The organism is Bradyrhizobium sp. ORS 285, assembly GCF_900176205.1.
Classification (GTDB): domain Bacteria; phylum Pseudomonadota; class Alphaproteobacteria; order Rhizobiales; family Xanthobacteraceae; genus Bradyrhizobium.
On the sequence record NZ_LT859959.1, the window covers coordinates 1,765,511 to 1,818,708 of the forward strand.

Consider the following 53,198-nt stretch of genomic DNA (forward strand, 5'->3'; position numbering starts at 1 on the left):
CAGATCGCGTCTGTTATTTCGCCTTGCTGCGTGGCCGCCTGATCATAGTCTCCGCTCAGAGTTTCAACGCCTGGGAGGAGTTCTGCACCATGAGCGAACGTGTCTCGGCCACATCTGCGAGCGCAAATCCATCGATCGATCGCCGTCGTTTCCTGATGACGTCAGCTGCTGTGGCGGCGGGCCTCAGCGCACCGGCGCTGCTTGGAACGGGCAGGGCCGTAGCAGCCGGCCTGAAGACAGTCCGCTTCAGCGAAGCCGTGCATAATCTCGGCTACATCAATCTCTACGTCGGCATGCATGCCGGTATCTTCAAGAAGAACGGCCTCGACATGCAGGTGAGCGCCGCGGGTGGCGACACCCAGACCTTCGCAGCGGTGCTCGGCGGCTCGGCTGATTTCGCGATCGGCGATGCGACGATGGCGCAGATCTCGCGCGAGAATGGCGGCCCCGGCGTCGTGGTCGGCACCGTCGTGCAGCGCGCGCACTATTTTGGTGTCTCCAAAACGCTCCAGCCGATCACCGATCCCAAAGGGTTCAAGGGACTCAAGATCGTGACCTCGCCCGAGCCCAACACCAACTACAGCGTCGCCAAGCGGCTGCTGGAGAAAGCGGGCATGAAGGTCGGCGTCGACGCGACGATCGTTCCGGTCAATCCCGGCACCGAGATCGCCGCGATGCTGGCGGGGCAGGCCGATATCGCCATCGCCTATCAGCCGAGCGTTGCCGCTGCGGAAGCGCAGGGCGCCAAGGTGGTGTTCGACTTCTCCAACTATATCGGCCCGTTCTGCAACACCGGCATCATGGTGCTGCCGACCACGATCCAGAAGGATCCGGAGATGGTGCAGGCGCTGGTGACCTCGTTCGAGGAGGCCTCGCGCAAGACTTACGCCGATCCGGCCTTCTCCAAGGAAGTGGCACGCAAGGAATTCCCGGATCTGCCCGGCGAGGTCGTCGACAAGGCGATCGATGCCGAGCTGAAATATCTGATCCCGGCGCAATCGGTGATGACCAAGACTGATCAGTGGGCGAACCTGATGGAGATGCAGGTCTATCTCGGCAACGCCAAGGGCTCGGTGCCGTTCGATCAGATCATCGACAATTCGTTCGCTGAGAAGGCGATTGCCAGTCTCAAATGACTGAGGTGAGCGGCACGATGCAAGTGGGGCCGGGCGCCAACACGGCGCCCGTGCCTCCGCTCGTCGTCGAGCACGTGGCCAAGAGCTACGAGCTCGACGGCGGCCGCGTCGTGCCTGTCATCGGCGACCTCAGCCTGACGCTGAAAGAAGGGGAGATCATCAGCATCGTCGGTCCGTCCGGCTGCGGAAAGACAACGCTGTTGAATACGCTGTGCGGACTGCTCGCGCCTGACGCCGGCCGCATCCGCTGGCATGGCCTGGAGGTCGCCGGCCAGCCGCAGAACGTCGGCTACATGCTGCAGAAGGATCTGCTGCTGCCGTGGCGCACCGCGCTCGGCAACACCATGCTCGGTCTCGAGATCCGCGGCGTGCCGGCGGCACAGGCCGAGGATCGCTGCCGCGCGATGCTCGACCAGCTCGGGCTGCACGGTTTCGCCGATCAATACCCGTCCACTTTATCCGGCGGCATGCGCCAGCGCGTGGCGCTGGCCCGCACGCTGGTCAACGAGCCCGACGTGCTCTTGCTCGACGAGCCGTTTGCCGCGCTGGATTTCCAGAGCAAGCTTCTGATCGAGAATGACACTGTCGGTTTGGTCCGGGAGGGACGGCGCTCGCTGCTGCTGATTACCCACGATATCGAGGAGGCCGTGTCGCTTGCCGACCGAGTGATCGTGCTGTCGAAGCGCCCGACCAGGGTCAAGACGGTCTACGACATCGCGCTCGGCGGCGATCGCCGTGATATGATGGCAGCGCGGCAGACGGCCGGCTTCAGCGACTATGTCCGCCAGATCTGGGCCGATCTCGACGTGGTGCTGCAATGACAGCCGATATCGACAATGCGCCGGCGTCCAAGGCAATGATTGCGCCCGGACGCCGCTGGCTGCGCTTGCGCAGCACGCTTGCGGTGCTGGTTACGCAACTCGTCGTTCTCGCGGCCCTTCTGGCGTTCTGGGAGTACGCAACCGGCCAGAACAAGGCCGCCGCCTTCATGTTCGGCTCGCCCTCTGCGATCTTCAAGTTCCTGTCGCAAATGGCCGCTGACGGCAGCCTGTTGCGCGACACTTACGTCACCGGCCTGGAGACGCTGCTCGGGTTCTTCGTCGGCAACTGCATCGGCACGCTGATCGGGCTGTCGCTGTGGTATTCGCGCTTTGTCTCCCGCGTGGTCGAGCCGTTCGTGATCGCGCTCGGCTCGATCCCGATCATCGCGCTGGCGCCGATCATCATCATCTGGTTCGGCACGGGGCTGATCTCGAAGGTCGCGATGTCCACGCTCTCGGTGGTGATCGTCGCACTGGTCACCTCCTACAAGGGCGCGACCGGCGTCGATCCCGACCAGATCAATCTTCTGCGCACGCTCGGCGCCTCGAAGTTCCAGATCTTCCGAAAGCTTGTGGTGCCGGCGTCGCTCACGGACATCTTCGCGGGGCTGAAGCTCACGGTCGGCTTCGCGCTGATCGGCGCCATCGTCGGCGAGTTCATGTCGTCGTCGGAAGGATTGGGACACGCGATCTTCAAGGCAGGATCGCTGTACATCATCCCAAAGGTTTTCGCCGCGCTCGTCGCCACCATCGCGCTGGCGCTGGCGCTCACCTTTGCGGTCGGCAAGATCGAGCAGCTTTTGATGCCCTGGCGGCGGCTGCAGCGATGAAACAACGAGATCCGAAACGGCTAGCAGGGAATGATCATGGCAAAGCGCGTCAGTAAGGCCGGTAACATCAAATACGCGCTCTCCGGCGACGACGCGTTCGTCGCGTCGGTCGAGCCCGGCGAGACCTTCGTCGTCGAATGCGCGATCAACGTCAATGACGGCACGATCCGCGCGCTCGGCCAGCAGCTGGTCGAGAGCGATGTGATGATGCCCTACGTCAACGGCGCCACCGGTCCGATCGAGGTACGCGGCGCCAAACCGGGCGACATGCTGCGGCTCGACATCCTCGACATGGAGCTCGACCGTCTCGGTTTCACCGCGCTGTGGCCGGGCATCGGCATGTTCCCGGACTGGGTCCGGCGCAAGGAGTTCGGCATCCAGACCCGCGTGGTCGAGGTCAAGGACGGCCAGGTGCTCTGGAACGAGCACGTCAAGCTGCCGGTCCGGCCGATGATCGGCGTCGCCGGCGTGGCGCCGGTGCATGGCGCGGTGCTGACGGTCGACAACGGTCCGCATGGCGGCAATCTCGACGTCCAGGAGATCACCTCGGGTAATTCGGTGTTCTTCCGCGTCAACAAAGACGGCGCGCATCTCTTTCTCGGCGACTGTCACGCCATCCAGGGTGACGGCGAAGCCAATGGCATGGGCGCGATCGAGATCGCAGCGAATCTCACGGTCAAGGTCTCGCTCGCCAAGGCGCCGGCGCGCTTGAACCATCCGCGGATCGAGACGCCGACGCACATCTGCACGCTCGGTTGCGCGCGTCCCTTGGAAGACGCGATGCGGACCGCGTTCGAGGAGATGATCAACTGGCTGGAGGATGATTGGAAGATTCCGGCGCCGGAGGCCTACATGCTGCTCGGCCAAGTCGCCGAGGCGCGCTGCACCCAGGTGGTCAATCCGAAATACACCTATATCTGCAAGGTCAACAAGGCCTTGCTCGCCGGCTATCACGGCTGACGCCGTACATTCGAAAAGGAGAACATCATGGATCTGGGATTGGCCGGCAAGAGCGTGCTGATCACGGGCGGCAGCAAGGGTATCGGGCTCGCGATCGCGGAATTGTTTGCTGCCGAAGGCGCCAATGTTGCGATCTGCGCCCGCGATGGAGAAGCGGTCGGCAAAGTCGTTGCGAAGCTGGCGGCCAAAGGCGTGAAGGCCTGGGGGCAGGGCATCGACGTGGCTGATCCCGTCGCGCTGAAGGGGTGGGTCGACGGTGCGGCGAAGGAGTTCGGCGGCGTCGACTGCGTGGTCTGCAACGTCAGTGCGCTGGCGGTCGGGGACACGCCGGAGACCTGGGACAAGTCCTTCCGCGTCGACATGATGCACACGGTCAACGCGATCGCGGCGGCAACTCCTTATCTGGAGCAGTCCAAATCCGCGTCGATCAGCATCATCTCCAGCGTTTCCGGCTTCGAGGTCGATTTCGCCGCGGGATCCTATGGCGCCATCAAGGGCGCGTTGATCCATTATGCAAAGGGCCTCGCGCACCAGCTCGTCAGCAAGGGCATTCGCGTCAACGCGGTGTCGCCGGGGAACACCTATTTCGAAGGCGGCATCTGGCAGAACATCGAGAATGGATCGCCGGATCTGTTCAAGATGGCGATGGGCCTGAACCCGACGGGACGAATGGGAACCGCTGAAGAGGTCGCCTATGGCGTGGTGATGCTGGCGAGCCCGCTGGCCAGCCGGATCTCGGGAACCAACCTCATCATTGATGGAGCCTTGACGAAGGCGGTCTAGATTCGCCTGTACGCAAGCGTGAAAGCCATGCAGCAAGAGAATGCTGCACTGCGGCTAATGTCCGACTCTCCGGCGGTCTCAGGAGTTGAGAGCTCTTGAGGCCGCAAGGGAGAACAAGGCATGCAGGCACTCGTGCAGCAGCTGTCAGCACTGGTCCCCGATTGGATGATCGGGCCAGCTTTGATCATCGGCGCCATCCTGGGCGCGCTGCTCGTCTATAAGGTGCTCCGTGCCCTGGTGAAGCGTGCGATCGGACCACGGAAGTCGATCCTGCTGCCGATCCTGCAGCGGACTGCAGGGCCTGCGCGGCTGGCACTCTGTTTGATCGCTGTCGCCATGGTGCTGCCGCTGGCACCGTTGAACGAGGGCTGGCGGCGCGCGCTGGCGCATCTGTTCGTGGTGGCGACCATCGCGCTGGTCGGCTGGATCACGATCCGCATCGTCGACATGGTGTCGGCGCGCTATCTGCAGCGCTTCCGGGACGACATCACGGAGAATTTCCTTGCGCGCAAGCACGTCACGCAGGTTCGCGTGTTCAAGCGCGTGATCGATACCTTGATCATCATTGTCGCCGTTTCCGCGGCGCTGATGACGTTCGATTCCGTCAGGCAATATGGCGTCAGCCTGTTCGCATCGGCCGGCGCCGCCGGCCTGATCGTCGGTCTCGCAGCAAGGCCATTGCTCAGCAACCTGATTGCCGGCGTACAGATCGCCGTGACCCAGCCGATCCGCATCGAGGATGCAGTGATCATCGAGAACGAATGGGGGTGGGTCGAGGACATCGCCTCGACCTATGTCGTGATCCGGCTGTGGGACTGGCGGCGCATGGTGGTGCCGCTGTCCTATTTCATCGAGCGTCCCTTTCAGAACTGGACCCGCGATGCGGCCTCGCTGATCGGCTCGGTGGTGCTTCACGTCGACTATGCCGCCGACGTGCCGCGCATCCGCAAGCGGCTGGAGGAGGTGGCCAAGGAATCCAAGATCTGGGACGGCGCGGTGGTCAATCTGCAGGTCGTCGACACCAATGCGCGCACCATGGAGCTGCGCGCTCTGGTGAGCGCGCGCAATGCGCCGCAGGCCTGGGATCTGCGCTGCGAGGTCCGTGAGAAGCTGATCGCCTTCCTGCAGCGGGACATGCGCGAGGCATTGCCGCGCGACCGCGCCGACATCTCGCCGCCGCTGTCGGTGTTCAATCCGCAATCGCCGCCGCATTTCGCAGCTGCAACGAACTGACCTCAGCTCCCGCCGAGCGCCCAGCTGTCGACGATTCTGAACCGGCTCGTCGAGTTGGATTGGCGGAACAGTGCGATCCGATCGATGGAGAGGCTGCGGAGATCCAGCTCGGCGAAGCGGTCTCGCAGCATTGCAAGCACAGGCGCACGCCGTTCGTCGGACAGTCGGCAGGTCAGCGTCATGTGGAAGCGAAAATCCTCCATGACGTAAGGATAGCCCCAGCGATCGAGATGCTCCCGTTGCCGCGGCGTCAGCATCTCCGGCTTGCGCCGTGCGCGGTCCTCAGTGCTCATCGGCGCCCGAAAGGGCTCAAACGTCTCGACGCAGGCGGCGGCGAGTTGTTGTAGCTCCGCGGATGCTTCGCCGGGGATTACCGCGATGAAGCCGCTAATGGCATCCACGACGGGACGGATGATCGGCACCGGCCGGGGTGTCGCAGCGAAAGCTGCGCAGGTGGTGGTGAGCTCAGCTTCGCTTCGGGAATCGTTCAGCGGAAACGGCGCCTTGAGCGTGGCATGGAAGCCGTATTTGCGGGCGTCCGCTGTGAGCTCAGCCCAATCAGGCAGGACGTCGAGGATGTCTCGTGGAAAATCCCGCTCGTTCCCGGTCCAAGCGTCATAGCCGAGCAGATCGGTACCGAAAGCGGAGAGCGCCGTGTCCGGTGCCGGTGCGTAGTAGATGGCGTAGCGTGGGAAGCCGCTCATCACGGTCACTCCGCCGCCGCGGCGCGCGGCGCCGCGCGGGTGCTGAGACGATCGGCTTCAGTGAGGTGGACGAGACGGCCGGCCGCGATCACAGCGACGACGCGTGGACGCATCGGTAGGCTGTCATCGACCAGGACGATGTCCGCACGCTGCCCGGGCGCGAGCGCGCCGCGGTCCGACAGGCCCGCGGCTTGCGCCGGGCCGGCCGAGATCAGGCCCCAGGCGCGGCCCAGCGGGAGAATACCATCGGCGACGAGCCGATACGCTGCCAGCAGGGGCGCTGGATAGTAATAGTCGGACGCCAGCACGGAGCACAGGCCTTTGGCGATCATGTCGCTCGCCTTCGTCCATCCCGTATGGCTGCCGCCGCGCACCACGTTTGGCGCGCCGAAGACGATGGCGTCGCCGCCGGCTGCGGCCTCCCGCGCCGTTTCCTCATTGACCGGAAACTCGGCGATCCCGACGCCCTGTGCACGAAACGCTCGGCGCATCTCCGGACTCTCGTCGTCGTGCGACAACATGCGGACGCCGGCCTTGCGCGCGGTCTCCGCCAGTCGGGCAATCGACGCCGGCACCGCGTCGGCGCGAGTCACGACGCGGGCGACGAGGCGATCGAACTCGTCGCCGGACAGGCCGGTGCGGTCGACCATGCGCTGGCGCTTGTGCGGTTTGTCGAGGCTCGCGACGGTCGAATCCATGTGGTCGTTGAAGGCGAACAGGCCGATGCGCCGAGCGGCGAGCAACTGGCGGATTTCATCCTCGTCGTCGAGATTGTAAGTCTCGTGGCGGAGATGAAAACGAGTATCCGCCGCGAGCCGCGGACGCAGGCCTTCGATCGCTTCCAGCAGCTGGCGCGCATTGTCGGCACTACGCAGGCCGGGCTCCCACGACCAGGTGGTCGCATGGAACACCGTGGTGATGCCGTTGCTGACGGCTTGACGGTCGCTTTCGACAAGCGCGACGTCGATCGGGAAATCGACGCCGGCACGCGGCATCATCTGCCGCTCGAACGCATCGCCGTGGATGTCGACGATGCCGGGCAGCACGGTGAGTCCGTTGGCATCAAGATTAAGAGCGGCACCGCGTGTCGGAGCATCCAGCCGGTCGATGACGCCTTCGGAGACGGTCAGGGAGGTGTCAACGAGCTCGGAGCCGATCAGGCCGCGGCCGGAGGAGATGGAAATGTCGGTCATCGAGCGGCACTCTGCCGCACCTGACGCCCGCCGTCGAGAGCCGCCTCGTACTTGTCCAGGAATGCGCCGATCTCGAGCTGCCGAAAATCCGGCAGCGCGGCGCGCAGCGTGTCGTGATCCCAGTCCCACCATGCCAGATTGACCAGTCGCTGCTCGACCTCGATCGGAAAGCGCCGCTTGATGACCCGGGCGGGATTGCCGGCGACGATGGTGTAGGCCGGCACGTCCTTGGTGACGATGGCGCCGGCCGCCACCACTGCGCCGGTGCCGATGTTGCGTCCCGGCAGCACGATCGCCCCGTGGCCGATCCACACGTCATGGCCGATGTCGACGTGATGCTCCCTGCGCCAGGCGAAGAACTCCGCATCGTCGGCCTCGCCGGGGAAATAGGCGCTGGCCCGATAGGTGAAGTGGGCCTGGGTGGCGCGATGCATCGGGTGATTGCCCGGATTGATGCGGGTCATCGCCGCGATCGAGCAGAACTTGCCGATCGTCGTGTAGGTGATCTGAGCGTCGTTGACGACGTAGGAGTAGTCGCCCATCGTCACCTCGTGGAGGATGGTGCGGGCCCCGACTTCGCAATAGGCGCCGAGGCTTGTCTCGTGGAGCTTGGCGCTGGGATCGATGGTAGGATCGACGGAAAGCGATTTGCCGGCCATGTCTTTCTCTATTCCCTGGAGATCAAACAAAACCTGTAGGGCGCTCATCATGACAGTTGCATGACGCGTCAATGACGCGACGGCCGCCGATGTGGATGAGGGAGGCGGCGTAAACGGAATGTCACATAACTGTTGAATCCAGACGCTAGCGGTAGGGCAAAGCGAGGCGTCTGGAGAATTCCATGCTGGTGGTCAATGGTCTGACGTGCCGTTTCGGCGCGAAAGCCGCGGTCGACAATGCGTCCTTCTCGGTAGCGCCCGGCAGCTTCGTCGGCGTGATCGGGCGTTCGGGTGCCGGCAAATCGACCCTGCTGCGCTCGATCAACCGCCTCAGTCCGATCAGCTCCGGGCAAGTCCTCTTCAAGGATCTCGACGTGACCGCGTTGCGCGGCCGTGAGCTGCGCCAGTGGCGCGCCCGGTCGGCGATGATCTTCCAGCAGTTCAATCTGGTCGGCCGGCTCGATGTGCTCACCAACGTATTGATGGGCCGGCTCGCCGAGGTCCCGTCGTGGCGATCGCTTGCACAACTCTGGCCCGCGAACGATGTCGCCATGGCGCTATCGGCGCTCGAGCAGTTCGACATGGCCTCGCTGGCCGCGCAGCGCGCGGATCAGCTCTCGGGTGGTCAGCAGCAGCGCGTCGCGATCGCCCGTGCGCTGGTGCAGAATCCCGAGATCATCCTGGCCGACGAGCCGATCGCCTCGCTCGATCCCCGCAACACCAAGATCGTGATGGATGCGCTGCTGCGCATCAACAAGCATTTCGGGATCACCGTGGTCTGCAACCTGCATTCGCTCGATCTGGCGCGCAGCTATTGCGACCGCTTGATCGGCATGGCGCAGGGGCGCGTCGTGTTCGACGACGTTCCGGCGGCGTTGACCGCGCAGATCGCGCGCGAGCTGTACGATCTGGAGGCCGACGACGTCATGGATGGCGTCCGCCCGGTGCCTCCCGCAACCGTTCCGGCCTTCGGCGAGGCTGCCGTGGCCTGAGGTGTGAGTAGCGCACTTTTCGGCCGTCGCTCGCCGAGGCGGCCTGACTGCATGACCCCAAAAAGAGGATTTGCCATGATCAATCGTCGCATCATTCTGGCCGGCATCGCCGCGCTTGGCTTCGCCGGCTCGGCTTCCGCCGAGGATTGGAAGGCGAAATATCCGGAGCTGACCTTTGCGGTGATCCCGGCCGAGAACGCCTCCGGCGTGACCGAGCGCTGGACGCCGTTCGTCAACTATCTGTCCAAGGAGCTCGGCACCAAGGTGACGCTCCGCATCGCCAACGACTATGCGGCCGTGATCGAAGGCCAGCGCGCCGGCAACATCCACATCGCGAGCTACGGTTCGGCCTCGTTTGCCCGTGCGCGTCTGACCGGCGTCAAGATCGATGCCTTCGCCAACGACATCAATTCTGACGGTAGCACCGGCTACTACTCGGTGTTCTTCGTCAAGGCCAACAGCGCCTACAAGAAGGTCGAGGACCTCAAGGGCAAGAATCTCGGCCTGGTTGACCCGAACTCGACCTCTGGCAACAACGTGCCGCGGTTCGAACTCAACAAGATGGGCGTGACCGACGCCGAGACCTATTTCGGCAAGGTCGTGTTCGCCGGCAGCCACGAGAACGCGATTCTCGCGCTCGCCCAGGGCACGGTCGACGTCGCCGCCAACCAGTGGACCAGCGATAACGACTCAACGCTGGCGCAGATGCTCACCAAGGGCATGCTGAAGAACGCCGACGGCTCGCCTATGAAGAAGGACGATTTCCGCATCATCCACAAGTCGGCCCCAATCATCAACGGTCCCTACGCCTATAATTCGGATCTGCCCGCGGACCTGAAGGAGGCCATCGCCAAGGCGTTCTTCGAGGCTCCGACCAAGGACAAGGCGGCGTTCGACCGTCTCTCCGACGGCCAGAAGAAGGGCTTCCATCCGGCCACGACCAAGGACTGGGACGGCACGATCGACCTGATCAAGTTCGTCGACAGCCTGCGCAAGAAGGCGTCCTGATCGACGTCTCATCCAAGCGGGAGCCGGGTCGGGCATGACCCGGCTCTCGTCTTGACCAACGCCCGAAATTCATCTGAACGAGAGCAGCACGAATCCGATGGCGGTCGCGGTTTCGATCTTGCCGAGCCAGCAGCTCGATGCGTTGAACGACGCATATCGCCGGGCTGTCTCTCGCCGTCGCTTGCGATTGGCGCTCTCGGCGATGGTGTTCCTGGGCGTTCTCCTCGTCGCTGCCATCGGCGCCGAGGTCAATCTCGCGACGCTGTTCACGTATTTCGGCAATTTCGTCAGCTATTTCGATCGCATCTTCACGCTCGATGACGGTCACCGTGTCTGGACCAATATTCCCGAATGGTTCTGGGGCTTCAAGAAGTGGATCAAGCTGCTCGGTGAGACGCTGCTGATCAGCTATGTCGGCACGCTCGCGGGCATGCTGGTCGCGTTCTGCCTCAATTTCCTTGCGGCCGAGAACACCTCGCCGTCGCCGTGGGTCCGGTTCACGGTGCGCCGGCTGCTCGAATTCGCGCGCACGGTGCCTGGCATCGTGTTCGCACTGATCTTCGTCATCGCGTTCGGTCTTGGTCCCGTTGCCGGCGTGCTCGCGATCGCCGTCCATTCCAGCGGCGCGCTCGGCAAGCTGTTCTCCGAAGTGGTCGAGAATGCCGACATGAAGCCGGTCGAGGGTATCAGAGCCACCGGCGCGAGCTGGCTGTCCTGCATGCGCTTCGCCGTGCTGCCGCAAGTGATCGCGGGCTTTTCCAGCTACACGCTGCTGCGCTTCGAGATCAACGTTCGCGAGGCCTCCGTGATGGGGTTCGTCGGCGCCGGCGGCATCGGCCAGGAGCTCGTGGTCGCGATCCGCAAGTTCTATTATTCGGATGTCAGCGCCATTCTGGTGATGATCGTCGTGACGGTCTTCCTGATCGACATCGGCACCGGCTGGCTGCGCGGGCGGCTGTTCGGCGCGGAGGCGCGGACATGAGCCTCCAGGACACCCATGACTACGCGCGGCTGCGCGAGCGCTATCCGCACATCTTCAACCGGCCGATGTCGGCCCGGCTGGCGACTCCCGTGGTGCTGCTGCTGGCGCTTGCGGTGTTCGTCTTCGGTCTCGTCGATCTGGATTTTTCGCCCTCGCGCATCCTCGCGGGGCTCAGCCAGCTCGGCTGGATCGCGCGGCTGATGCTGCCGCCCGATCCCGGATCGTCGCTGCCGATCTATCTCAAGGCCCTCGGAGAGACGCTGTCGATCGCGGTGCTCGGCACCACGCTGGCTGCCTGCGCCGCGTTCCCCGTGAGCCTGCTCGCCGCACGCAACGTCATCCCGTCGGCGATCTTCCGCTTCCCGGTGCGCCGGTTGTTCGACACCATCCGCGGCGTCGATACGCTGATCTGGGCGCTGGTCTGGATCAATGTCGTCGGCCTCGGTCCGTTCGCCGGCGTGCTCGCGATCGCGGTCTCGGATTTCGGCGCGCTCGGCAAGCTGTTCTCCGAGGCGATGGAAAGCGCCGACCGCAAGCAGGTCGAGGGCGTGCGCGCCGCGGGCGGCAATGCGCTGCATGAGATCCGCTTCGGCCTGCTGCCGCAGGTCCTTCCCGTCATCGCGGGGCAGGTGCTTTATTTCATCGAGTCCAACACCCGCTCGGCCACGATCATCGGCATTGTCGGCGCCGGCGGCATCGGGCTGCAGCTCGCCGAGCAGATTCGCGTGCTCGAATGGCAGAAGGTGTCGTTCCTGATCCTGATGATCCTGGTGGCAGTCGCCGCCATCGACTGGATTTCGAACAGGCTCCGCTTCGCCATCATCGGCCGCCGCGCTGCAGCCTGAGGCGGACTAGCCCTCTACCTCGAAGGTGACGCGCTCCGCGGCAAAGCGGGAGCGCTTGCTGACCAGGGGCGTGCCGTCGGCGTCGATGTCGGTGCTGTCGACGACCAGCACGGGGCGCCCCAGCGCGAGGTCCAGCCGTGCGGCATCGCTGGCGTCGGCGATCGCGGCCGTGATGCGTGTCGAGCCGCGGCGATAGTCGCGGATGCCGTAATGCGCCAGCAGCGCCGTCATGGAGCGTACAGCAGCGAAGATGCGGCCGGCCTCCGGGAATCGTTCGGCTGACAGAAACGACGTGCTGACGCAGATCGGCGTCTTGTCGGCGAAGCGCAGCGCCTCGATGCGCGCCAGCGGCGCGCCGGTCTTCAATCCCAAGGCGCGTGCGAGCTCGCGCGTGGCCGGCTCCTCGGTCGCGGCGATCAATTGTCCGCGTGGCTCGCGGCCGCCTGCGCCGACGATCTCGGAGAAGCGCGTCCGCGAACGCAGCGGATAGGACAGGCGAGGGGCCTCGACATAGGTGCCGCTGCCGCGCTCGGCTCGCACCAGCCCGCGTTCGGCTAAGGTCGCAAGCGCGCGCCGCACGGTATGGCGGTTGACGCGATAGCTCTCGGCGATCTCGGTCTCGCCGGGCAGCCGCGTCCCCGCCGGGAAGCGGCCTTCGGCGATCTCGCGCTCGATGCCGTCGGCGACGCGCCGCCACAACGCCACGCCGGATCCGGCGTCTTCAATGCTCATTGCGGCTCCAACCAGCTCCCAGCGAAAATCACGGCCATGTCATCAAACAGTCATGGCGTCCTCTTATCAAGTTGTCTATTATCATAGACAACTTGAGCCGGGCAAGATCAGGACCAGTGATGAGCGGCGAGATGGCGTTGCAGGAGAGTCGAAAGGGTGCGATGCGCGTGTTGGCGCATGTTCCTTTGGCTGAAATCGAGGCGCGAATGACCGAACTGGAGGTGCCGGCGCATCGGGAACTCCGGGCCGCCGAGAGCGGGCTCGTGATGGTGCGTGGCCGGATCGGTGGTGACGGCGCGGCGTTCAATCTCGGCGAGGCGACGGTGTCGCGCGCGGCCGTCCGGCTCGACAGCGGCCAGGTCGGGTTCGGCTACGTGCTCGGTCGCGACAGCGACAAGGCGCGGCTGATCGCGCTGTGTGATGCGCTGCTGCAGTCGCCCGAGCACGCTCCGGCGATCGAGACCAAGGTCGTTGCGCCGCTGCGCGCACGGATGCAGGCCGGGCGGGAGCAGAGCGCGGCCGAGGCCGCCGCCACGCGGGTGGATTTCTACACCATGGTGCGGGGAGAAGGGTGATGGCGGCGACGACGATCGAGCTGCAGCCGGGGTTCGCTGACAAAGTGCTGTCGGCGCAATCGACATTCCGCACCGTCATGGAGGCGATGGCGCGTCCCGGCCAGGTGATGCAGGTCCGGGATGAGGTTGGTGGTCCGTCCTCGATGATGGCGGGCGTTGCGGCCATCGCGCTCACCTTGCTGGATCAGGAGACGCCGCTCTGGCTCGACGAGGCTTTCTCAAGCGCGCCCGATGTCAGTGCGTGGCTGAAGTTTCACACCGGCGCGCCGATTGTCGCGCGGCCGGACGCCGCGAGCTTCGCGCTGGTCGCAGAGCCTGCCGCTCTGCCGGACTTGGCCTCATTCGCATTGGGGACTCCAGAATATCCCGATCGCTCGACGACTCTGATCATGCAGGTGCCGAGCCTCACGGCCGGAGAGACTTTTCATCTGCGTGGTCCAGGCATCGACGGCACGACGGCGCTGACGGCCACGATCGAGCCGATCGATCTGTTCGTGCAGCTGTCGATCAACGAAGCGCTGTTTCCGCGCGGCATCGACGTGATCCTGGTCGACGATCGCTCGCTTGTCGCCATTCCGCGCACGACGCGCCTCGCATCATCAGGAGTCTGACGCATGTATGTGGCGGTCAAGGGTGGCGAGCGCGCCATCGAAAATGCGCACCGGCTCCTGGCGCATGAGCGGCGCGGTGATCGCAGCGTGCCGGAGCTGTCGCTGTCGCAGATTTCCGAGCAGCTGGGGCTGGCGGTCGATCGCGTTATGAGCGAGGGCTCGCTGTATGACCGCGAGCTGGCGGCGCTTGCCATCAAGCAGGCGCGGGGCGATCTGATCGAGGCGATCTTCCTGGTCCGCGCCTTCCGCGCCACCATGCCGCGCTTCGGCGCGACGGAGCCGGTCGATACCGGTGCGATGCGCGTGCAGCGGCGGATCTCGTCGACCTTCAAGGACATTCCGGGCGGGCAAGTGCTAGGTCCGACCTTCGACTACACGCATCGGCTGCTCGATCCGAGCCTCGCTCAGGGCGGCAATCCGGAGGATCCCGCGCTCGCCGCGACGTCCGACGTGCCGATGCCACGCGTGACGGACATCCTCGGACATGATGGGCTGATCGAGCCGTCTCCTGTGGCAAAGGAAGACGCGCCAGTCGGCGATCTCACGCGAGATCCGCTGAGCTTTCCCGCAGGCCGGGATCTGCGATTGCAGAATCTCGCGCGCGGCGACGAGGGCTTCCTGCTCGCGCTGGGATACTCGACCCAGCGCGGCTACGGCCGCAACCATCCGTTCGCCGGCGAGATCCGCTTCGGCGAGGTCGAAGTCGAGTTCTTTGCCGAGGAGATCGGCTTCGCCGTGCCGCTCGGATCGATCGAACTGACCGAATGCCAGATGGTCAATCAGTTCAAGGGCTCCGCGACGGAGCCGCCATGTTTTACGCGTGGCTATGGACTGGCATTTGGCCAGAGCGAGCGCAAGACGATGTCGATGGCCCTGGTCGATCGCGCGCTGCGCGCGCGCGAGCTTGGTGAGGATTTGATCGCGCCGGCGCAGGACGAGGAGTTCGTGATGTCGCACTCCGACAATGTCCAGGCGACCGGCTTCGTCGAGCACCTGAAGCTGCCGCATTACGTCGACTTCCAGTCCGAGCTCGGCCTGCTGCGCAAGCTGCGTCAGGAGTTCGCCGAGGCCAACGCCGCTCCCGCGCTGAAGGAGGCTGCGGAATGAATGCGCCCACCTACAACTTCGCCTATCTCGACGAGCAGACCAAGCGGATGATCCGCCGCGCGATCCTCAAGGCGATCGCGATCCCTGGCTACCAGGTGCCGTTCGCAAGCCGCGAGATGCCGATGCCTTATGGCTGGGGCACGGGCGGCGTTCAGGTCACTGCAGCCATCCTTGGTCCCAAGGATGTGCTCAAGGTGATCGACCAGGGCTCGGACGACACGACGAACGCGATCTCGATCCGCAAGTTCTTCGCCAAGACGGCGGGCGTGGAGACCACGACCTCGACGGACGCTGCGACCGTGATCCAGACCCGCCATCGTATTCCCGAGGCGCCGCTGCGCGCGGGGCAGGTGCTGGTCTATCAGGTGCCGATTCCGGAGCCGCTGCGGTTTCTCGAGCCGCGCGAGACCGAGACGCGCCGCATGCATGCGCTGGCCGAATACGGGCTGATGCACGTCAAGCTGTACGAGGACATTGCGCGCTTCGGCCACATCGCCACGTCCTATGCCTATCCGGTCAAGGTCAATGCGCGCTATGTGATGGACCCGTCACCGACGCCGAAGTTCGACAATCCGAAGATGGACAATTGCCCGGCGCTACAGCTGTTCGGCGCAGGGCGCGAGAAGCGCATCTACGCCATTCCGCCCTATACGTCGGTGGTCTCGCTCGATTTCGAGGACCATCCGTTCACGCGCTACAAATTCGACGCGCCGTGTGCGCTGTGCGGCGCGGAGGATTCGTATCTCGACGAGATCGTGACCGACGACAAGGGCAGCCGCATGTTCGTCTGCTCCGACACTGATTACTGCGAGGGTCGCCAGGCGGCCGGACATCGCGGCGTGGAGAGCGCCGCTCCGCACAAGGAGGCGGCCCATGGTTGAGGTGACCGGCGCACCGGATCAGCCGCTGCTCGTCGCCGAGGGGCTGACCAAGAGCTACGGCCGGCTCGCGGCCTGCCGCGACGTGTCCTTCGTGCTCTATCCCGGCGAGGTGCTCGCGATCGTCGGTGAATCCGGCTCGGGCAAGTCGACGCTGCTGCAGATGCTGTCGGCGCAGCTCGCGCCGACCGGCGGCCGCGTCTCTTACCGCATGCGAGATGGCGTGCTGCGTGATCTCGCAGAGCTCGGCGAGGCCGAGCGCCGTTTCCTGTTCCGCACCGACTGGGGCTATGTGCATCAGGACCCGGCCGCGGGCCTGCGCATGGCCGTCTCCGCCGGTGCCAATGTCGGCGAGCGGCTGATGGCCGTCGGCTGGAATAATTACGGGCGAATCCGACAGACGGCATCGTCCTGGCTGGAGCGGGTCGAGATCGACACGGCCCGCATCGACGATGCGCCGCGGACCTATTCCGGCGGCATGCGGCAGCGTTTGCAGATCGCGCGCAACCTGGTGACCGAGCCGCGGCTCGTGTTCATGGACGAGCCGACCGGCGGGCTCGACGTCTCCGTCCAGGCGCGGCTGCTCGACCTTATGCGCAGCCTGGTCACCGAACTCGGTCTCGCCGCGATCGTGGTCACGCATGACCTTGCCGTGGCGCGGCTGTTGTCCCATCGTGTGATGGTCATGAAGGAGGGGCGGGTGATCGAGACCGGCCTGACCGATCAGGTGCTCGACGATCCGCGCGAGCCCTACACCCAGCTTCTCGTGTCTTCCATCCTGCCGGCGTGAGCGTGAAAGCAATGACTGTGATGCTCAACGTTGAGAATGCCAGGAAGACCTTCACCATGCACCTGCAGGGCGGCATCACGCTGCCCGTGGTGCAGGGCGTCTCGTTCCAGGTCGCGGCCGGCGAGTGCGTCGTGCTGTCCGGACCTTCAGGCGCGGGCAAGTCGTCGATCCTGAAGATGATCTTCGGCAACTACCGCTGTGATGGCGGCCGCATCAGCGTCCGTCATCAGGGCGAGATGACGGATCTCGCCGGCGCCGAGCCGCGTCTGGTGCTCAATGCACGGCGACAGACCATCGGCTATGTCAGCCAGTTCTTGCGCGCCGTGCCGCGCGTGGCCGCGCTCGATGTGGTGGCCGAGCCGCTGCTCGCGGCGGGTGTCGCACGCGATGACGCACGGGCGCGTGCTGGCGGCTTGTTGAACCGGTTGAATATCCCAGAGCGGCTGTGGTCGCTGCCGCCCTCGACGTTCTCCGGCGGTGAGCAGCAGCGCGTCAACATCGCGCGCGGCTTCATCTCCGATCTCCCGATCCTGCTGCTCGACGAGCCGACGGCCTCGCTGGACGCGGCGAACCGGGCCGTGGTGGTCGATCTGATTGCGGCGAAAAAGAAGGCCGGCGTCGCGATGATTGCGATCGTGCACGATGATGATATCCGTGAGCAGATCGCAGACCGTACCGTCGATGTGACGACGTTCGCAGCGGCGGCGTAGAAGGCAGAGGAGCAGATGAGCGCGAACATGTCCGACACCGTGATAGGTAACGCCCGGCTGGTCCTCGCGGACCGCGTCATCGAGCAGGGCTGGGTGGCGATGGCCGGTGGCCGGATCGCCGATGTCGGTGAGGGCGCGGCGCCGACCGGCAGTCATGACGCCGGCGGTGATCTGCTGATGCCGGGGCTCATCGAACTGCACACCGATCACCTCGAGGCGCATTTCGTGCCTCGGCCGAAGGTGTATTGGGATCCGGTGGCCGCGGTCATTTCCTATGATGGGCAGCTGGCGACGGCAGGCATCACGACCGTTCTGGACTCGCTGCGGGTCTGGAGCGAGGAGGGCGCGGAAGGCGTCGACGGTCAGGCCAATGTGCTGGCGGATGCGATCGCGCAGGCCCGCGACGCGCGGCTGCTGCGCGCCGATCACTTCCTGCACCTGCGCTGTGAGGTACCGATGCCGACAGTGGTCGAGGAGGCGAAGCAGTTGGCGGGCCGGCCGGACGTCCGACTGATGTCGCTGATGGACCACACGCCGGGTCAGCGCCAGTTTCGCGACGAGGGCAAGCTGCGCGACTATTACCGCGGCAAGAGCGGCGGCAAGACCGATGCGGAGCTTGACGTCATGTTCGCGCGGCGCTTCGCCTATCAGCAGGCCTATGCGGCGGCGAACATGCGCGACATCGTTGCGCTGGCCAAGACTCATGACGTGCCGCTTGCCAGCCATGACGATACCACCGACGAGAACGTTGCCGACGCGATCAAGGACGGCATCGCCGTCGCTGAGTTTCCGACCACCATGGAGGCCGCGCGCGGGCTGCACGAGGCTGGCATCAGCATTCTGATGGGCGCGCCCAACGTGGTCCGCGGTGGCTCGCATTCCGGAAACATTGCCGCCGTGGATCTCGCGCGCGAGGGGCTGCTGGATATTCTGTCATCCGACTACGTGCCCTCGAGCCTGCTGATGGGCGCGCTGCAACTGCCACAGCGTGTGCCGGCGATCGATCTCGCTGCCGCGGTTCGGACCGTCACCAAGGCACCGGCTGACGCGGTGGGGCTGCATGACCGGGGCGAGATCGCAGCCGGCAAGCGCGCGGACCTGATCCGTGTCCATGTCGCCGGCGATCACGCTGTGGTACGCAGCGTCTGGCGGGAAGGGCAGCGGGTGGCATGAGCGTGGCGTCGACTGGCTCCGATGATCAGCACACGCCACTGGGGCCCGGACGGCTGGTGCTCGTGGTCGGACCGAGCGGCGCCGGCAAGGACACGCTGCTCAATCTGGCGCGGCGCGAATGTGCTGGCGATGATCGCATCGTGTTTCCGCAGCGGGTCGTGACCCGCGAGGCCTCGGCGTTCGAGGACAATCTGGAAATGAGCGAGGTCGCGTTTCGCGAGGCTCTCGCGGCCGGCGCATTCGCGCTGCATTGGGACGCGCATGGACATTGCTATGGCGTCCCGCGCAAGCTCAGGGATGACATCGCCGCGGGCCGTACCGTCGTCGTCAACGTGTCGCGAACCGTCATCCCATCGGCGCGGCGCGACTATGCCGAGGTCGTCGTGGTGAACATTACGGCGCCGGCCGAGGTCCTCGCAGAACGCCTCGGTAAGCGGCATCGCCCGAGCGACACGGACATCGGCGAACGGCTGCACCGGACCGTCAGTAATGAGACGGTGACCGCAGACGTCACGATCAACAATGTCGGCGACCCCGCGACACATGGGCGCAGGCTGATCGAGGTGATCAGGGGATCGAACGGCAGAGCCATGGCCGCGGCAAAAGGAGTTGGCACGGATGTCGATCATCACCACGATTGAGCAACTCGAGGCGATCTACGGCGAGACCGGGCTGACGTCGACGGCCAAAGTTGCTGATCGGGTGACACCGCATTATCGCGTGATGATCGAAAAATCGCCCTTCGTCGCGCTCGCGACATCAGGTCCGGAAGGGCTTGATTGTTCGCCGCGCGGGGATCTTCCCGGCTTCGTTCGCATCCATGACGACAAGACGCTGATGATGCCCGATCGTCGCGGCAATAATCGCGTCGATTCACTGCGCAACATCGTGCGCGACCCGCGGATCGGTTTGTTGTTCCTGATTCCGGGATCGGGCAACACGCTGCGCGTCAATGGCCGAGGTCACTTGTCGACCGATGCGGAGCTGCTCGAATCGTTCCGCATGGAAGGCAAGCTGCCGCGCACCGTGCTCGTCATGACGATCGACGAGATCTATTTTCAATGCGCCCGCGCGATCGTGCGTGCCGATCTCTGGAACCCCGACAAGCGCGTCGATCGCCAGGAGATTCCATCTCCTGGGCAGATCCTCGCCGCAATGACGGCCAACGCCGTCGATGGCGAAGAGTACGATCGCGAATGGCCCGATCGTGCGCGGAAGTCGATGTGGTGAAGGCCGAACTGCGGCCGTCCGCCTTGATAGGAGTGACAGCCGCAGCCGATCAGGCAGCGACGTCGAGCAGGCGTGACGAGCCGCGAATGAGGACCTTCCGTCCATCGGGCGTGATCTGCGCTGCGCTGTCGCTGATGACGGCGAGCCCGAGCGCAACGAGCTGTCCGACGATGAAGCCGTTCGGCCGACGGCCTTCGCGCACGGGACCGCGGAGCGCCTTGAGCGTCTCCCACTGATCCGGCGTGAGTTCGTGATCGAATTCCGCGTTCATGTTGCCTCGAAGCTTGTTGTGGCTCACACGTCTTAGGAAGACAGCGTGACGAAGATGCGACCGCTGTGCATCCGTAGTGATACGGCTCACTCATTACGCGCGAAGGGCGCAGCGATTAATTCAAATTTGAATGATCCGCAATGTGCAATGCAGCGTCGATATGTGATGCGCGGCGCAGCATGCGAGTTGCTCGTGGTTAACGACGTCTTAAGATTTGCGTAGCGAGATCGATCGGTAACGCAGCTGTCACATCAGCGTGTCAAACGGCGCCATTGTCCCGCTCGAATCAGCCGGCGCGTATCGCTTCGGCACGAAGATCCACTGAATGGCCGTGCCGAACGATGACCTGCCACCGCAGCTGAACCGAAGGGCCTGGCTGCGTGGTCTGGCGGGATTGACGATGAGCCTCGTGATTGCGGCGATCGCGATCGCCGTGCTCACCCGTGCCGTCAAGAAGCTCGATATCGATCATGTGATCGCAACCGCAGAGGCGACCGATCCGAAGCTCATCGCTCTCGCGTTGGTGTTGATCGCGCTCTCCTATGGCGGGCTGACATTCTATGACCTCTTTGCTCTCCGCACGATCGGTCGCAAGGACATCCCGTTTCGTGCAGCGGCCGTTGGCAGCTTCACGAGCTATCCGATTGCCCATGGCATCGGCGCGGTCGCGTTGATCTCTCCGCTGGTTCGCTATCGCGTCTACGCGCCTTACAAGCTCCGCGCGCTCGACATCGCCAAGATCAGCGTCCTCACGGGCCTGACGTTCTGGCTCGGCAATCTGACCGCGCTCGGTCTCAGTTTGATGATCGATCCCGATGCGTTCGGCTGGGTGGAGTATTGGCCCCCGACGCTCAACAGGCTGATCGCGGCGGCGCTGCTGTGCGGCATTCTCGTGTTTGTCATCTGGAGCTGGCCTGGACGACGCAGCCAACGATGGCGGTTGCGATTGCCATCAGGACCGACGGTGTTGCTGCAGATCCTGATCGGATTGTTCGATCTCAGCACCGCGGCGCTCGCCATGTATGTCCTGATACCGGCCGAACTCGGCATCGATGTTGCGCGGCTGATGGCCGTGCTCATTGCGGCAACCCTGCTTGGCTTCGCCAGTCACGCACCGGCCGGCATCGGGCTGTTCGATGCCACGATCATGCTCGGGCTCGGGGGCGATGACCAGGATCAGCTGCTTGCGGCGCTGCTGATGTTCCGCATCCTTTATCACCTGATCCCGTTCGTGTTGTCGCTGTCGCTATTCGGCGGCATCGAGCTTCGCCGAAGCTGGCGAGAAGGCGGGGCGGTCAGACCGGCGAGTTCAGCTTCAGCCCCACCATGCCGGCAATGATCAGCGTCAGGCAGAGCAGTCGCATGGGATCAGCCGGCTCGCTGTACAGCCACATCCCGACGACAATGCTTCCGGCAGCGCCAATGCCCGTCCAGACTGCGTAGGCGGTGCCGAACGGTAGTGACCGCAAGGCGAGCGACATCATCGCAAAGCTGAGCAGGATCGCGACAACGGTTCCGAGACTCGGCCAGAAGCGGGTCAGGCCGTCGGAATGCTTGAGACCAAGCGCCCAGACGATTTCGAGCAGGCCTGCGGCCAGGAGTGCGAGCCAGCCGCTCGTCATGGCCGCGGGCTCTTCAACGGCGGAGTAATCGCACGCGATGGTCCGGGCATTCTGGTCTCCACGCGATCCGAATGCCGCTCATCTGCAATCTTTGCACGACGCGCATGTGACAGCGCCGAGGACGAATCCGTCTGAAACTACCGCTCCTGCATCATCGTGAACACGAAGCCGGTCAGGCTTGCCCCGACCGCAAAGGCCAGCGTGAACGTGCCGACAAACACGACGAACGTCATGTGCGGGTCGAGGCTGTGGGCGATGAGAGTGGAGATGCCGAACGCATCGACCTGTGTCAGGGCGAACGCAAAGCCAAGCCCCAGCGCGGTCCCCATGAACGTGTGACAGGCGAGCTCGATCAGGATGGCCGGGCTGACCACGGCACTGCGTTTTTTCGGCGGCATGAGGCGGTCCTCGCTGTTGGCCGGTGAACGCGGGAACGGCGGACGGGGTTCCTGGCGAGCGCTCCAGCGATCGAGGCCGCATCGAAGGCGGTTGCCAGGGGGCGTGGTGAGCGGCTACCTAATGAGCCGACGGTGCCGATGCAGGCAGAACAACAACCGCGGCAGAGCGGCGTGACCGTGAGGCTCCAGCAGGGAGGATGAGCAACAGATGACGAACGCCATTCGCTTTCACAAAACTGGCGGCCCCGAGGTCCTCACTTGGGAGCAGGTCGAGGTCGGCAAGCCGGGGCCCGGCGAGGCGCGCATTCGCCACACGGCGGTCGGACTCAATTTCATCGACATCTACAACCGGTCGGGCCTCTATCCGGTGCAGCTTCCGAGCGGCCTGGGCAGCGAGGGCGCCGGCGTGGTCGAGGAACTGGGCGAAGGCGTGACGGACCTGAAGGTCGGCGACCGCGTCGCCTATGGCTCGTCGCCGCTTGGCGCCTATTCCGAGGCGCGGCTGATGCCGGCCGCGCTGCTGCTGAAGCTGCCCGATGAGATCGATGACAAGACCGCGGCCGCGATGATGCTGAAGGGCCTGACGGCGCAATACCTGATCCGGCAGACCTACCGCGTCAAGGCGGGCGAGACCATCCTGCTGCATGCCGCCGCCGGCGGCGTCGGGCTGATCCTCAGCCAATGGGCCAAGCATCTCGGCGTCACCGTCATCGGCACCGTGTCCAGCGACGACAAGGCGCAACTGGCCAAGGCGCATGGCTGTGAGCATACCATCGTCTACAGCCGCGAGGACTTCGTGGCGCGCGTGAACGAGATCACCGGCGGCAGGAAAGTGCCGGTGGTCTATGACTCCGTCGGCAAGGACACGTTCCTGAAGTCGCTCGATTGCCTCGCTCCGCTCGGCTACGCAGTGTTGTTCGGCCAGTCCTCCGGCACGGTCGATCCGCTCAATCTCGGCCTGCTCGCGCAGAAGGGCTCGCTGTTCGTCACCCGGCCGACGCTGTTCACCTATGCCGCCCGGCGCGAGAGCCTGGTCGCGATGGCCAACGAGCTGTTCGACGTCGTGAAGTCGGGCGCGGTGAAGATCGAGGTCAACCAGACCTATCCGCTCAAGGAGGCGGCGAGGGCTCACGCCGATCTCGCGGCGCGCAAGACCACCGGTTCCACTGTCCTGCTGGTCTGAACAAGCGCGGGAGTGTGGTTGGCGGCCGGCCGCCCATGCGGGTCCGTCCGCCAGCCCTGGCCGGTCAGCCGGCCGGCTCGTGCTTGCGGAGATCACGCAAATGATCAAACCGCACGGCCTGCAGGTCCGCCCCCGGGCCGTCGATTTCCGGGACCGCAGCCTCGGACATGAGGTCCGCGGTGATGTCGGCGACGGATTGGCCGACGATCTCGTGGATGAAGCTGATGTTGGAATACTCGCCCGACATGATCCGGGCGACGACATCGCGCCGGGTCAATTCAGGATCGACCACGGCCTCGCGTCCGCGGCAACCGTAGTCGATCATCACGACGAAATACTGCATGGAGCGCCAGTTCGCCTTCGGCTGACTGTGATCGCGCCATTATTTCTGTAAATCGGAAATTTGTCAAGGCCGATTCGGACCTGGGCAGGGAGCCGGCGGGGAGCGCGTCGGCTCTCCCCGCGACCGCCTCGAGCCTTACTTGTTGGCTGCGCGGGCGCGCGACTTCGCCGCCGCCTTGGCCCGGATGCGCGAGATCTGGCCGCGCGGCAGCGTGACGAAGATCTCGCCGATCCAGTCCAGCTTCACGCCGACGATCGGCTTGGCATTGAAGCTCTTCAGATTGACCACGGACGGCGACTTGCCGCGCTCGATCGTCTTCAGATAGCGCTCGCCGGACTTCAGCCGAACCACGGCCTCCTCGCCGTAGAAGCTCGACAGCGGGTGGCGCTGCTCCTTGTAGACGACGATCACGTCGCCACTTTCGTATTTCGGCAGCATCGAATCACCCATCACCTCGAAGGCGACCGTCTCTTCGGAGATGGGGAAGGGCAGGGCGACCTCGCCGAGCCCCTCGAGCGGCACCTGCTCGTAATCCGGCTCGATCACCGAGCCGGCGCCGACGCGTCCCATGATCGGCACGGAGTTCAGCTCCAGATACTCCGTGATCAGGGGGATTTCGGCCGCCTTGATCAGGCGCTGGCCTCCGAGGATCTCGGAGACCGCGCCGGGGCGCACGCCCATGGCGCGTGCCAATCCTCCCTTGGTCTTTCCCGGCTTCTCGAGTGCACGCTCGATCATGGCGACGTCCAACATGGCTTTGACCCCTTTTGCGAATCTCGGAAAGCAGTATATGTTTCGCATTATCAGAATTCAAGCTTGACTTTTTCTTCGGAATATCGGAAGATTTGGCCGTCGGGTGCTGCCGGCCGGTCCGGCGGCCCCGACCCCGAAGAAAGAGGCGAGAATGCAATCCACCGATTGGCCAGACCAACATTCCAAGATGCTGTGCGAGCTTCATGCCCAGGGGCGGTCCTATGCCGAGATCGCGCGCGCCCTCAACAAGCAGTTCGGAACCGCCTATACGCGGAACGCGACGCTCGGCCGCGGCAAGCGGATCGGGCTGATCGCGCCCGGCGGGCCGAAAGCCGCGCGATCCGATCCCCGGCCGATGTCCGCGGCGAGCCGAGCCGGGCGGCGAAGCGCGGAGGCGGCGGCGGCGCGGCCGATTTCGGCTCCATCCAAGCCCCGCGCGCCGGTCAAGCTGCGCTGCGTCGGCATCAGCCCGCGGCTGCTGTCGCTCGACCAGCTCGAACCCAACGATTGCCACTACCCCTATGGCGGCGACCGCGACGGCGATCCGATCACCTTTTGCGGCCATCCGCGCCAGCCCGGCTCGTGCTATTGCACGCCGCATTACCATCTGACACGGCTTCCGCCCGAGGAGACCGTGGTGCGCCCCGCCGGCCCTTTGATCCTGCGGCTGGTCGCGGCCGCGTAAGTCGCGGCAAATCCGACCCCACCTGACCCCTTCCATTTTCCGGAGACGAGACATGGCGCGCCCCAGACGCGGCAAGCCCTATCGCACGGCCAAAAACCATGACCGCAGAGCTCGCGACCTGCCGTTGAATGCTGACGTGATTCCGGTGGAGATCGACGATCCGCTGGCGCTCGAGCCGGGCGAGAAGATCGTGGCGCTGCGATCGGTCCGCAGCGATCCGCTCGGCCGGCTGCATGCGCATAAGCAGCTCGACGACGCCCAATTCCGGGCCGGTCGGGCTTTCCAGCACGATTGGGAGCGGGCCGAGCGGGGGCCGCAGGCCATCGACCCCTCGCGCGAGCATGTCGACGGCGCAAGGGGGCGTGAGCCGGTGACCGAAGGCCAACGGCAAGCCGTGCTGCGGCTGAACCGGGCCGAGCGCGAGCTCGGGGCCGACGGGGCGGCGATCACCCATGATGTCCTGGTGCAGGGTCTGACGATGGAGCAGGTCGGTCACAAGCGGGGCCTCGCCAGCCAGCGCTGGAATGACTATTTCGCCCGCCGCTTCAAGGAATGTCTGGATCGGCTGGCCGTCGTCTACGGCTTTGCCACCGACCGCGTGGCCAGCAAGCATCACCAGGGGATGCGATCGGACTACCCTGTGCGAAACTGACGACGCCCGCCGGATCGCCGTCGTGCCATCGGCACGGCGGCGTCGGTGCATCGCCTAGCTCAGGGATGCGGCGTCACCGTATAGGTCGTGCTGTAGGGTTCGACGCGGAGCGACGCATGCGACAGCAGGCCGATCTTGGCCGACGGCGTCATCTGCAGCTCGCCATTCGGTCCGCGGTGGACGTTGTACTGCCACGCCGAGAGGTCGCCCTTGTTTGCCAAAGCGTGCGCAACTGCACTGGCATCGCTGCCGCCGATCGCCGCCATCTCGTCGCTGTCGAGACCGATGACGATCTCGTCCTTGACCGTGACGATCTTGAACAGCGACGTCCGGCCATCCCCGGCGCTCGCCGCTGCCGTCGATAGCGCGAGCAGCGCAAGCGTGCCAAACATCGTGCGTGTCAGTGCTGAAGTCATGGAGGCTCCTGTTCGTCTTCGTCGCGTCTGTCAGTGTGCACGCATTGGTTTCTGCTCCCGGTCAGCCGGTTCGGCAAAAAATGCTGACGATCGCCGTTGAACCCGTTGCCGAGGTGGACGTCTAAAGCAGGGCGGGGCGAGGCCTGTTCGGAGCCGATACACGAAGCCGGTCGGACCATGTCGTTGACGCAGGTCAAGCGGCTTGGCGGGGCTTGTTGTATCAGGGACGAACGAAGCGACGGGGGATGCCATGATCAGCGGTCAAAGTCTCTACGGTTCAGCCAGCGCCAAGATCGCGCTTGCCGCAGCTGCGTTATTCGTCGGTGCAACATGCGCGCCTGCTCCGTCTTTCGCGCGTGCAGCCCTCCCGGTCAGCAAGCAGGGGGTCGTGAAGGCGTCAGCCTCCGACGCAACCGATCTCAGCGCTCGCCGGCGCTATCGCCGCGTCTATCGCGGCAATCCGGCTGCCGGTCTCGCCATCATGGGCGCCATGATCGGGACGATCGGCGCGATTGCCGCACATCAGCATGATGATGACTATTATTACGGTGGGCCGGGCTATTACGCTGGCCCTGGCTACTACGGGCCGCCTCGGGTCTATTATGCCCCGCATCCGTACTATGGTCATCCGTACTACGGCCACCCCTATTACGGGCCGCGCGTTCACTACTACTATCAACCCTATTGAGCGGCCGATCCGATTGGCTCACGGCTGAGCAGCCGTGAGCAGCGGTCGTCCGGAGCTTGGAAGCGGAGCTTAGAAGCCGCCGGCGCTGAAGCGCAGCGGCTGCACGACATCGTAGGCGGCCTTGCTGATCGGCACGGCATAATCGACGGTCAGCGGGCCGAACGGCGAGGCCCAGGTCATGCCGACGCCGACCGACGACCGCAGGACGTTCTTGTTCGCCACCTGGACATTCTGCGTCGGCCCGCGATAGCCGAACACGGTGCCCGCATCGACAAAGGCCGATGCGCGCAAGCCGTATTCCTGCGGCAGGCCTGGAATGTTGCTCTGCAGCTCTGCGGTGGTCGCCCAATAGAAGCTGCCGCCGACATTGTCCATCGTCGATCCCGGCGTGAGGTCACGCGGTCCGAAGCCGCCTGGCGCGAAGCCTCGCACCATCGTCGGGCCGCCGAAGAAGCTGTTGAGCAGCGGTGCCTGCTGGCCGCCCCATCCGGTGATGTAGCCGCCCTGGCCACGGACCATGGCAGTGAGATCGCTGTTGATGGAACGGTAGTAGCGAACGTCGGCCGTGGTCCGGAGAAAGCGGACGTCGCCGCCGAGACCGGCGAGGTCCTGGCTCAGTTGCGAGCGGATGCCGCTTGTCGGCAGCTTGTTGTTGTCGAGCGTGCTGTAGGTGACGGTGTTACCGATCTGGGACACGGTCTGCCGTCCTGCGGTGACCGCCTGCCGCACTGGTACAGATACTTGCGCCGGCGACAGCCCGGGCGCGAGCACGACCTTCTGATCGTAGAGCGAGTAGCGCCACAACATCGCGGTCTGCTCACTCACGGGCATTCCCAGCGTGAGGGCGCCGCCATAGCTGCTGCTGCCGAACGATTGGAAGTTGCTGACCATGTTCTGCCGCGCGAACAGCTCGACCCCGGGTGTCGTCCGGCCGAGCGCGTAAGGCGAGGTGAAGGACAGATTGGCGCCGCGCGCAAACTGGCCATAGGTGAACGTCGCCTGCGCCGTGTTGCCGGTCCCGAGCACGTTGCGATCGCCGATCTTGACCTCGGCGAGCAGGCCGTCCGTCGATGAGTAGCCGCCGGACACATTGAAATCGCCGGTTGGCTGGTCGACGGTCTCGACGTCGAGCACCACGCGATCCCGTGCCGAGCCGGGGCTCGTCGTGATCTTGACCGTCTTGAAGTAGTTGAGGTTGCGCAGGCGTCGCTCGGCCCGATCGACCAGGGTCCTGTTATAGGCGTCGCCTTCACCGAAATCGAGCTCGCGGCGTATGACGTCGTCGCGCGTGGTCTTGTTGCCGTGGATCTCGATGCGCTCGACATAGATGCGTTGCCCTGGCTCGATCTGGAAGCTGACATCGGCGATGCCGCCTCGCGGGTTGCGATTGATCCGCGGCTCGACCTGCGTGAACGGTAAGCCGAGCTTGCCCAGTTCGGCGGTCAGCGCCTCAGCGGTCTTGTCGAGCTTGCCCTGGTCGAAGACCGCGCCCTGCTGCGTCAGCAGCAGCGGGCGCAGATGCTCGCAGGCGAGCCCCTGCACGTTGCAGGAGATATCGATCGTGCCGAACTTGTAGAGCGCGCCCTCGTCGATGGTGAAGCTCAGATTGAAGCCGTTGGATGCGCGATCGAAGTCGACGCTGACATTCGTCACCTCGGCGTCGGCATAACCGTGATTGCGGTAGTATTGCCGCAGCAGCTCGCGATCCTCATTGACCCGGTCGGCGTCATAGGCGTCCCCACCGGTCACGAAGCTCAGCACGGTCGACACCGACGTCTTCATGACGGCACGCAATTGCCGCGCGCCATAGGCGTTGTTGCCGACGAAGCTGATCGCCCTCACTGGCGTCTTCTTGCCTTCGGTGATCGTGAAGATCAGATCGACGCGATCATTGCCGCGGTCGATGATCTCGGGGACGACACGGACATCGTCGCGTCCGACCCGATGGTAGGCCTGGAGGATACGGGCGACATCGCCCTGGACGGTCGCGCGCTGCAGACCCGCGCCCGGCTTCGACAGCACGGCGCTGGTGAGATCGGCGTCCTTCACCTTCTTGTTACCTTCGAAGGCAACACGATCGAGCACCTTTGCTTCCGCCAGGCGGATGACGATCCGGCCGTCGGCGCGGCTGATTTTGACGTCCTCGAAAAGCCCGGTTGCGACCAGGGCCTTCAGGCCGGCGTCGAGCGCGGCGTTGTCGTAGCGGCCGTTGGCATCGGCATGAAAATAGGATTGCACGGTTGCGACATCGACGCGTCGATTGCCCTCCACGGTTAGCGTTTCCGCCTGCGCCGCGAGCATCGGCGACGTCAGCGATGCCATGAGCATTGCGACCTGCAGCGGTCGGCTCAAGCGAAGGTGACGCCGGTACCGGGCGGTCATGATGTTCGCTCCTGCCTGCTCGTCATTCCCGTGATGCAAGAGCCGGTGGGCGGCCAAATCATGTCAGGGGTGTGGAGACTTGTGGGCCTGCGATCACGCCTGCGAAGGTTGCGGGACGGAACCAATGTAGGTCGCAGAATCGACGCAGAGTCGATTCAAACGCTGACCAGGATTGTGCTCATTCGCTCGCGACGGCAGCTGCCGGCGGCGAGCGTTTGTCAGGAGCAGACCATGCGCGCGATCGCTCTGGCCCTCATTGTTTGTACCTTCGTTCAGTCTGCGCTCGCTGCCGCCACCGTGCCGGAGATCGATCCGCGCGCGTCGCTCGGTGTCGTCCAGAACTGGATCTATAACTACCGGACCAAGCCGGACTACGCCCATGTGCCGGCAGCGGTGCGGGTGTTGTTCCACTCGCAGACGTTCAAGGAGCCGGAGAATTCCGGCATCTATCTCGGCTTCATTGCAGGGGCGATCGGCTCCAATCCGGCCAAGGCGGAGCAGCTCGTCAACAGCTTCTTTCCGGTGCCGCCCGAGGAGGAGTGGGTCATCGTGCGCGCCATCGCCTATTCGGGTCTGCCGGACTGGCGCAACCTGCTGCGCAAGGTGGCGCCGAAGATGCCGGGCCGCCGCGTGATGATCGACGGCTATCTCAACGGCACGCAGCCGACGCTGATGGACATTCCGCTGGAGGAGGCCAAGCCGGGCATGATGGACAAGCTGCGCGGTGCCATGACGCAGAACCCGTTCAAGAAGGAGGAGCGCAAGCTGGATACGCGGCTCAGCTACGCGACCCATCAGGATCTGCTCGACATCCTCTGGGGCTATTACTTCGCGACCGGCTCGCGCGTGCCGATCCAGCGCATCGTGCAGATGCTGCCCTGGTCCAAGAGCCGCGACACTGTCGACAAGCTGACCATCGGCAGCATGGCGCGTTACACGCTCGCCAGCTACGCCGTGCGCGACGCCAGCCTGCGCGACTATCTTCGTGAGGAGCTGGCGCGGCAGTCGGGGCCCGTCAAGGAGCCGCTGAGGGAGGTGGTCGAGGCCGCCGACACCGTGCAGCTGGGCGCCGTGCGCAAGGATGCCGTCGCCGCAGTCGATGAGCTCAAGATCAAAGGCTCGGACGCGCGGCGCAACATGGATTTCTGGGGACAGCTCGGCGTCGGCGCGCTGGCGCTCGGCTGCGTCTCGGCCGCGGCGCTGGGGCAGGTCGCGGTCGGCATCCCCTGTGTGATCGGCGGTTCGGCCTCGCAGGGGCTGCTGTCGTTCTGGGAGAAGCAGCAATAGCAGTCTGGAACTGGCCGGGTTTGCGATTATTGTCGCGGCATGGATGGCCTCATTGCCAAGACGGTCGCAAGCCTCATCATCTTCATGCTCGTGATGGGCGGCCTGATCTTTGGTGCGGCGGGCAGCCTTCATTACTGGCAAGCCTGGGTCTTCCTGATCACCTATTTCGTCGCATCGGTTGGCGTGCTGATCGATCTCCTGCGCCGGGATCGTGCCTTGCTGGAGCGTCGCATGCGGGGAGGACCGTTCGCCGAAAAGGAGCCGGTTCAACGCCTGATCATGACGATCGTGTCGCTAGCGTTCCTCGGTTTGCTGCTGCTGCCGGCCTTGGACCATCGTTTCGGCTGGTCTCAAATGGCGGTGCCTGCAGTCCTTTGTGGTGACGTTCTGGTCGTGCTCGGCTTCCTGGGAATCTGGCGCGTGTTTCGCGAGAACAGCTTTGCGGCCGCCACCGTGGAGGTAGCTCGCGATCAGGTCGTCATATCGACCGGACCATACGCCATCGTGCGGCATCCGATGTATGCGGCGGCTCTGGTGCTGCTGGCGGGCATTCCGATCGCGCTCGGGTCTTGGTGGGCGCTCTCGCTCATCGCCGCCATCTTGCCCGTCCTGATCTGGCGTCTGCTTCACGAAGAGAACGTGCTCGCGGCGCATCTGTCCGGCTACACGGAGTATCAGGCGCGCGTCCGCTGGCGGCTATTGCCATGTGTCTGGTGAGCGCAGGCCAGCAAAATCAGCGGTTCTCCGCCATCGAGCTTTCCGCGAGTCAAATCTTTCTGGTTGAGCGGTGCGCCTTAAAATCTACTAATGGTTGTAATTTGCGTCGGCAACCTCTCGGCCTGCAGGCCGTAGAAAAAAATCAGGCGAGGCTGGCCTTCACCGCCGCAGGGTAGACCGGCTCGCGATGAATCTCCGCGCCGGTCTCATCGACGACCACGATCGAGAGTCTCCGGTCGGTGATGCGGGGGTCATGACGAAGCCGCCGGGCCAGATCCCGGCTGTGCTCGATCGCCCCGGCACTGGTCGCGAATTCGAGACCGGTCCGGTCCCTGGTCGGAATGCCATCCTTCATATCGAAATAGTAAGTGCGCATGGTCTTCCTGCAACCGCTGTGATGCGGGAGTGGAGCCCGGAAGCCGAAACGGCAACCGCAATCCGTAGTCCTCCCGCTCAAACTATAGAAGACCTCTAATGTGGAGGACAAGCTTACCTCCACCGTAATCCCCCTCCATCGTTCGGTAAATGACCGTTTTCTCTGGTATGGTACGCCAGAACCTGCCAGAAAGCTCAAATTGTGCCGACAAAATCGACCGATTGGTCAGTTTGGCTTGCTGCTAGAGTTGTTCGCTGGCATACTTTCAACCTCTTCGGGTTCCGCCCGGTCGATTTCCAGGCGGGCCATACGGAGGATGAGGGTCGCGGTCGTCAGACCAAGACTTTCCGCCTCAATTGCTGCAGTATCTACCTTGCGTGCAAGGCCTTCACGTTTGCTAAGGACTGGCATTACCGTTTCCTGCCAAAGGTGCGAGATGAAGAATCCCACATTCATCACGGAGCTGCACACCAAGCTCGGAGCCCCATCGAGCGAAGCCGTCGAAAGCCTTCGGCTATTGAAGGCGTTTTTGAAGCTGGCCCCCGGCCAGCGCATCGAAGTCATCGATATGGTCGAACGGCTGACCTCGGAATCCCATCCGGAAACCGACCGCCCCCTGTCCTGACCTCATCGCCCGAGATTGCATGCAATCGTGGCGGTCTCCCCCATCGCAATTGCATAAATTGCATCGTCCAGCGCTTCTGACTCATGCAGCGTCCCCGCGGGCAGCAGGATCTTGTCGCCTGCGGTGCAGACGCGCTCGCCGCCTTCCCATCGGAAGGTCAGTCGCCCCTTGATCACGACGAGCACCTCGTCCACCGGATGGGTGTGGAAGGCGTGAATCTTGCCGGCCGCATCGTGCTGCAGCTCAATGCAGCCCTGCTTCGGCAGCAGCGCGAGGATGTCGGGGTCGAGCGCGAACTCGGTCTTCGTTCCAGCGATGATCTGGGTCATGCGGCTTGCTCCTTATCTCCGATGGACGATGGCTTGGCCTGCGCGAGCTGGTGAAACGGGCAGGCGGGCGGCGGCTGGTTGTCGTCGTAGAGGAAGTACTGCTTGAACTCCCGGCCGTCGGGATTGCCGTAGCGGCCGAGCAGGGGGGAGGGCGACGTGGTGTCGAACGGCACCAGCCGCTTGCGCACCTCGCCGAATGCGTTGGCGGCCGCCTGCTCGGTGCCGAGCATCCGTTCGAACACCCAGCGCGGCTGGAAGGTCAGCATGAACGCGCTCGAGCGCCGGCTCTGACGCATGACATGAGCGGGCGTGCTGCAGACGACGAAGATCGGCTCGCCGGCGAACGAGAACTCCCACATCGGATGATCGACCGCCTGGGGAATCTCGGCAGGCCAGGGCTGCTTGTCGTTGCGCGCGAGCTGATCGAGGATGCGCCAGAACTTCTTGTAGTAGGCATCGAGCGTCTGCACCGGGCGCGGGCGGGTGAACAGGACGAGCGAGGTGTTGGGTCCGTGCGAGCGGCTCTCCGCGACGAACATGGCGAGCTGCTTGCCAAGAACGTCGATGTCGATCGGATCGAGAAACAGGTAGCGCAACTGATCGTGCCGATAGCCCGCGACGCCGAAGACGCACGGAAAGGGTCTTGCTTCGCTGCTCATCTGAGCTTCGAATTCTGAAAACAAGACGCTCTGCCAGCTTCCGGCCTGATGACCGGACCGAACTTCGTCCTTTCTCAAATACAAACGCGACATACTCACCCTCTCTGTCTTTTTATATTTTCGTGTCCAGTATCAATTGGCGCCTCATCATCAGCGGGCCGATAATTCCCGGCAGCGACATCAGCAGAAGAATTGCGATCAGCGTTGCGTAGCCCGCGTCATTTGCGACCTTGCCCGCGCTCGCTCCGGCTCTGACATCAAGCCCGCTCGCGGCCACCATGGCGAAGGCGATGACCGGCTGCGCGAGTCCAGCAAACACGCCCGCGGACGTGGTGTTGATCGAGGCGCCGACGCCGATCCGTTCTGCCGTGTAGAGATGCTTGGTGCATTTCAAGACCAGAGGAACCGTGCCGCCGGCGACCAGGCCCAGCACGGCGAAGACGACGCCGACATAGATCAGGCCGAAATGATGCGCGACAACCGGCAGCAGCATCGCAACCAGCAGCATGCGCAGCAGGCTGATGCGGATCAGGGCCGCATCCAGCGAGCGCGTCCGATCGGCGGCATGGCCGAGAAAGATCGATCCGATCGCATTGCCGACCATGAAGGCGAGCAGAGGACCACCGGCCGCCGACGGCGAGATGCCGAAATAGTGCGACACCATCGGAATGCCCCACACGCCTGCGAGCGTCGTGACCACTGCGAAGTGCGATGCAAAGCTCATCGCGCAGCCCCAATTCGCGGCCGATCCGAGCGCATGCCAGCACGCCCGCAACACTCCTTGGAGTGTCGAGGACTTCGCATTCGCTGGAGCAGCCTTCAACGCGACCGAGGCGCAGGCGAGGTTTGCAAGGCCGATACCGGCAATGAAGAGGAAGCAGGCGCGCCAGCCGAAGCCGGTGACGGCGGCCGCGAGCGGTGTCGTGGCCACGACCCCGCCGACATAGCCCGACACCTGGGAGATGCCGGACATCAGGCCGAAACGCTGGTCGGAGAAGCTCTGCGCGACGAGCTTCAACAACGCGGTGAACACCAGCGCATCGCCGCACGCCATGATCACGCGCGCGATGAAGACGTCGAGCAGGTTGGGCGACAGCGCAAAGGCGCCACTGCCGAGCACGGAGGCCGTCATGCTGCAGAGGACAACGCGCTTGACGCCGAAACGATCGACGAGCACGCCGGCCGGAATCTGCATCAGCGTGTAGCCCCAGAAGTAGCTCGAGGCGAGCATCGCGACGCCGGAGGCATCGGTGCCGAAGTCGCGCATGAAGCTGAGGCCGATGGTCTGCGGCGACATCCGCTGCAGAAAGGCGATCGCATAGGCGAACGCGACGGTTCCCCACGCGACATAGGCGCGATCGGCAATCCTCAGCGGAGACGAGGAGATGACGGCGTGTTGTCCAACCGCGGCCATCACACCCTCGCATAGCCAACGGAGAACAGGGCGTCGGCCGAGTTCGGGATGACCCGCGACATCGCCGTTTCGACCAGCGAGGCCGTCCCGTGATAGTCCTGCCGGATGTGCTCGATGTGTCCGTAGGCGCCGCGCATGATCATGCCGGGCACCTCGAGCGGCTTGCCCGGATAGAGTGTCGCGCACATCTCGACGCACGCTGCCTGCAACTCGGGATCGGCCGCATCATCGAGCAGCGAGGGCGCGACCTTCTCACAGATCTTGGCGTTGGCCGCCCAGACGATCGGGTTGCGCGTGCGCCATCCGTAGAGAATTTCGTTGCTGCGCGCAGCACAACCGGGGTGCTTGAGAATCTGCGACGTGAAGAACCCATACAGACCACGGCCCTGGTGCGCGGGCAGCACTTCGGTCCCACTGCGGTAGATGGCCAGGCGCTGTGCGATGGTCATCACGCGGTAGACGGAGAAGGCCACCAGTCCGATGTGATCGTAGACCAGAACGAGGCTGTATTTGCTGTCGAATGGCGATGCGGCCGCAGTCCAGTGAGGTTCGATTGCTTTCCAGTTAATGGCAATGATCGAATTCATCGCATCCATGATCGGTCGCCGATCGGACTCGGCAATCTCGGACGCGTCGGGAAAGCTGTAGACGGTGTAGTCGTCCCAGGGCGAAGCGACGGTCGGATAGTGGCCGTCCAGGTTGTGCGACATCGCGTGAACTCCAACACTGCACGTTGAGCTATACAGGCCGCGCTCCGATGGCTTAAAGGACAATATGCCCTCGAATTCTGCCAACTCCGTCCGACGTGCCGCAGTGCGGCGAGACAGTGCCGAGCGACGGCTGGCGATCTTCGCTTTCCCCGGGGTGACGCTGCTCGACGTCTCCGGGCCGGCCCAGGTGTTCGCTGAGCTCAGTGAGATCGAGCTGCCGGGTCCCGGCTATGCGTTGACCTACGTCTCCAGGGAGGGCGGGCTGGTGCCGACCGATGTCGGCCTGATGATCGACACTGCGCCGCTGTCAGCGATGAGCCCGCAGGAGATCGATACGCTGCTGATCCCGGGCGGTCCGGGCATCTGGAAGCTGCGGCAGGACGAGACCGCGATGCGGTGGATCGGCGAGGTGCTCCCCGGCGCCCGGCGCATCGCCTCGGTCTGCCTCGGTGCGTTTGCCCTGGCGTGGGTCGGGGCCCTCGAAGGCAAGCGGGCCGCGACGCATTGGCGCTACTGCCCTCGGTTGCAGGACAGCTTCCCGAACGTGAAAGTCGAGCCAGACGCGATCTTCGTGCAGGACGGACGCGTGTGGTCATCCGCAGGCGTCAGCGCCGGCATCGATCTGGCGCTGGCGATGATCGAGGAGGATTTCGGCCACACCATCGCGCTCGACGTGGCGCGGCGGCTCGTCGTGTTCCTGAAGCGGCCGGGCGGACAGAGTCAGTTCTCGACCGTGCTGGCGGCGCAGGCCTCCGACGTCGAGGGCCGCTTCAGCGCGCTGCATGCCTGGATCATCGAGAACATCGCCAGCGATCTTCGCGTGGAGGCGCTGGCGGCGAAAGCGGGCATGACGCCGCGAACCTTTGCGCGCACCTATGCCAGCCGGACCGGCATGACGCCGGCTCAGGGCGTGGAAGCGCTGAGGGTGGAGACGGCGCGTCTGCTGCTCGAAAGCCGGCAGGTTGATAGTGTGGTCGAGGTGGCCAAGCGGGCGGGGTTCGGCGATGACGAGCGTATGCGGCGCGCGTTCCTCCGGCATCTCGGTGTGTCGCCCTCGGAGTATCGCCGCCGCTTCTCGGGGTAATGCCGGATGCGCTCCGCGGTAATCGGTGGTCGCCGGGGCGCTTCGCTTTGCTTTCAGGTTAATCCGGCTGCGCGCGTTGGGGCCGCGGCGGCCACGCCGTCTACGATCGATCTAAGGCTTCAGTAGAATGCCGCGTGTATAAAAGCGGAAATTGAATCCGATCGGTTCGCCGCAGCAGCGGGGACAGTCCAATGACCAACATCGTTCCGTTTCGCCCGCGCGCCGTCTCGCTTCGTGCCAGCCTCACGACGGCTGACGAGGAGGCCGTTGTTGTTGCTGCCACAGGAGCTGGCCGGCTCGAGGCGCCGCGCCGCGGCGTTACGGGATCGCGAGACGATCTCAGGAGGACGGTGCTGCTGCTGGATCTTGCTCTGCAGCACGCGCGCGAACTCGCGGAGCTCGTGACCGACGAACGGATGCGCGGCCTGTTCGATCGGCACCTCGCCTCCATCGAGTATTCGCTGCAGATCGCGCGCGAGCGCATGGCGGCCTCCACCTAGCAACCGCCATGCGGTGTCCGTCGCGTGCATTTGCACGGCGACGGCGCGGGCCGGATGTGGTAGTTGGGTCTGTCGTGGAGGACGCAATAATGACCCAAACCAAACTGGAAGTGCCCGCCGAACTGCGCGACCTCGCGGAAAAGACCATCTCACAGGCGGAAAGAGCCTTCGAGATGTTCTTCGACGCGGCCGGCAAATCGATCTCGACGGTTCCTGGGCCCGCCGCTGATATGTCCAAGCAGGCGCTCACCCTCACCGAACAGAACATCAAGACCGCCTTCGAGCATGCGCGAAAGCTCGTTCATGCGACCGAGCTGGAGGAGGCGATGCGGATTCAGTCCGAATTCCTGCGCAGCCAGTTCACCAACGCGGGCGAACATATGAAGACGATCACGAGCAGCATCATGTCTGCCGCGAGCAAGGCGACTGAGCCCAAGTCCTGAGTGACACCTGAGCCGTTGCGGTGCGACGGCAGTAGGAGACGGGATCGGCGGCCGTGGGGCCGCCGTCACGCACAGGCGGGCTTGGCGGCTTACTTGCGCAGCGAGCCGATATAGGCGGCGATATCGGCCGCTTCCAGGCGGTTGAGCGGGAAGCTCGGCATCTTCGGATGCGGGTCGAGCAGGAAGAAGGCGACCTTCTCAGGCGTGAAGTCCGCCTTCTGCGCGATCTCCGCGAAGGACGGAACGTCGGCGCTGGCCTGCTTCTGCGTCCCTTCGATGAGGTGGCATGAGGCGCACCAGCGCCGGGCGAGGTCGGCGCCATGATCCGCATCCGCGGCCCACACCGATGTCGAGGCCGCAGTTGCTGTCACAAGCGTCAAAACTCTGATCATCGAGGTGCGCATCCAAGAACTCCCGAGCGTGTCTGTGTTGGGGAGCGCGCCAAGCGTCCGCCGCTGAGCGGACGACGGTGGCTCCCGAGGTGATTTGTCGCAACGAAGATGCTGATCTCGTAGCGCATCGGTGAAGGTGTGGGGCCGCGCTGCCGAGATCCGCGGCGTCAGTTACAGCACGACCTGGGAAAATGGGACAGGTCGATTCGGCTGACGATCGACTTCAACAGGCTGCCGAGCCGGCGCAGCCAAGTCGGATGGGGCGAGGGGACAGCCGTCAGTTCGTCTGCAACGTAGGACATCTCGCGCCCTCCCTGTCGCTCAGCAATTTCCCGGTGCACGTATTGACGAGGTGCAGGCGCCCGCATGCTGGACATGCGACCGCCTCGTACGAATCAGCATCGGCCGCGAGCGACGTCGCGGCCAATCCGATCTGCACGTTCGATCCCGTCTGGGAGCAGCGAAAAACGAGAGTTTCCATGACCTGACCATGACGGATCACGGCGCAAAAGCCTTGATCTGTCTCAACAGGCTGGAAACGGCTCTCTCGGCCGATGGCGTGCTTAAGAGGACGCGAGCGTCAGGTCAGACCGTGGGAGGTCGCCTTCGCCAGCTCCATGCGCTCGGCCACGCTTGCCGCGGGAACCGAGCCCGTCTGGCTGGCGCGCAGCGCGGCATCGATCTTTGACTTCACGCGCCGGGCGGCCAGCGCCGCGAGCCTGGTCTGGGTGCGTCCGGTTTTGACCTGGTCGCCGAACTCGTACCGCCATTCCCAAATGTCCGGCTCAGCAGTCGCGACGACCGTATATTGGACACCTCGGTGGATCACGGAACCCCCCTTTAACACTTCCACTGCAAGTCAACGTCTAACCAACCTACAATCAATCCGGGCAACTACGGGACTGGAACAATTGCCACCAGAGCGACGGTAATCTGGTTAACACCACCATGCCGACAATGTTCCCGACCTTCGCAGTTCCCGTGCATTTCTGCGGTTCGCGCGGTGCGAAAAACGCGTGGCGCGCCTCGGTTGACTGAGCAAAGGTGTTGGACGCTGAAATGGGACGAGATCTGGCGGCGGGACGTTCGGTTCCCATCATGGTCGGCGATCAAAGGCGAGGCTCAACGTGATGGCGGTTGATCGTGCCTCGGCGCTCCCAGATGGTGGCGTCGTCCCACACCGCAACGGCCGTCGCGACCTCCGGCTCGATGCGTGCCGCGGCTTGGCGCTGTGGTTCATCTTCGTCGATCATGTGCCGGACAATTCGCTGGCGTGGCTGACGTTGCGCAATTACGGCTTCAGCGACACGTCGGAAGTGTTCGTCTTCATCTCCGGCTACACCTGCATGCTGGCCTATGGCGGCGCGGTGGGGAAGCAGGGGTGGGCGACGACGGTGGTGCGCGCGTTGCGGCGGGCCTGGGAGATCTATGCGGCATTTCTGGTGCTGCTGCTCGCTTATGCGGCACTGGTATGGGTGGTCGGCGGCGGCACCCGCTTCGTCGACGAGACCAACACCGGGTTCTTCTTTCGCGAGCCCGGTCCCACGCTGGTGCACGTCGCACTGCTGCAGTTCGCGCCCGTCAACACCGACATCCTGCTGACTTTTGCCATCCTGCACATCTGCTTTCCCTTGGTGTTGTGGCTCATGATGACCAGCGCGACGCTGACTCTGGTCCTCTCGTTCCTGCTGTATCTGATGGTTCAGCTGTTCAGCTGGCAGGTGCCGGCATGGCCGAGCGGCGAACTCTATTTCAATCCGTTCGCGTGGCAGTTCCTGTTCGTGATCGGCGCTTGGTACGCCTATGTCGGCACCTCATATCTGCGGCCGATCCTGAACTCGCGGACGCTGTTGCTGATCGCGCTCGTCTATCTCGGATTCAGCTTGTTCATTGCGCTGAGCTGGGAATTCAAGAGTCTCGAAAGCCTGATCCCGCAGGCGATCACGAGCCTGATCTATCCGATCTACAAGAGCCATCTGGCTCCCGTCCGGCTGCTGCACTTCCTGTCGCTGGCCTTCGTGGTCTCGCGGCTGGCGCCGTTGGAGTGGAAGGGACCGGTGCGCCCGCTGATGGCTGCGATGATCAGGTGCGGTGAGAACTCGCTGTCGATGTATTGCCTCGGCGTGCTCCTGGCCTTCCTGGGCCAGGTCGTGCTGACGGACGTCTCGAGTGGATTTGCCATGCAGCTCGCGATCAGCTTCGCAGGCATCGCGATCATGGTCGTCGCTGCGACGCTGCTGACGTGGGAGTCGCAACTCGACCGACGCGGGCCGCGGTTGTTCTGATCGCCGTCAGCGCCGCCGTGCGACGACGACGCCGCACAGGAAGGCGACGAACAGGCTGGCGAGCGGTGCCTCGCGCGTGATCGCGCTCAACGTGGACAGGGCTGTCCCGGGACGCCGCGCCTCGTCAGCCGCACGGCTCAGCCTGTCAACGGCCGCACCCAGGGTGCCCATCATCTCGCCCAGGGAGCGAGACATGTCGGTCGCCGCGTCGAGCGCGCGTTCGGCGACGCCCGGCTGCGGAGGTGGTTCGAACGGTTCGCTGCTCACTTTCGTTGCCTTCTCGACGCCCATCGGCCGGATTGAAATGTCACCCTCGGTGAGATTCGACCTCGGGCGCTGACGTTCCAGAAAATGCCGGCTGGCGCGATTGGTTCCGTGTTGGACCGGCAGGTCTCGAATCCGGTGGATCGTCGAACGAGGGGCGGGTCGTTGCAGCGCCGGACCCGTTATGGTCGGGTGCGCGTGTGAAAGGATCTAGCCGTGGCTTCATCGGAGACAGCATTGCCGCACCGCATCGCCGTGCTCGGCGCGCCCATCGATCTCGGCGCCTCCGTGCGCGGCACGCTGATGGGCCCGGCCGCGCTCCGAACGGCGGGCCTCATCACGGTGCTCGAGAGCCTCGGACTCGAGGTGACCGACTATGGCGATCTCGGCATTTCGGATGTGCGCGATCTCGCCGACGAGCTGCCGGCCAATGCCAAGCATTATCGTCAGATCCAGCGCTGGACGCGGGTGCTGGCGCGGCGCAGCCATGAATTAGCGCAGACCGGGGCCATTCCCGTCTTCATCGGCGGCGACCATTCGCTGTCGATGGGATCGGTCAACGGCATCGCGCGGCACTGCCGCGAGACCGGACGTGAGCTGTTCGTGCTCTGGCTTGATGCGCATGCGGACTACAACACGCCGCAGACGACCATCACCGCCAACATGCACGGCATGTCGGCTGCCTTCCTGTGCGGCGAGCCAGGTCTCGACCGCCTGCTCGGCGACGAGCCGCGCGTCGGCATTCCATCGGCGCAGCTCGAACTGTTCGGCATCCGCTCGATCGATAAGGCGGAGAAGGAGCTTTTGCGGCTGCGCCAGGTCAGCATCGCTGACATGCGCGCGATCGATGAGTTCGGCGTTGGGGTCTTGATGCGCCGGGTGATCGACAAGGTGCGCGCACGAAACGGCGTGCTGCATGTCAGCTTCGACGTCGACTTCCTCGATCCCGACGTGGCGCCGGGTGTCGGCACCACCGTTCCGGGCGGCGCGACCTATCGCGAGGCGCATCTGATCATGGAGATGCTGCACGATTCAGGGCTCGTCCGCTCGGTCGATATCGTCGAGCTCAATCCGTTCCTCGACGACCGCGGCAAGACGGCGCGCGTCGCGGTCGAACTGATCGGCAGCCTGTTCGGCCAGCAGATCACGGATCGGCCGACGCCGACCAACGCGATCGTGCCGGAGGCATAATGCGGGATCTGCCGTGCAGATCCTTTCGAGAGAGCGCGGATGCCTCCAAGCTGGAGGCATCCGCTTGCCGGGATCAGTAGCGCGCGTCGTACATCTTCGACTCGACGAAGCCGAGCAGATCATTTGGCGCCGGCCCGGTGGCCAGCCCGTTTTGATAGGCGACGCCGGCGACCGCGGCACCGATATGGGCTGAGACCTCGCGGATGCGTGGCAGGGCCGGATACAAGCTGCCCTGTTCGAGATCCGCGCCGGTCACGCAGTTCGCAAGCGTGTGGGCGGCGGCCATGAACATCTCGTCCGTGACGAGTCGTGCGCCACTGGCAATGGCCCCGAGGCCGACGCCCGGGAAGATGTAGGAGTTGTTGCCCTGGCGCGGCACGAAGGTCTTGCCGTCGAGCTTGACAGGATCATACGGGCTGCCGCAGGCGAACAGCGCACGCCCCTGCGTGTAGCGATAGGCCGCCTCTGCCGAGCATTCCGCCTTCGAGGTCGGGTTCGAGAGCGCGAAGATGATCGGCCGTTCGTTGAGCTCCGCCATCGTCTGCAGCACCTCCGGCGTGAACGCACCGCCGACTGCGGCGACGCCAATGATCGCCGTCGGCTTGAGCGTCTTGATCGCGGAGAGGAAGTCGGCGATCGGCGCCTGGTCGTGCGCATAACGCAGCTTGTGGCCGTGCAGGTTCTCGCGACCCTTGATGACGAGACCGCGCGAATCCGTGAGCCAGTTGCGCCGCAGCGCCTCGGCTTCGGAGAGGCCCTCCGCCATCATCGCTGACACCACGAGATCGGCGATGCCGGTTGCGGCTTCGCCGGCGCCCAGGAACAGCACGGTCTGGTCGCGCAGCTTGCCGCCGGTGATGCGCAGGGCCGAGAACAGGCCGGCGAGCGCCACGGCCGCGGTGCCCTGGATGTCGTCGTTGAACACGCAGGCGTCGTCGCGATATTTGTGCAGCAGCTTGAACGCGGCGTGGTTGGCAAAATCCTCGAACTGGATCAGCACGCCGGGGAAGGCGGCGCGGGCCGCGGTCATGAACTCGTCGACGAACGAATCGTAAGCGGCGCCGGTGAGGCGCTTCTGCCGCAGGCCGATATAGTAGGGATCGGCGAGCAGCTCCTCATTGTTGGTGCCGACGTCGAGCATGACCGGCAGGCATTCCTCGGGATGGATGCCGGCGCAGGCCGAGTACAGCGACAGCTTGCCGACCGGGATGCCCATGCCGTTGGCGCCGAGATCGCCGAGACCGAGGATGCGCTCGCCGTCGGTGACGACGATCAGCCTGGCGCGGTACGGCCAGTTGGCGAGGATCTCCGCGATGCGACCGCGATCATTGGCCGAGATGAACAGGCCGCGCGGCCGCTGAAAGATCAGGCCATATTTCTGGCAGGCGAGGCCGACGGTCGGCGTGTAGATCAGCGGCTGGATCTCGTCGATGTTGTCGCAGACCACGCGGAAGAACAGCGCCTCGTTGCGGTCGTGCAGCGCGTTCAGCGCGACGTACTTCTCGAGGTCATTCGACAGGCTGCGCAGGTTGACGAGGATGCGCTCGGCTTGGGCCTGCATCGACATGACGCCCGCAGGCAGGAAGCCGCGCAGGCCGAACGCGTCGCGCTCCTGGTCGGTGAAGCCGGTGCCCTTGTTGAGCAGCGGGTCGCGCAGCAGCGTCAGCCCGCGCGGGGAATAGGTCGGTAGCGTCGGTGCGCTCATACGTTGCGGTTGGGTCAAGGCAATCTCCGAGGTGCTTGTTCGAGCCTCGCCATTCCGGAGCGCGCCAGCGTTGATCGGCATCAACGGCGGCGGGATGGCGGGAACGGACTGTTAACACAGTTTACGTTCCGCGTTGCACCAATGACGTTGTGCAACTGCGTTGTGGAGGACGCAGACGGAGATGGTGGAATTGCTCTAGGCCCGGCCTGTGACGAAGGACCACAGCAGCGCCAATACGGCGACCGCCATGATCGCGGTGCCGACCCAGCCGAGGCCGATCAGCCAGGATCGGGCGCGGAAGCGGCCCATCACCCCGGCGTTGGAAACGATAACCATCATCATCGCCATGATCGGCACGGCAGCGATGCCGTTGAGCACGGCGCTCCACACCAGCATGTGGATGGAATCGATGCCGGTGAAGCCGAGGCCGAAACCGATCAGCGTCGCCGCGGCGATGATGCTGTAGAACCCGGCAGCCTCGTCCGGCTTCGCCTCCAGGGTCGCGTGCCAGCCGAAGATCTCGGCGACGCCATAGGCCGCCGATCCGGCGAGCACCGGAATCGCCAGCATGCCGGTGCCGATGATACCGAGCGCGAACAGCAGGAAGGTGAAGTCGCCGGCGAGCGGGCGCAGCGCCTCCGCCGCCTGCGTCGCCGAGTCGATCTTGGTGATGCCGTGGCCGTGCAGGACCGTGGCCGTCGTGAGGATGATAAAGAAGGCTATGGCATTCGACAGGATCATGCCGATCGTGGTGTCGATGCGCATGCGCCGGAGCTCGGGATGATCCTTCTTGGAGAGCTCGCGCAAGGGGCGGTCGACCTTGCCCTGGTTCATCTCCTCGACTTCCTGCGAGGCCTGCCAGAAGAACAGATACGGGCTGATGGTGGTGCCGAGCACGGCGACGACGGTCAGCAGATAGTCGGCATCCGTGGATGGGCTCGGCCAGACCGCGGCGAGCAGGGCAGTGCTCCAGGGCACCTTGACCATCAATGCGGTGGCGACATAGGCGAACAGGCTCAGCGTGAGCACCTTGATGAAGGGTGCGTAGCGCCGGTACGGCAGGAACACCTGCAGCAAGGTCGATGCGGCTGCGAAGATCAGCGCATGCTCGTGGTTGAGGCCGCCGATCACCAGTGACAGCGCCTCGGCCATGGCGGCGATGTCGGCTGCGATGTTGAAGGTGTTGGCGCCGACGAGCAGGGCCACGAGCCCGAAGACGATCCAGCGTGGCGCGAGCGCACTGATGTTGGCGGCGAGCCCCTTGCCGGTGACGCGACCGATGCGCGCGCTCACCAATTGGATGGCGATCATGAACGGCGTCGTGAGAAACACCGTCCACAGCAGCCCGTAGCCGAACTGCGCGCCGGCCTGGGAGTAGGTGGCGATGCCTGAGGGGTCATCGTCGGCCGCGCCGGTGACGAGACCGGGACCTAGCAGCCGGAAAACGCTTGAGGCCGATTTCTTCGGCTTGTTCGGCTCGGATGCAACGATCAGCGTCACGGCGGCGTCCCCGAGTAAGCTTATGTTACTCGAAGTCGCGACGGGCCGTTTTTGTTCCCGTCGTTGGAACCTCAAGAGAATACCGGCGTTTGTCATCACGGCGGGATTTGCGATTGGGGGGACGTTTGCCGGACCAGCGGCAACCAGTGCGTGACGAGGGTCTCGGCAGCGCCGAGCGCGAACGGCTTTTCTCCGGCGGCAGCGAGCTGGCCGGGCTGATGCTGCAGTTCGATTGGGCGAGCACGTCGATCGGAGCTCCCGAGCACTGGCCCCAGAGCCTGAAGACCGCCGTCAGGATCATGCTCACCTCGCAGCAGCCGATCTGGATCGGTTGGGGGCGGGAGCTGATCTATCTGTACAACGATGCCTACAAGGCCATCATCGGCGGCAAGCATCCCTGGGCGCTCGGACTTCCGACCTCGGTGGTCTGGCACGAGATCTGGGAGGACATCGGCCCGTTGCTCGCCAAGGCGAGCGGCGGTGACCAGGGGACCTATGTCGAGGCCCAGCTCCTGATCATGGAGCGCAACGGCTTTCCCGAGGAGACATACTACACGTTCTCCTATAGTCCCATTCCCGATGATGACGGGTCGCCCGGCGGCATCTTCTGCGCCAATACGGACGACACTCAGCGCGTGATCAGCGAACGCCAGCTGTCGCTGCTGCGTGCGCTGGCCAATGCCGGCGCCGAGGCGCGCAGCATCGACCAGGCTTGTGCGAGCTGTGCGCGCGCGCTGGCAGAGGGGCCGCGCGACCTCCCCTTTGTGTTGATCTACATGACCGAGCCGGATGGCGAGGCGGCGCGGCTCGAGGCCGTGACCGGGATCGACCGCGATCATCCGGCCGTGCGGCCAAAGTTGCTGCTCCGGCCGGGCGAGATGTGGCCGCTGGCCGAGGCGTTGCGTCAGCAGGCTGCCGTCCGGGTCGGCGATCTCACGCAACTGGTCGGCGTCCCGTTCCCGAGCGGTGGCTGGCGCCAGCCGCCGCGGCAGGCGGTGGTGATTCCGCTTGCTCCATCCGGCGAGGCCGGGCAGGGCGGCTTCGTCATTGCCGGCCTCAATCCGTTCCGTCTCTATGACGAGAGCTACGCACGCTTTCTGAATCTGGTGGCCGGGCAGATCGCGGCCGCCGTCAGCAATGGCGGGGCTTACGAGGCCGAACGCCGCCGCGCCGAGGCGCTGGCCGAGGTCGATCGCGCCAAGACCGCATTCTTCTCCAATATCAGCCACGAGTTTCGCACGCCGCTGACGTTGATGCTCAGTCCGCTGGAGGACATGCTCGCGCGCGATGGGTCCGAGATCGGCGCGGCGGAGCGCTCGGTGCTCGACCTCGTTCACCGCAACGGAATACGCCTTCTCAAGCTGGTCAACACGCTGCTGGACTTCTCGCGGATCGAGGCCGGGCGGATGACGGCGAGCTTCGAGCCGGTGGATCTCGCGGCCCTCACTGCCGAGCTCGTCTCGAACTTCCGCGCGGCGACCGATCGTGCCGGGCTACGTCTGGTGATCGACGCCGAGGCTCTGCCGGAGCCTATCCATGTCGATCGCGACATGTGGGAGAAGATCGTCCTCAACCTCGTCTCCAATGCGTTCAAGTTCACGTTCGAGGGCGAGATCGCGGTGTCAATCGGTCTCTCGACCGACCGGCGCCATGCCGAGCTCAGGGTTCGCGACACCGGCACCGGCATTCCCAGAGAGGAGCTGCCGCATCTGTTCGAGCGGTTCCGTCGCATCGAGGGCGCGCGCGGTCGCTCCTTCGAAGGCAGCGGCATCGGCCTGGCTCTGGTCCAGGAGCTGGTGAAGCTCCATGGCGGTGAGATCACCGCCGAGAGCGAGCTTGGCCGTGGCTCCATGTTCTGCGTGCGCATTCCGCTGGGGACGCCACATCTGCCCGCCGGCCAGCTCAGCACCGCGCACCGGCAGGCCGTCGCGACCCAGCGTGCTCAGGCCTATATCGACGAAGCGCTGGGCTGGCTGAACGGCGACAGGCCGGTTGAGTTGCCGCATCCCTCCGCGTCCGACGATCTCGGGGTTCGCGCCATAGCAACCTCGAGCCGGGATCGCGTGGTGCTTGCGGACGACAATCCCGACATGCGGGATTACGTGCGCCGGCTGCTCGACGACGACTACGAGGTCGAAGCCGTCTCAGACGGCAAGGCCGCGCTCCAGGCCGTTCGCCGGCGCCGTCCTGATCTCGTGCTGACCGATGTCATGATGCCGCAGCTCGACGGCTTCGGACTGCTGCAGGCATTGCGCGGCGACGCGCAGCTGCGCGACATTCCCGTCGTCATCCTGTCCGCGCGGGCCGGCGAGGAGGCGAAGGTCGAGGGGCTCGATGCCGGCGCCAGCGACTATCTCAGCAAGCCGTTCAGCGCGCGCGAGCTGCTGGCGCGCGTCCGCGCCAATATCGATCTGGCGCGCGTCCGGCGCGAGGCCGAGACTACGCTGCGCGAGCTGAACGAGCGGCTCGAGGCGCAGGTGCTCGAACGGACCGCGGAGCTGCAGGCCAAAGAGGCGCGGCTCCGCACCATCTTCGAGGCGAGCTACACGTTCCAGGCGCTGCTGTCCTCGGACGGCACGCTGTTGGACGCCAACGCGACCTTGCTTGAGGCCATCGCTGCGCCGCTGAACGAGGTCGTGGGTCAGCCGTTCTGGCAGACGCCCTGGTTTGCGGGCACCCCCGGCATGTCGGACGTGATCCGATCACTGGTCGATGCCGTGGCCCGCGGCGACGAGGCGCGCCGGGAGCTCCAGCTCGATCTGCCGGTCGGCGGCTGGCGATGGTTCGATTTCCAGATGCGGCCGGTGCGCGACGAGACCGGGCAGGTCGTGGCCATCGTGCCCGAGGCGGTCGAGCTGACGGAGCGCCGCAAGGCGGAGGAGGCATTCCGCCAGGCGCAGAAGATGGAGGCGATCGGCCAGCTCACCGGCGGCGTCGCGCACGACTTCAACAATCTCCTGACCGTGATCAGATCGTCGGCTGATCTGCTGCGCCGGCGGCAACTGTCGCCCGAGCGGATGCGCCGCTATGTCGACGCGATCTCCGATACGGCCGATCGCGCCGCCAAGCTGACAGGGCAGTTGCTCGCCTTCGCGCGCCGCACGCCGATGGAGCGCCGCGTGTTCGACGCGGCCGGGCATATCGAGCAGATCGAGGACATGCTGCAGACCGTGCTCGGGGCGCCCGCCGTGATCGAGCTCGATCTGCGGGCACGGCCGTTGCCGGTCGATGTCGATGTCAATCAGTTCGAGACCGCTCTCGTCAATCTCGTCGCCAATGCGCGCGATGCGATGAACGGGCGCGGCGTGCTGACCATCCGCGGTGAACTCGTGTCGCACGAGGGCGCGGCCGGGCAAGCGCAATGCGTCGCGATTGCCGTCAGCGACACCGGCTGCGGCATCGCGCCCGATCAGATCGACCGCATCTTCGAGCCGTTCTTCACGACCAAAGGCGTCGGCCGCGGCACCGGGCTGGGCTTATCCCAGGTCTACGGCTTCGTTCATCAGTCCGGCGGCCGGGTGCTGGCGGACAGCGAGCTCGGCAAGGGGACGACGCTGACCTTGCTGCTCCCGCTTACCCACAAGCCGCTTGGACCGCGTGAACGGACCGAGCATCATGCCGAGGTGCTCGCCGCGCGCTGGAACGTGCTGGTGGTCGAGGACAACCCGGAGATCGGCGAGTTCTCGACGCAGCTGCTCGAGGACCTCGGTTATCGCACCGTCCTGGCGCGCAGCGGTCTCGACGCGCTCCGGATGATCGAGGACAATCCCGACGGCTTCGACCTCGTGCTCAGTGACGTCGTGATGCCGGGAATGGACGGCGTGACGCTCGGCCAGGAGATCCGGCGGCGGCTGCCGATGATTCCGATCGTGCTCAACAGCGGCTACAGCGACGTGCTGGCCGACGGCGATCGGCACGGCTTCAGCCTGATCCACAAGCCCTATTCGGTCGACGAGCTGTCGCGGGTGCTTCGCCAGGTGATGGCTGCGCGCGGGGCCGGTCCGGCGCCGTCGCCGTCCGAGTAGACCTGGGGAACGACGATCCTCGGATCTTCCTGTGCGCATCGCGATCGACGCTTGAAGATGCGCGCCGGACCGGCGTATTTTTCTGCCGCTGGGGGACGTCAGAATGGCGGATAAGGAATGGTTGCTGGGCGAAGGCCGGCCCTTGCGGTGGCTCTCCGTCCTCTCGATCGGTGTCGCACTGCTGATCAGTGGCAGCGCCGTCGCAAAGGACGAGAGGGACGATGACGACAAGGACGCGTCGTCATCCGGCATCGCCAACGTCTATCTCGATTTCCGCACGAACTATGCCTATGTGCCCGGCGGCGCGCTGTCGACCGGTCTCGGCGACACGTCCTTATTTGGGACGCTGTCGCAGCTCGCGACCTTGCGGAAGCTGCTAGATCGTCCGTCCCTGCCTGGACGACCGCAGCTCTCGGCGCCGACCAATCAGGGCGTCGGCGTCGATGTCCCGTTGACGCTGGATCTCGACGAGGCGCTGTCGCTCTATGCCGGCTTCACCGGCAGCGCGTCCTACAATGGCCTGTCCGGCTGGTCGGACGTCGCGGTCACGAGCTGGTTCCTCGGCTTCCAGGCCGATGTCTACCAGCAGAACGGCGGCGCATTCCCGACCATGACGCTGCAGTCCACAGTGACGCGCTCGGTGCCGGACGCACCGTTAGCGACCACCTCGTTCAACACGGTGGTGGAGGCGAAATACGCGCTCGACACCGAGGAGATGCGAGGCTGGCTCGCGGGCGTTCAGTATACCCATGTCGAGGTCGATTCCGTGCTGGCGCGTGTGGGCGACACCACGGCCGGCTATGTTGGCGGCTTCTATCAGTGGGACAACAATTGGAAGGTCTCTGCGCGTGTCGGCCTGCAGTCGTTCGGCGGCGCGCAGCTGCTCGCCGTGACGCCGATCGCGTCCTACACGCAGCCGCTGGTCAGGCTCGACCTCGATCGCATGGACGACGACGACAACCGCCTGTTCGGCATCACGGCGCAGATCGCATGGGCCCCGAAGCCGGTCTATCAACTCACCGTGCGAACGCCGCTTTACGCGATCAAGAACTGATCAGCGCATGCTGACGAACTTGCCCCAGAGGCCCGCGAGCACCGCACTCGTCATTACGTAGTGCGGCTTGTCGCAGAACAGGCTGCCGACTTGGCAGACATCGGCACCCACAGATCCGAGCTGGTGGTCGCCGGCCGCGTAGAACAATGCGGACAAGGCGCCAAGAACAACTGCGACGACGTACATCGTGAAACCTCCTTCTCCAGCATGGCCGACGGGCGCTCGTGTCGCGCCGTCGATCACGGCGTGTGATCGCGCTTGACACGTCGGGCAAATCAGGCGCATTTTGCCATCGTCAAAAAATCATAGAGCCCGCGCCGAGGATCAGGCAGCGGGCTTTTTATTTGGCCAAGCGAGGAATTCGCGCGGCGGTTATCGAAATCGGAAAACCCGATCGCCGCATTTCGATCAAATTTGACACGTCGGGCAAATCACTGGCATATTGCCAGCATCGAAATTTCCGAAATCACTGTCCACGCAGCCCGCGACGCAACAGCCATGGGCTGTTCTTTGCCGTGCGTGACTGCTCCGGGATCGTCTCGTTGCGCCCGCCGGCAACGGTTAGACTCCTCATCATCTGAATATTGGCCGCCCCGCGCGAACGGGACGGTCGCGGGCATGGTGCTGGTCGCCATGCGCGCAGCGGTCCCTCGCGCGAGGGATAGGGTTCGCGCCCGAAGCGATCGCGTTGTCCGCGATCCACCGCGCCTTTCTCTTAACAACGATCAGGAGAGAACGATGACCGCCTATTTGATTTCGCTTGCGGTGGTGGGGCTCGTCGCGATGGCCGCCGCCGACGCTCTGTCGTGATTACGCTCCACATCAACTCGAGACTCCGGAAGCGACCATGTCGAAGACGATCACCGAGCTCCGAGCAGACTTCCAGCACCTGCGGCGCTGGCGCAAGAGCGTGGAGCAAGCACAGAGCTATACTTTCAAGGCGGTCATCACGGTCATTGCGACCGGTATCGTCGGCGCGATCTGGCTCGGCATCAAGGTCGTGCTCGGGAAGTGAAGCCGTGGCGAAGCAAGCCCTGCGGCGTCTGCGCCGCTTCCGCATCCGTGAAGTCGACGCCTGCGAGCCAGACGTCGTCGATACGTTGAAGGACCTTCACGCGCGCATCTTCCTGGATCGGGCGCCTCTGCCCGATTTCGACGTCGGCCATTGGTGGATGGCCTCCGAGTTGGGACGACCCACGGCCTTTGCCGGCCTTGTTCCGTCTGTCTTGGGCGGCGGAATCGGCTATCTCTCCAGGGTAGGAGTTCTTCGCGAGTGCTGCGGACACGGTCTGCAGCGCCGCATGATGCGTGCGATCGAACAGCGCGCGCGACGCTCCGACCTCTGTTGCATCGTATCGGACACGACGAGCAATATCATCTCCGCGAACAACTTCATTCGCTGCGGATATGTGCTGTTCGAGCCGGCTCAGCCTTGGGCGTGGGGGAACTCACTCTACTGGCGCAAGATGATCCGCGCGTGAGTTGCCTATCAGCCTCGTTCTGCGTTGCAGCAGAGGTCGGTTGGGCAACGGAATTGCCGCGCAGGCCAGTTTTGTGCTTGGTTGCTCTGTGCGCTGATCCGCGCATGCAACGATCGCTTCAGACGATCGAGGTGAGGGAAGGACTCGAATGCCGGCTGAGGTCATCTTGTCAGATCGCAAGCCGCGGCCGAGCGATGCGCCGGCCGCCTTGGCCGGATTGCTCGTGATCGATTTCACCCGTGTCGTCGCCGGGCCTGCCTGCACGCAGACCTTGGCTGATTTCGGAGCCGAGGTCATCAAGATCGAGCAGCCGATCAAGGGGGACGATACCCGTGCCTATGAACATGCTGAACTCGGCGGCGAGAGCGCAGCCTTCCTCAGCCTCAATCGCAACAAGCAGGGGATGGTGCTGGATCTCGTGATCGCGCAGGCCCGAGATATTGCCCGCGCGCTCATCGCCAAAGCCGACATCGTGGTCGAGAATTTCTCGTCGTCGGTGATGGAGAAGTATGGCCTCGACTATCCCACGGTGTCGCAGACCAATCCGGGACTGATCTACTGCTCGATCTCGGCCTACGGCCGCACGGGTCCGTTTGCGTGGCGTTCGGGATTCGATCCGATTGCTCAGGCCGAAAGCGGCTTCATGTCGCTCAACGGATTTGCCGATGGGCCGCCGATTCGAACCGGAGCGCCGGTCGTCGACTTCGCGACTGGCATGTCGGCCTGTAATGCCATCCTGCTCGCACTCGCAGCAAGGCAGCGACTCGGCAGGGGACAGCACGTCGAAGTCGCATTGTTCGACATTGCCTTGGCGATGACGGGCTTCTCCGGAATGGCCTATCTCATGAACGGTGTGAACCCGTCGCGGACAGGCAATTCGCCGAACGATTCGCCGACGGTCGGCGTGTTCGACGCGTCGGATGGTCCGCTCTACATCGCATGCGGGAACGACCGGCTCTGCCACCGCCTCATGACGCAGGTTCTTGGCCGCGCGGATCTTCTCACCGATCCTCGCTTTGCCACCCGGAAGGCGAGATGGACGAACCGCACCCAACTCCGCGGCATCCTCGCCGACATCATCGCCGCCGACCGGATGGAGGTCTGGATCTCGCGGATGAATCAGGCCGGGGTTCCCGTCGGCCGGGTGCGGACGGTAGAACAAGCCTTCAATGCGCCCGAGGTTCGCGCGCGGGATCGCGTGTGTCGCATCCCGCATCCGACGGCGGTCTCGATCCCGAATGTCGAGCCTGCGATCACCATGCAGATGACGCCGGCGGTCGAGCCCCGGGCCGCGCCGCGTCTTGGCGAGCATACGACGGCTATTTTGCGCGCCCGGCTGGGGCACAGCGAACAGGAGATCGAAGCCTTCCGCCAGCAGGGCGCGTTTGGGCCGATCCAGACGGTCGCCTGAGCCTAGCGCAATTTCGCTGGTCGCAGGCGAGACTGGTGATGAAGATGGCCGCGCCGTGGTTGATCCTCAGCTGGCCTTTGCCATATCCTCGTCTTCCGGCGAGTTGAGGTACATGCCGGACATGGTATCGACCCAGCACAAATGGTCGTGCACCTTCTTCACACCCGTGACGTTTTCGGTGGCGACGATGGCCGCCTGCCGCGAGCGTTCTTCGGTGATGACGCCGCTCAAATGAACGATGCCGTCCTTGGCGATGACGGACAGTCCGAAGGGGCACCAGTCGTTCTTCTCAAGGGCGTCGATGACACGATTGCGAATGTGATCGTCATCAGCCGTGGGGTCCGGAACCTGCCGGCCGAGGGTGGCGACTGCCTGCAGCAGATTCGCCCGGGACACGATGC

The 53,198-nt window shown here is 64.6% G+C and carries 63 protein-coding genes (1 of these 63 cut by a window edge); 39 read left to right on the forward strand and 24 right to left on the reverse strand.

Translation table 11 applies throughout. The annotated features are described in order from the left end of the window. Positions 1–89 precede the first annotated feature (89 nt). From BRAD285_RS08035 to BRAD285_RS08060, 6 genes are all read left to right on the forward strand, one after another. Complete coding sequence (locus BRAD285_RS08035; RefSeq protein ID WP_006609716.1) at positions 90–1,136, forward strand: ABC transporter substrate-binding protein; 1,047 nt, start codon at positions 90–92, stop codon at positions 1,134–1,136. Positions 1,137–1,153: 17 nt separating this feature from the next. After that, positions 1,154–1,957 (forward strand): ABC transporter ATP-binding protein, encoded by an 804-nt coding sequence (locus BRAD285_RS08040; protein ID WP_006609717.1) that lies wholly within the window; start codon positions 1,154–1,156, stop codon positions 1,955–1,957. Beyond that, on the forward strand, positions 1,954–2,787 hold the full coding sequence (locus BRAD285_RS08045) for an ABC transporter permease (RefSeq protein ID WP_006609718.1): 834 nt from the start codon (positions 1,954–1,956) through the stop codon (positions 2,785–2,787). Before BRAD285_RS08040 ends, BRAD285_RS08045 begins: the two co-directional genes overlap by 4 nt. A gap of 36 nt (positions 2,788–2,823) precedes the next feature. Then, the gene (locus BRAD285_RS08050) at positions 2,824–3,747 is read left to right on the forward strand and encodes an acetamidase/formamidase family protein (RefSeq protein ID WP_006609719.1); all 924 of its coding nucleotides are present in this window, start codon (positions 2,824–2,826) and stop codon (positions 3,745–3,747) included. Positions 3,748–3,774: 27 nt separating this feature from the next. Further along, complete coding sequence (locus tag BRAD285_RS08055) at positions 3,775–4,530, forward strand: SDR family NAD(P)-dependent oxidoreductase (protein WP_006609720.1); 756 nt, start codon at positions 3,775–3,777, stop codon at positions 4,528–4,530. Positions 4,531–4,650: 120 nt separating this feature from the next. Beyond that, a complete protein-coding gene (locus BRAD285_RS08060; RefSeq protein WP_006609721.1) occupies positions 4,651–5,763 on the forward strand; it encodes a mechanosensitive ion channel family protein in 1,113 nt (370 codons plus the stop codon). A 2-nt stretch (positions 5,764–5,765) separates the two neighbouring features. Here BRAD285_RS08060 and BRAD285_RS08065 read toward each other — a convergent pair whose 3' ends face one another. Genes BRAD285_RS08065 through BRAD285_RS08075 form a run of 3 tightly spaced genes read right to left on the reverse strand, consistent with a single transcriptional unit; the run spans position 5,766 to position 8,319 of the window. Further along, the gene (locus tag BRAD285_RS08065) at positions 5,766–6,467 is read right to left on the reverse strand and encodes a DUF1045 domain-containing protein (RefSeq protein WP_006609722.1); all 702 of its coding nucleotides are present in this window, start codon (positions 6,465–6,467) and stop codon (positions 5,766–5,768) included. A 5-nt stretch (positions 6,468–6,472) separates the two neighbouring features. Next, positions 6,473–7,660 (reverse strand): alpha-D-ribose 1-methylphosphonate 5-triphosphate diphosphatase, encoded by a 1,188-nt coding sequence (locus tag BRAD285_RS08070; RefSeq protein ID WP_006609723.1) that lies wholly within the window; start codon positions 7,658–7,660, stop codon positions 6,473–6,475. Next, positions 7,657–8,319 carry an acetyltransferase gene (locus tag BRAD285_RS08075; protein WP_006609724.1) on the reverse strand — a complete coding sequence of 221 codons (663 nt, stop codon included), beginning with the start codon at positions 8,317–8,319 and terminating at the stop codon, positions 7,657–7,659. Before BRAD285_RS08075 ends, BRAD285_RS08070 begins: the two co-directional genes overlap by 4 nt. A gap of 182 nt (positions 8,320–8,501) precedes the next feature. On the opposite strand from BRAD285_RS08075, the gene phnC reads away from it, so the two are divergent. The 4 genes from phnC (at position 8,502) to phnE (BRAD285_RS08095) (ending at position 12,146) form a co-directional block, all read left to right on the forward strand. After that, entirely contained in the window at positions 8,502–9,311 is an 810-nt protein-coding gene (gene phnC / locus BRAD285_RS08080) for a phosphonate ABC transporter ATP-binding protein (protein ID WP_006609725.1), read from the forward strand. A 75-nt stretch (positions 9,312–9,386) separates the two neighbouring features. Then, positions 9,387–10,319, forward strand: coding sequence for a phosphonate ABC transporter substrate-binding protein (gene phnD / locus BRAD285_RS08085; RefSeq protein ID WP_006609726.1), 933 nt, complete (start codon positions 9,387–9,389; stop codon positions 10,317–10,319). Positions 10,320–10,416: 97 nt separating this feature from the next. Further along, a complete protein-coding gene (gene phnE / locus BRAD285_RS08090) occupies positions 10,417–11,301 on the forward strand; it encodes a phosphonate ABC transporter, permease protein PhnE (protein WP_006609727.1) in 885 nt (294 codons plus the stop codon). After that, positions 11,298–12,146, forward strand: coding sequence for a phosphonate ABC transporter, permease protein PhnE (phnE, locus tag BRAD285_RS08095; RefSeq protein WP_006609728.1), 849 nt, complete (start codon positions 11,298–11,300; stop codon positions 12,144–12,146). The genes phnE (BRAD285_RS08090) and phnE (BRAD285_RS08095) overlap by 4 nt, the downstream gene beginning before the upstream one ends. A gap of 6 nt (positions 12,147–12,152) precedes the next feature. Here phnE (BRAD285_RS08095) and phnF read toward each other — a convergent pair whose 3' ends face one another. Then, complete coding sequence (gene phnF, locus BRAD285_RS08100; protein WP_006609729.1) at positions 12,153–12,878, reverse strand: phosphonate metabolism transcriptional regulator PhnF; 726 nt, start codon at positions 12,876–12,878, stop codon at positions 12,153–12,155. Positions 12,879–12,997: 119 nt separating this feature from the next. On the opposite strand from phnF, the gene phnG reads away from it, so the two are divergent. From phnG to BRAD285_RS08145, 9 genes are read left to right on the forward strand one after another with little or no spacing between them, the layout of a single operon-like run. Further along, on the forward strand, positions 12,998–13,453 hold the full coding sequence (gene phnG / locus BRAD285_RS08105; RefSeq protein ID WP_006609730.1) for a phosphonate C-P lyase system protein PhnG: 456 nt from the start codon (positions 12,998–13,000) through the stop codon (positions 13,451–13,453). Continuing rightward, on the forward strand, positions 13,453–14,064 hold the full coding sequence (gene phnH, locus BRAD285_RS08110; RefSeq protein WP_006609731.1) for a phosphonate C-P lyase system protein PhnH: 612 nt from the start codon (positions 13,453–13,455) through the stop codon (positions 14,062–14,064). The genes phnG and phnH overlap by 1 nt, the downstream gene beginning before the upstream one ends. 3 nt (positions 14,065–14,067) lie before the next feature. Further along, positions 14,068–15,171 (forward strand): carbon-phosphorus lyase complex subunit PhnI, encoded by a 1,104-nt coding sequence (locus BRAD285_RS08115; protein WP_006609732.1) that lies wholly within the window; start codon positions 14,068–14,070, stop codon positions 15,169–15,171. Then, the gene (locus BRAD285_RS08120) at positions 15,168–16,052 is read left to right on the forward strand and encodes an alpha-D-ribose 1-methylphosphonate 5-phosphate C-P-lyase PhnJ (protein ID WP_006609733.1); all 885 of its coding nucleotides are present in this window, start codon (positions 15,168–15,170) and stop codon (positions 16,050–16,052) included. Before BRAD285_RS08115 ends, BRAD285_RS08120 begins: the two co-directional genes overlap by 4 nt. Further along, complete coding sequence (gene phnK, locus BRAD285_RS08125; protein WP_006609734.1) at positions 16,045–16,839, forward strand: phosphonate C-P lyase system protein PhnK; 795 nt, start codon at positions 16,045–16,047, stop codon at positions 16,837–16,839. Before BRAD285_RS08120 ends, phnK begins: the two co-directional genes overlap by 8 nt. 11 nt (positions 16,840–16,850) lie before the next feature. After that, positions 16,851–17,549 (forward strand): phosphonate C-P lyase system protein PhnL, encoded by a 699-nt coding sequence (phnL, locus tag BRAD285_RS08130; RefSeq protein ID WP_035644669.1) that lies wholly within the window; start codon positions 16,851–16,853, stop codon positions 17,547–17,549. A 15-nt stretch (positions 17,550–17,564) separates the two neighbouring features. Further along, positions 17,565–18,722, forward strand: a complete 1,158-nt coding sequence (locus BRAD285_RS08135; protein WP_006609736.1) for an alpha-D-ribose 1-methylphosphonate 5-triphosphate diphosphatase — start codon at positions 17,565–17,567, stop codon at positions 18,720–18,722. Beyond that, the gene (gene phnN, locus BRAD285_RS08140) at positions 18,719–19,363 is read left to right on the forward strand and encodes a phosphonate metabolism protein/1,5-bisphosphokinase (PRPP-forming) PhnN (protein WP_006609737.1); all 645 of its coding nucleotides are present in this window, start codon (positions 18,719–18,721) and stop codon (positions 19,361–19,363) included. The genes BRAD285_RS08135 and phnN overlap by 4 nt, the downstream gene beginning before the upstream one ends. Continuing rightward, the gene (locus BRAD285_RS08145) at positions 19,341–19,952 is read left to right on the forward strand and encodes a pyridoxamine 5'-phosphate oxidase family protein (RefSeq protein WP_006609738.1); all 612 of its coding nucleotides are present in this window, start codon (positions 19,341–19,343) and stop codon (positions 19,950–19,952) included. Before phnN ends, BRAD285_RS08145 begins: the two co-directional genes overlap by 23 nt. A gap of 49 nt (positions 19,953–20,001) precedes the next feature. Here BRAD285_RS08145 and BRAD285_RS08150 read toward each other — a convergent pair whose 3' ends face one another. Next, the gene (locus BRAD285_RS08150; protein WP_006609739.1) at positions 20,002–20,223 is read right to left on the reverse strand and encodes a hypothetical protein; all 222 of its coding nucleotides are present in this window, start codon (positions 20,221–20,223) and stop codon (positions 20,002–20,004) included. Positions 20,224–20,623: 400 nt separating this feature from the next. Here BRAD285_RS08150 and BRAD285_RS08155 point away from each other — a divergent pair, with 400 nt between their 5' ends. Beyond that, the gene (locus BRAD285_RS08155) at positions 20,624–21,562 is read left to right on the forward strand and encodes a YbhN family protein (RefSeq protein ID WP_244422036.1); all 939 of its coding nucleotides are present in this window, start codon (positions 20,624–20,626) and stop codon (positions 21,560–21,562) included. Here BRAD285_RS08155 and BRAD285_RS08160 read toward each other — a convergent pair. Beyond that, a complete protein-coding gene (locus tag BRAD285_RS08160; RefSeq protein WP_006609741.1) occupies positions 21,519–21,845 on the reverse strand; it encodes a multidrug efflux SMR transporter in 327 nt (108 codons plus the stop codon). The two genes, BRAD285_RS08155 and BRAD285_RS08160, sit on opposite strands and share 44 nt — an antisense overlap. A gap of 137 nt (positions 21,846–21,982) precedes the next feature. Next, complete coding sequence (locus BRAD285_RS08165) at positions 21,983–22,243, reverse strand: hypothetical protein (protein WP_006609742.1); 261 nt, start codon at positions 22,241–22,243, stop codon at positions 21,983–21,985. A 208-nt stretch (positions 22,244–22,451) separates the two neighbouring features. Between BRAD285_RS08165 and BRAD285_RS08170 the strand changes: the two genes are divergently transcribed. Beyond that, entirely contained in the window at positions 22,452–23,426 is a 975-nt protein-coding gene (locus BRAD285_RS08170) for a quinone oxidoreductase (protein WP_006609743.1), read from the forward strand. Between the two features lie 64 nt (positions 23,427–23,490). On the opposite strand, the gene BRAD285_RS08175 is transcribed toward BRAD285_RS08170, so the two are convergent. Together BRAD285_RS08175 and BRAD285_RS08180 are read right to left on the reverse strand one after the other, a co-directional pair. Beyond that, on the reverse strand, positions 23,491–23,769 hold the full coding sequence (locus tag BRAD285_RS08175) for a hypothetical protein (RefSeq protein ID WP_006609744.1): 279 nt from the start codon (positions 23,767–23,769) through the stop codon (positions 23,491–23,493). Between the two features lie 135 nt (positions 23,770–23,904). Beyond that, positions 23,905–24,522 carry a helix-turn-helix transcriptional regulator gene (locus BRAD285_RS08180; RefSeq protein WP_006609745.1) on the reverse strand — a complete coding sequence of 206 codons (618 nt, stop codon included), beginning with the start codon at positions 24,520–24,522 and terminating at the stop codon, positions 23,905–23,907. Positions 24,523–24,673: 151 nt separating this feature from the next. Between BRAD285_RS08180 and BRAD285_RS08185 the strand changes: the two genes are divergently transcribed. Beyond that, positions 24,674–25,207 (forward strand): GcrA family cell cycle regulator, encoded by a 534-nt coding sequence (locus BRAD285_RS08185; RefSeq protein WP_006609746.1) that lies wholly within the window; start codon positions 24,674–24,676, stop codon positions 25,205–25,207. 52 nt (positions 25,208–25,259) lie between these two features. After that, a complete protein-coding gene (locus BRAD285_RS08190; protein ID WP_006609747.1) occupies positions 25,260–25,859 on the forward strand; it encodes a DUF6456 domain-containing protein in 600 nt (199 codons plus the stop codon). Positions 25,860–25,918: 59 nt separating this feature from the next. Here the strand turns inward: BRAD285_RS08190 and BRAD285_RS08195 are convergent, their stop codons facing one another. Next, positions 25,919–26,275: a hypothetical protein gene (locus BRAD285_RS08195; protein ID WP_006609748.1), complete on the reverse strand. Its 357-nt coding sequence runs from the start codon at positions 26,273–26,275 to the stop codon at positions 25,919–25,921. A gap of 250 nt (positions 26,276–26,525) precedes the next feature. Between BRAD285_RS08195 and BRAD285_RS08200 the strand changes: the two genes are divergently transcribed. After that, entirely contained in the window at positions 26,526–26,963 is a 438-nt protein-coding gene (locus BRAD285_RS08200) for a hypothetical protein (RefSeq protein ID WP_006609749.1), read from the forward strand. A 69-nt stretch (positions 26,964–27,032) separates the two neighbouring features. On the opposite strand, the gene bamA is transcribed toward BRAD285_RS08200, so the two are convergent. Then, positions 27,033–29,345, reverse strand: a complete 2,313-nt coding sequence (gene bamA, locus BRAD285_RS08205; protein ID WP_006609750.1) for an outer membrane protein assembly factor BamA — start codon at positions 29,343–29,345, stop codon at positions 27,033–27,035. Positions 29,346–29,576: 231 nt separating this feature from the next. Here bamA and BRAD285_RS08210 point away from each other — a divergent pair, with 231 nt between their 5' ends. Together BRAD285_RS08210 and BRAD285_RS08215 are read left to right on the forward strand one after the other, a co-directional pair. Then, positions 29,577–30,632: a hypothetical protein gene (locus tag BRAD285_RS08210; protein WP_006609751.1), complete on the forward strand. Its 1,056-nt coding sequence runs from the start codon at positions 29,577–29,579 to the stop codon at positions 30,630–30,632. A gap of 39 nt (positions 30,633–30,671) precedes the next feature. Then, positions 30,672–31,349, forward strand: a complete 678-nt coding sequence (locus tag BRAD285_RS08215; RefSeq protein WP_006609752.1) for an isoprenylcysteine carboxylmethyltransferase family protein — start codon at positions 30,672–30,674, stop codon at positions 31,347–31,349. Positions 31,350–31,491: 142 nt separating this feature from the next. Here the strand turns inward: BRAD285_RS08215 and BRAD285_RS08220 are convergent, their stop codons facing one another. After that, positions 31,492–31,725, reverse strand: a complete 234-nt coding sequence (locus BRAD285_RS08220; RefSeq protein WP_006609753.1) for a hypothetical protein — start codon at positions 31,723–31,725, stop codon at positions 31,492–31,494. Positions 31,726–32,161: 436 nt separating this feature from the next. Here BRAD285_RS08220 and BRAD285_RS08230 point away from each other — a divergent pair, with 436 nt between their 5' ends. Further along, positions 32,162–32,350 (forward strand): hypothetical protein, encoded by a 189-nt coding sequence (locus tag BRAD285_RS08230; RefSeq protein ID WP_006609754.1) that lies wholly within the window; start codon positions 32,162–32,164, stop codon positions 32,348–32,350. Between the two features lie 2 nt (positions 32,351–32,352). Here the strand turns inward: BRAD285_RS08230 and BRAD285_RS08235 are convergent, their stop codons facing one another. Genes BRAD285_RS08235 through BRAD285_RS08250 form a run of 4 tightly spaced genes read right to left on the reverse strand, consistent with a single transcriptional unit; the run spans position 32,353 to position 35,462 of the window. Further along, complete coding sequence (locus BRAD285_RS08235; RefSeq protein WP_006609755.1) at positions 32,353–32,679, reverse strand: cupin domain-containing protein; 327 nt, start codon at positions 32,677–32,679, stop codon at positions 32,353–32,355. Beyond that, a complete protein-coding gene (locus BRAD285_RS08240) occupies positions 32,676–33,431 on the reverse strand; it encodes a YqcI/YcgG family protein (protein ID WP_006609756.1) in 756 nt (251 codons plus the stop codon). The genes BRAD285_RS08235 and BRAD285_RS08240 overlap by 4 nt, the downstream gene beginning before the upstream one ends. A gap of 19 nt (positions 33,432–33,450) precedes the next feature. Then, a complete protein-coding gene (locus tag BRAD285_RS08245; RefSeq protein ID WP_006609757.1) occupies positions 33,451–34,752 on the reverse strand; it encodes an MFS transporter in 1,302 nt (433 codons plus the stop codon). Further along, on the reverse strand, positions 34,752–35,462 hold the full coding sequence (locus BRAD285_RS08250; RefSeq protein WP_006609758.1) for a hypothetical protein: 711 nt from the start codon (positions 35,460–35,462) through the stop codon (positions 34,752–34,754). Before BRAD285_RS08250 ends, BRAD285_RS08245 begins: the two co-directional genes overlap by 1 nt. Positions 35,463–35,526: 64 nt before the next feature. On the opposite strand from BRAD285_RS08250, the gene BRAD285_RS08255 reads away from it, so the two are divergent. The 3 genes from BRAD285_RS08255 (at position 35,527) to BRAD285_RS08265 (ending at position 37,489) form a co-directional block, all read left to right on the forward strand. Further along, positions 35,527–36,546: a GlxA family transcriptional regulator gene (locus BRAD285_RS08255; protein ID WP_006609759.1), complete on the forward strand. Its 1,020-nt coding sequence runs from the start codon at positions 35,527–35,529 to the stop codon at positions 36,544–36,546. 191 nt (positions 36,547–36,737) lie between these two features. After that, positions 36,738–37,046 carry a hypothetical protein gene (locus BRAD285_RS08260; RefSeq protein ID WP_006609760.1) on the forward strand — a complete coding sequence of 103 codons (309 nt, stop codon included), beginning with the start codon at positions 36,738–36,740 and terminating at the stop codon, positions 37,044–37,046. An 89-nt stretch (positions 37,047–37,135) separates the two neighbouring features. Beyond that, positions 37,136–37,489, forward strand: coding sequence for a phasin (locus BRAD285_RS08265; protein WP_006609761.1), 354 nt, complete (start codon positions 37,136–37,138; stop codon positions 37,487–37,489). Positions 37,490–37,578: 89 nt separating this feature from the next. Here BRAD285_RS08265 and BRAD285_RS08270 read toward each other — a convergent pair whose 3' ends face one another. The 3 genes from BRAD285_RS08270 to BRAD285_RS08280 form a co-directional block, all read right to left on the reverse strand. Continuing rightward, on the reverse strand, positions 37,579–37,893 hold the full coding sequence (locus tag BRAD285_RS08270; RefSeq protein WP_006609762.1) for a cytochrome c: 315 nt from the start codon (positions 37,891–37,893) through the stop codon (positions 37,579–37,581). A 155-nt stretch (positions 37,894–38,048) separates the two neighbouring features. After that, the gene (locus tag BRAD285_RS36495) at positions 38,049–38,183 is read right to left on the reverse strand and encodes a hypothetical protein (protein WP_256387675.1); all 135 of its coding nucleotides are present in this window, start codon (positions 38,181–38,183) and stop codon (positions 38,049–38,051) included. A gap of 278 nt (positions 38,184–38,461) precedes the next feature. Beyond that, positions 38,462–38,710 carry a hypothetical protein gene (locus BRAD285_RS08280; protein WP_006609763.1) on the reverse strand — a complete coding sequence of 83 codons (249 nt, stop codon included), beginning with the start codon at positions 38,708–38,710 and terminating at the stop codon, positions 38,462–38,464. A 301-nt stretch (positions 38,711–39,011) separates the two neighbouring features. On the opposite strand from BRAD285_RS08280, the gene BRAD285_RS08285 reads away from it, so the two are divergent. Then, positions 39,012–40,166 carry an OpgC domain-containing protein gene (locus BRAD285_RS08285; RefSeq protein ID WP_035644677.1) on the forward strand — a complete coding sequence of 385 codons (1,155 nt, stop codon included), beginning with the start codon at positions 39,012–39,014 and terminating at the stop codon, positions 40,164–40,166. 6 nt (positions 40,167–40,172) lie between these two features. Here the strand turns inward: BRAD285_RS08285 and BRAD285_RS08290 are convergent, their stop codons facing one another. Then, positions 40,173–40,433, reverse strand: coding sequence for a hypothetical protein (locus tag BRAD285_RS08290; RefSeq protein ID WP_006609765.1), 261 nt, complete (start codon positions 40,431–40,433; stop codon positions 40,173–40,175). Positions 40,434–40,646: 213 nt separating this feature from the next. Between BRAD285_RS08290 and rocF the strand changes: the two genes are divergently transcribed. After that, complete coding sequence (gene rocF / locus BRAD285_RS08295) at positions 40,647–41,621, forward strand: arginase (protein ID WP_006609766.1); 975 nt, start codon at positions 40,647–40,649, stop codon at positions 41,619–41,621. A 73-nt stretch (positions 41,622–41,694) separates the two neighbouring features. Here the strand turns inward: rocF and BRAD285_RS08300 are convergent, their stop codons facing one another. Next, on the reverse strand, positions 41,695–43,326 hold the full coding sequence (locus BRAD285_RS08300) for an NAD-dependent malic enzyme (protein ID WP_006609767.1): 1,632 nt from the start codon (positions 43,324–43,326) through the stop codon (positions 41,695–41,697). 195 nt (positions 43,327–43,521) lie between these two features. Next, entirely contained in the window at positions 43,522–44,826 is a 1,305-nt protein-coding gene (locus BRAD285_RS08305; protein ID WP_006609768.1) for an NRAMP family divalent metal transporter, read from the reverse strand. Positions 44,827–44,951: 125 nt separating this feature from the next. Between BRAD285_RS08305 and BRAD285_RS08310 the strand changes: the two genes are divergently transcribed. Both BRAD285_RS08310 and BRAD285_RS08315 read left to right on the forward strand, forming a co-directional pair. Continuing rightward, on the forward strand, positions 44,952–48,851 hold the full coding sequence (locus BRAD285_RS08310; protein WP_006609769.1) for an ATP-binding protein: 3,900 nt from the start codon (positions 44,952–44,954) through the stop codon (positions 48,849–48,851). 103 nt (positions 48,852–48,954) lie between these two features. Beyond that, complete coding sequence (locus BRAD285_RS08315; protein ID WP_006609770.1) at positions 48,955–49,905, forward strand: hypothetical protein; 951 nt, start codon at positions 48,955–48,957, stop codon at positions 49,903–49,905. Here BRAD285_RS08315 and BRAD285_RS08320 read toward each other — a convergent pair whose 3' ends face one another. Beyond that, entirely contained in the window at positions 49,906–50,091 is a 186-nt protein-coding gene (locus BRAD285_RS08320) for a hypothetical protein (protein ID WP_006609771.1), read from the reverse strand. A gap of 62 nt (positions 50,092–50,153) precedes the next feature. Between BRAD285_RS08320 and BRAD285_RS35700 the strand changes: the two genes are divergently transcribed. From BRAD285_RS35700 to BRAD285_RS08340, 5 genes are all read left to right on the forward strand, one after another. Continuing rightward, positions 50,154–50,486 carry a hypothetical protein gene (locus BRAD285_RS35700; protein ID WP_139020544.1) on the forward strand — a complete coding sequence of 111 codons (333 nt, stop codon included), beginning with the start codon at positions 50,154–50,156 and terminating at the stop codon, positions 50,484–50,486. Positions 50,487–50,523: 37 nt separating this feature from the next. Next, the gene (locus tag BRAD285_RS08325; protein WP_035644679.1) at positions 50,524–50,715 is read left to right on the forward strand and encodes a hypothetical protein; all 192 of its coding nucleotides are present in this window, start codon (positions 50,524–50,526) and stop codon (positions 50,713–50,715) included. 37 nt (positions 50,716–50,752) lie between these two features. Then, entirely contained in the window at positions 50,753–50,920 is a 168-nt protein-coding gene (locus BRAD285_RS35705) for a hypothetical protein (RefSeq protein ID WP_006609773.1), read from the forward strand. A gap of 4 nt (positions 50,921–50,924) precedes the next feature. Next, positions 50,925–51,386: a GNAT family N-acetyltransferase gene (locus BRAD285_RS08335; protein ID WP_006609774.1), complete on the forward strand. Its 462-nt coding sequence runs from the start codon at positions 50,925–50,927 to the stop codon at positions 51,384–51,386. Between the two features lie 148 nt (positions 51,387–51,534). After that, complete coding sequence (locus BRAD285_RS08340) at positions 51,535–52,797, forward strand: CaiB/BaiF CoA-transferase family protein (protein WP_006609775.1); 1,263 nt, start codon at positions 51,535–51,537, stop codon at positions 52,795–52,797. A 66-nt stretch (positions 52,798–52,863) separates the two neighbouring features. Here the strand turns inward: BRAD285_RS08340 and BRAD285_RS08345 are convergent, their stop codons facing one another. Continuing rightward, positions 52,864–53,198 carry the end of a CBS domain-containing protein gene (locus BRAD285_RS08345; RefSeq protein WP_006609776.1) on the reverse strand. The gene runs 394 nt beyond the window's last position, so 335 of the gene's 729 nt are visible here — the last part of the coding sequence; its start codon lies off the right edge, out of view; the stop codon is at positions 52,864–52,866.

Bases quoted from the DNA above. Each gene is read 5' to 3' on its own strand.
- BRAD285_RS08340 (WP_006609775.1), top strand. From the start codon at position 51,535: ATGCCGGCTGAGGTCATCTTGTCAGATCGCAAGCCGCGGCCGAGCGAT.
- phnD (WP_006609726.1), top strand. From the start codon at position 9,387: ATGATCAATCGTCGCATCATTCTGGCCGGCATCGCCGCGCTTGGCTTC.
- BRAD285_RS08075 (WP_006609724.1), bottom strand. From the start codon at position 8,319: ATGGCCGGCAAATCGCTTTCCGTCGATCCTACCATCGATCCCAGCGCC.
- BRAD285_RS08175 (WP_006609744.1), bottom strand. From the start codon at position 23,769: ATGCAGTATTTCGTCGTGATGATCGACTACGGTTGCCGCGGACGCGAG.
- BRAD285_RS08045 (WP_006609718.1), top strand. From the start codon at position 1,954: ATGACAGCCGATATCGACAATGCGCCGGCGTCCAAGGCAATGATTGCG.
- BRAD285_RS08260 (WP_006609760.1), top strand. From the start codon at position 36,738: ATGACCAACATCGTTCCGTTTCGCCCGCGCGCCGTCTCGCTTCGTGCC.
- BRAD285_RS08055 (WP_006609720.1), top strand. From the start codon at position 3,775: ATGGATCTGGGATTGGCCGGCAAGAGCGTGCTGATCACGGGCGGCAGC.
- BRAD285_RS36495 (WP_256387675.1), bottom strand. From the start codon at position 38,183: ATGTCCTACGTTGCAGACGAACTGACGGCTGTCCCCTCGCCCCATCCG.
- BRAD285_RS08155 (WP_244422036.1), top strand. From the start codon at position 20,624: ATGAGCCTCGTGATTGCGGCGATCGCGATCGCCGTGCTCACCCGTGCC.
- BRAD285_RS08325 (WP_035644679.1), top strand. From the start codon at position 50,524: ATGGTGCTGGTCGCCATGCGCGCAGCGGTCCCTCGCGCGAGGGATAGG.
- BRAD285_RS08160 (WP_006609741.1), bottom strand. From the start codon at position 21,845: ATGACGAGCGGCTGGCTCGCACTCCTGGCCGCAGGCCTGCTCGAAATC.
- BRAD285_RS08215 (WP_006609752.1), top strand. From the start codon at position 30,672: ATGGATGGCCTCATTGCCAAGACGGTCGCAAGCCTCATCATCTTCATG.
- BRAD285_RS08065 (WP_006609722.1), bottom strand. From the start codon at position 6,467: ATGAGCGGCTTCCCACGCTACGCCATCTACTACGCACCGGCACCGGAC.
- BRAD285_RS08040 (WP_006609717.1), top strand. From the start codon at position 1,154: ATGCAAGTGGGGCCGGGCGCCAACACGGCGCCCGTGCCTCCGCTCGTC.
- bamA (WP_006609750.1), bottom strand. From the start codon at position 29,345: ATGACCGCCCGGTACCGGCGTCACCTTCGCTTGAGCCGACCGCTGCAG.
- phnF (WP_006609729.1), bottom strand. From the start codon at position 12,878: ATGAGCATTGAAGACGCCGGATCCGGCGTGGCGTTGTGGCGGCGCGTC.
- phnN (WP_006609737.1), top strand. From the start codon at position 18,719: ATGAGCGTGGCGTCGACTGGCTCCGATGATCAGCACACGCCACTGGGG.
- phnL (WP_035644669.1), top strand. From the start codon at position 16,851: ATGACTGTGATGCTCAACGTTGAGAATGCCAGGAAGACCTTCACCATG.
- BRAD285_RS08070 (WP_006609723.1), bottom strand. From the start codon at position 7,660: ATGACCGACATTTCCATCTCCTCCGGCCGCGGCCTGATCGGCTCCGAG.
- phnG (WP_006609730.1), top strand. From the start codon at position 12,998: ATGAGCGGCGAGATGGCGTTGCAGGAGAGTCGAAAGGGTGCGATGCGC.
- BRAD285_RS08120 (WP_006609733.1), top strand. From the start codon at position 15,168: ATGAATGCGCCCACCTACAACTTCGCCTATCTCGACGAGCAGACCAAG.
- BRAD285_RS08220 (WP_006609753.1), bottom strand. From the start codon at position 31,725: ATGCGCACTTACTATTTCGATATGAAGGATGGCATTCCGACCAGGGAC.
- phnE (WP_006609727.1), top strand. From the start codon at position 10,417: ATGGCGGTCGCGGTTTCGATCTTGCCGAGCCAGCAGCTCGATGCGTTG.
- BRAD285_RS08185 (WP_006609746.1), top strand. From the start codon at position 24,674: ATGCAATCCACCGATTGGCCAGACCAACATTCCAAGATGCTGTGCGAG.
- BRAD285_RS08230 (WP_006609754.1), top strand. From the start codon at position 32,162: ATGAAGAATCCCACATTCATCACGGAGCTGCACACCAAGCTCGGAGCC.
- BRAD285_RS08170 (WP_006609743.1), top strand. From the start codon at position 22,452: ATGACGAACGCCATTCGCTTTCACAAAACTGGCGGCCCCGAGGTCCTC.
- BRAD285_RS08270 (WP_006609762.1), bottom strand. From the start codon at position 37,893: ATGCGCACCTCGATGATCAGAGTTTTGACGCTTGTGACAGCAACTGCG.
- BRAD285_RS35705 (WP_006609773.1), top strand. From the start codon at position 50,753: ATGTCGAAGACGATCACCGAGCTCCGAGCAGACTTCCAGCACCTGCGG.
- BRAD285_RS08300 (WP_006609767.1), bottom strand. From the start codon at position 43,326: ATGAGCGCACCGACGCTACCGACCTATTCCCCGCGCGGGCTGACGCTG.
- phnC (WP_006609725.1), top strand. From the start codon at position 8,502: ATGCTGGTGGTCAATGGTCTGACGTGCCGTTTCGGCGCGAAAGCCGCG.
- BRAD285_RS08240 (WP_006609756.1), bottom strand. From the start codon at position 33,431: ATGTCGCGTTTGTATTTGAGAAAGGACGAAGTTCGGTCCGGTCATCAG.
- phnK (WP_006609734.1), top strand. From the start codon at position 16,045: ATGGTTGAGGTGACCGGCGCACCGGATCAGCCGCTGCTCGTCGCCGAG.
- BRAD285_RS08320 (WP_006609771.1), bottom strand. From the start codon at position 50,091: ATGTACGTCGTCGCAGTTGTTCTTGGCGCCTTGTCCGCATTGTTCTAC.
- BRAD285_RS08145 (WP_006609738.1), top strand. From the start codon at position 19,341: ATGTCGATCATCACCACGATTGAGCAACTCGAGGCGATCTACGGCGAG.
- BRAD285_RS08115 (WP_006609732.1), top strand. From the start codon at position 14,068: ATGTATGTGGCGGTCAAGGGTGGCGAGCGCGCCATCGAAAATGCGCAC.
- BRAD285_RS08245 (WP_006609757.1), bottom strand. From the start codon at position 34,752: ATGGCCGCGGTTGGACAACACGCCGTCATCTCCTCGTCTCCGCTGAGG.
- BRAD285_RS08255 (WP_006609759.1), top strand. From the start codon at position 35,527: ATGCCCTCGAATTCTGCCAACTCCGTCCGACGTGCCGCAGTGCGGCGA.
- BRAD285_RS08235 (WP_006609755.1), bottom strand. From the start codon at position 32,679: ATGACCCAGATCATCGCTGGAACGAAGACCGAGTTCGCGCTCGACCCC.
- BRAD285_RS08135 (WP_006609736.1), top strand. From the start codon at position 17,565: ATGAGCGCGAACATGTCCGACACCGTGATAGGTAACGCCCGGCTGGTC.
- BRAD285_RS08285 (WP_035644677.1), top strand. From the start codon at position 39,012: ATGGCGGTTGATCGTGCCTCGGCGCTCCCAGATGGTGGCGTCGTCCCA.
- phnE (WP_006609728.1), top strand. From the start codon at position 11,298: ATGAGCCTCCAGGACACCCATGACTACGCGCGGCTGCGCGAGCGCTAT.
- phnH (WP_006609731.1), top strand. From the start codon at position 13,453: ATGGCGGCGACGACGATCGAGCTGCAGCCGGGGTTCGCTGACAAAGTG.
- BRAD285_RS08035 (WP_006609716.1), top strand. From the start codon at position 90: ATGAGCGAACGTGTCTCGGCCACATCTGCGAGCGCAAATCCATCGATC.
- BRAD285_RS08190 (WP_006609747.1), top strand. From the start codon at position 25,260: ATGGCGCGCCCCAGACGCGGCAAGCCCTATCGCACGGCCAAAAACCAT.
- BRAD285_RS08200 (WP_006609749.1), top strand. From the start codon at position 26,526: ATGATCAGCGGTCAAAGTCTCTACGGTTCAGCCAGCGCCAAGATCGCG.
- BRAD285_RS08150 (WP_006609739.1), bottom strand. From the start codon at position 20,223: ATGAACGCGGAATTCGATCACGAACTCACGCCGGATCAGTGGGAGACG.
- BRAD285_RS08050 (WP_006609719.1), top strand. From the start codon at position 2,824: ATGGCAAAGCGCGTCAGTAAGGCCGGTAACATCAAATACGCGCTCTCC.
- BRAD285_RS08315 (WP_006609770.1), top strand. From the start codon at position 48,955: ATGGCGGATAAGGAATGGTTGCTGGGCGAAGGCCGGCCCTTGCGGTGG.
- BRAD285_RS08250 (WP_006609758.1), bottom strand. From the start codon at position 35,462: ATGTCGCACAACCTGGACGGCCACTATCCGACCGTCGCTTCGCCCTGG.
- BRAD285_RS08180 (WP_006609745.1), bottom strand. From the start codon at position 24,522: ATGTTGGACGTCGCCATGATCGAGCGTGCACTCGAGAAGCCGGGAAAG.
- BRAD285_RS08060 (WP_006609721.1), top strand. From the start codon at position 4,651: ATGCAGGCACTCGTGCAGCAGCTGTCAGCACTGGTCCCCGATTGGATG.
- BRAD285_RS08210 (WP_006609751.1), top strand. From the start codon at position 29,577: ATGCGCGCGATCGCTCTGGCCCTCATTGTTTGTACCTTCGTTCAGTCT.
- BRAD285_RS08265 (WP_006609761.1), top strand. From the start codon at position 37,136: ATGACCCAAACCAAACTGGAAGTGCCCGCCGAACTGCGCGACCTCGCG.
- BRAD285_RS08195 (WP_006609748.1), bottom strand. From the start codon at position 26,275: ATGACTTCAGCACTGACACGCACGATGTTTGGCACGCTTGCGCTGCTC.
- BRAD285_RS08165 (WP_006609742.1), bottom strand. From the start codon at position 22,243: ATGCCGCCGAAAAAACGCAGTGCCGTGGTCAGCCCGGCCATCCTGATC.